Consider the following 57,671-nt stretch of genomic DNA (forward strand, 5'->3'; position numbering starts at 1 on the left):
TCATCTATTTTAAATTCTCCTCGTTTGATCTGTTCATTAAGCCCTCTTACACGTTCCTCGCGGATAGCGGGAATTTCTTTGGCTTTCTGAAGTAAGGCCTGATACACTTGCGCTTTATCAGATACCGCTATTTTATCTGCCTCAGATACCGCCGTTTTATTCTCAGCTTGTTTCAAACGACTGACCCCTTGAATACTGCCAACTGGAGACATTGATGTCCCGTTTATTTTCATATCATTCACTCCAAAATACATAGTCTTATTTTCTATATCGTAGATAACTTGTCAAAACTAAAGAGAAATTTTTTGTAGTCTATGGTATATTTTCACAGGAAAGCAAGAATTATAGCTGATGCTCTGCTTTTCTTGTATAATAAATATTATGTAAAACCCGAATGACACAGGTGGAAAACCCAAGTAACACTTACGCCCCGACCATGACTTGAAAAGGATGTTCGGGATTAGAAAATAAAGGGACTAAAGTTCATCACTGATTTTGACGATAAAATAAAGTAGACGGGAAAATTTATACACTATATTATACATATCCACTTCTTCAACACTTATATAAAAAAGCAAGGGAGGTACGTCACAATCCCTTATAAACCAATTCCATTCAAGAGCATAAGGGATGCGGCAAAAGCAACATGGATTTATCAACTATCATTGGTATTATCGTTGGATTCGGTTTCCTTATCACTGGTTATATTTTAGAAGGGGGAACCGTCGGTTCCCTGGGGGGATTATCTGCTGCAATGATCGTTTTTGGTGGAACCGCCGGAGCGGTTCTGATCAGTTTTCCACTCTCCGACCTCAAGAACCTTCCTAAATGGTTTAAGCTTGCATTTACCTCCCAGTCCTTCGGCACCGCCGAAGCTTATGAGACGCTCATAAGATTTGCTGAAAAGGCACGGCGTGAAGGGCTGCTCAGTCTGGAACAAGAGCTTGAATCAGTGACAGATCGCTTTACTCACCAAGGAATGCAACTCGTCATTGACGGGACAGACCCCGAAATCACCAAGGAGATCCTAGAGTCCAATATTGCTGTCCTTGAGAAACGCCACAAGGTTGGGATTGCTGTTTTCGAGGCTGCTGGCGGGTATAGTCCGACCATGGGAATTGTCGGGACAGTTATGGGCCTCATCATGGTGTTAGGAAATCTATCAGACCCTGAAGCGCTTTCTCATTCTATCGCCGCTGCTTTTATAGCCACCCTATATGGAGTTGCTACAGCAAACCTCCTCTGGCTCCCCATCGCGACAAAACTTAAAATGAAAGACAAAGCAGAAGTGTCGTCCATGGAGATGGTTCTAGACGGAATCCTCTCGATTCAAGCAGGTGAAAATCCCTCTATTCTTAAAGAGAAATTAAAAACACACGTCGGCTCCGTGGTTCTCTCCGAAGATAAAAACCGAGAAGGTGTCGCCGCACCTGGTAATGCTTCTGTGAGTGAAAGCCGATGAGTAGGAAACGCGAGCATGAAGCCGAAAAGGAAAATAGTGAACGTTGGCTTCTTACATATTCTGATCTTATTACACTGCTAATGATTTTCTTTGTTGTACTTTATTCTATGAGCAAAGTAGATGCCGATAAATTTCAAGCCGTTGCGGAATCCCTTAACAAGGCACTTTCTGGAGGAGTCCCTGCAAAAATGGAGATGGCTGCAAGCCCATCCGGACCATCTCTTATACAAACCGGTACCCCCTCCGCTACTACCACCATCCCTGGCAAGGATAAGGATCCCAGCAAAACGACTGACGCTGATCAAGCAGCGGCTAATGTTAGTCAAGGGAATACCGACGCTGAAAACCTGAGCATTGAAGCAATTAAAGCCAAACTTGATAAGTTTGCGCTTGATAACGGAATTCAGTCAAAGCTAATCTCTTCCATGGAAGAACGTGGTCTGGTAGTCAGTATCCAAGAAACCTTGCTTTTTGGAAGTGGTTCAGCCGATATAACCGACCGAGCTCGAGAAATCCTTAAAAGTATCTCTACCGTCCTCGGTTCGGCATCTAACCAAATCAGGGTTGAAGGGCATACTGACAATCTGCCCATTCAAACCGCCAAGTTCCCCAGCAATTGGGAACTCTCCGTCATTCGTTCCACTAACGTCGTGCAAATTCTACAGTCAGCCGGGATTACCCCCAGTCGGCTCTCCGCAGCTGGTTACGGAGAATATCGGCCTATTGCTTCAAATGACACTATCGCCGGACAAGGCAGAAACCGGCGGATTGATCTGATTATTCTGCGCTCCAAGTATGATGTGACCGAACCTACAAACCAAACCCCAGTTTCTGGCTCACCAGCCCCTGTCCTAACCCCTTAGAAAGCAAGCGTTCGTACCGCTTGGTACATGATTTCTGTAGCCAAGTAAATCTGTTCAGATTTTATGAGTGCGATAGTGTCTTCAGTGGTATGATTTTTGTACAGCCATTCCTGGGCTAAGAGCGTCGCCGCCGGAATACCCTGTAATGCAAAACTGACGGAGTCACTATTATGACCTGCTCTGGGGGTTAATTGGGCACTGGCACCACATTTAGTTGCAGCTTCTTGAATGGCATCTACGGCTGGATTTTTCCCATCCCCCCAGAGTGCAAAATTTCCAACCATTCCATTTCCTACGGAGTCAGCATTCAGAACCGCGTGTATCTGGTTAAGGGTAAATGAAGGAGATCGGACAAAGGCTTGAGACCCTACAAACCCCATCTCTTCAGCACTCCAAAAAGCGATAACAATCGTGCGTTTTGGGACCTCTGCTTCTCGGATGATCCTCCTTATTACATCAAGTATACAGCCAACACCAGAGGCATTGTCATTGGCTCCGGGGTAGACTTGCTCCTCGAAAACCCCCAGGTGATCGTAATGTGCTGAAAGAAGAATAATTTCCTGAGATTCTTCTCCCATTAACCCCCCTAATAGGTTGATGCTTGGAAATCTGAGGTTTCTATTTTCCCCAGATTTAAAAGTCAGCCGACCATTAACCCTAGTTTCCACTACTGGGGGAATCGTAAATGCTTGAATAAAGCCTGTATTTGGGTCCCCCATCGGGCGTAAGCCCAGCATACTCAATTGAGAAGCTAAATACTCAGCAGCCTTCGCCTCTCCTACAGATCCCGCCTTACGCCCTTGCATTTCGGGGGCGGTTAAAGCGTAGATATCATCCATGGCCGTGCGATTTAGGATTTCATAGTTGATCTTATTATTTGATTTAATCTCAGGGGGCAGCAAGAGTTCAATCGGCGGACGCCCCAGACTCGTCTTTATGGCCTCTCCAAAACGAGTCGGCAAAAAACTCCAAGGTAATATAATTGCTCCAAGCCCAAGTATTGTTTTTAAAAAAGCTCTGCGCGTTTGCATGATTAATCCTTTCTAAGAGGAGAATGACCTATGTCTATACGTATCAATTCACCACATCAAACCCTGACTCCTAATCTCGATTCTCAGAGTTCCTTGGAGCGTAACAGCGATTTTAACAGTATCTTATCCAAGACTCAAAAAATCCAGAGCGTCGAACTCCAATCCTTTCTCGAGCGCCTGGGGGTTCAAGGGAAAAAATTAGCTCAATCCCTTTCAATCGGTGACCTTAAAGACTTTCGTGATATGGTTAAATCCTTCCTGCGATCAAGCTTTGGACAAAGCCGCAAAATGCAGGAAGATACCTCTTGGGATTATCAAGGTCGCCCTAAGGTCATGGCCCGTGTCGGAAAAATCGACGAAGCGTTGGATGAACTCGGAAAACAGCTCCTGGATGAGCAAGCCAAACCCCTCGAAATTTTAACCAAGATTGATGAAATTCGTGGATTGATCGTTGATCTTTTTGCCTAAGAAGTTGTTATTCTTTACTATTCGCCCAAAAACCCTAAATCTCTTCTTTTTAACATAGAAAGCCTTTAATTAATCACGAAAGAGGTGTAACCCCTTTGTCCACATCAATATCCAATACCTACGAAGACTTTGTTAAAGGGTTCCACCCCAAGAGCGGCTTAGATCTTAAGTTTTACAAGCAAAACCAGATGCAGCGGCGAATTCTTAGTTTTATGAATTCCCACGGACATCCGACCTATCCGGAGTTTTTGAAAGCACTAAATTCTGACCCGGTATTATATGACGCCTTCTTCAAACATTTAACCATTAATGTCTCTCAATTCTTTCGGGATGCGACTCAATGGAAAACCCTTCGAGAAACGATATTCCCTTTACTCCTCCAAAATAAAACGCCTTTGAAACTTTGGAGCGCGGGATGTTCCAGCGGCCAGGAGCCTTACTCACTGGCCATGACAATGATGGAATATTTCTCGATCGCTAAGTTTAGCATACTGGGTACAGATATTGATGTCAATGTCCTGCTTCAAGCCAAAGAAGGCCTCTATAAACAAAATGATTTTGCGAGCACTCCGCCAGAATTCCTGCAAAAGTATTTTACCCCATCTGACAAAGGACATCAAATTAACGATTCTGTCAAGAGGCAAGTCAGTTTCCAACCTCAAAACCTGTTAACCGATCGTTTCCAAACCGGCTTCGATTTCATAGCCTGTCGCAATGTCGTCATTTACTTTACTGAAGAAGCCAAAGAAATGCTTTACAAAAAATTCACAGACTCCCTGCGCCCTGGTGGAATTCTCTTCACCGGCAGCACCGAACATCTCTTCGGACTAAATCATCTTGGCCTTAAACCCGTTTCCTCCTTCTTTTACCAAAAACAGTGAACTCGTTCAGCTAAAGCTGAACAAGGGGCATATCCACAGAGGAATACATTCGCACCCTAAGATGGAATCCACCTCCTTCGCGCCAAATGTTCCTATTGGGAAAGGCGCTCGGCGATACTTTCCAACTGGAGACTATCGTCACTGAAGTAGAAAAGTTCTTGATCCATAATTAGGGGCTCTGACTCATTATATTAATGAATCAGAGCCCCTTTAAGTACTTCACATAAAAGACGTTGGGCATTCTCTCTCATACTGTTGTACAAATTCTTCCAGTGGATAAGTAATACCTTTACCGTTAAACTCCAATGATACCTGCTGGGCATTCGGATTAAAACCGATGAACTTCATTCCGAGTAGTTTGGCCATTTTAGATAATTCAATCCGCGTACCTCGCCCGAAATCCTGAAAATGCATCCAACAACACGCCCCTTTTTTAGTCTTGTCATTGACTTCAAAAAAATAATGGGTATCCCATTTGGAACGCTTAGAATTTCTATCAAGTGGAAGGAAATATCGGAGTTATTCTGTTAACTCTAGCTTAACATATCCTATTCAGGATATCCATTCAACTCTCTGAATCTAAGATATGATTTTTTAATACTTCTAAACAATCATTAAGTTTGTCCCCATAATCCTAAGACACTCATTCCAGCCAAAATCAGCAAGCATCCTAGGATTTTTGGCAAGGTCAGAACTTCATCTAGAAAAAAAGTTCCGTAGAGAATTGCAATCACATACCCCAAAGAAACAAGCGGGTAGGCATAGCTGAGCTCCCAGCGTGAGATCACAACCAGCCAAAGAACAGAACTTACACCAAAACAAGCAAACCCAAGAAATATTGCAGGTGTTAATATAATTGATCCCAATTGTCTCCAAATTCCGGTAACCGATACTCTCCCATACTCAACCATACCCAAACGAAACAAAAACTGTCCTGTAGCCCCTAATAATATGGAAAACAAGGCAACGGCTAAGGGACGCACTTCAGAAATTAAAGACATTCAATCAAAACTCCTTGAAATTTAGACTCCGGATCTAAATATAGATAATAATTAAGTTTTCTCAATCTGACCTTTATTTATACTCTACATCAAATCCTAATAATGTATTCATTTCTAAATCATTTCAAGCCTCAATGAAAATGTTTTGAAGTCTACAAAATATTATGATATATTTCTCTATAAATGCGAAAACTTTCATAACATTATGATTTTAGAGAGAAGGGGAGAAAAAACACTATGACAGTCAAAGCTGAATTACTAGAACTTGTGGAGAAAATGAATACTAATCCCGAGCATATCGCTTCTGAAAAAGACCGTATCTTCCAAATTAATCTAGAGGAAAGCGGTGAATTACAAATTGTCTTTAAAGCTGGTCAAGTGCAAATGATTGAAGGACCTGCTCCAGACGCAGAAGTTACCCTCATTATGAACGAAAAAAATTTCTCCAAATTATTGAAAGATAAGTTAAATACTACAATGGCATTTATGACTGGTGGGTTAAAGGTTGAAGGCAAATTAGGTTTGGCCTTAAAACTCCAAGAAATCGTTAAACTGTATCAGTAAAGAAACTGTGCCTTCGTTGATGAATGAACCTTCACCCATAAAGATATTTAATTGTATATTGATTTTAAAAACAACCATTTACTTCTGTAATTTTATTGCAAAATAAAACTTATGGGAAGCGGCTATGCATAATTATGCAACAACCAGTTTCCCATAAGCATTGCAAAGTCAACCTATAAGCCGAGTTCTGTCCCTCCCTACAGAGGTGATGATCATCTATCTCGAACCGCCGTTACCGACGGCCTCTAGCGACCTTACCCGGGAACAAAAACGGGCCGTTCATAGTTCCCCTATTCAGTCTTGCTCCAGGTGGGGTTTACATGGCCAGCCAGTCACCTGACTACCGGTGAGCTCTTACCTCGCCTTTCCACCCTTACCATCCAGAGGTCAGTCGTCGGAAGCCGGATGCCGGAATTAGAACTAATTATTTCTGACCTCCGACCTCTGAAGACTGGCCTCTGTTTTGGCGGTATCTCTCTGTTGCACTTTCCTTGGGGTTCCCCCCACTGGGCGTTACCCAGCACCTTGCCCTATGGAGCTCGGACTTTCCTCAGAGGCGACCTTTCGGTCCATACCCCCGCGATCATCTGGTTGGCTTCGCTTAGTTATCTTACTAGATAAATAGGTTTTGGTCAAATGGATAGTATTGGCTAATTCACTTTGTGTTTCTGCTCTGCCATTTCTTCAATTTCATCATCAATGTCCATCAGTTCGGTTAACCATTTAGCACGATTAGCATAATCCTCTTGAATATTGGTTAAAACCTTTTCACGTTGAAGACGCAGAATTTCAGTTCGATTCATCATTAGACATTTCTCCTTTCAAATGCTTGTATCGAAGGATCAATAAATCTTCTTAATAGGGCCTGAGTATTTCTTTGGAAGGACTCTATTGTTTCTATTATCAGATTATTCCTTACAACCTTATAGTAATATATTTCACAATTGATGTCAAGTGGTAATTATTTCTTTCACAAGCAAAGTTCTAGTATATTTATTTTCTTAATCAAAATTCCCTATGGAGACGAGGCGTCTCTCCATAGGGAATCTCAGTTTAAAGCCAGGGCGAGCGATTAACAGAGCTCACTTGAATTTCAATTCCCTGAAGGGATTTTTCTGCCGACAAATAGTCATATATTGATCTAAGCATGGGTGCCTCACTCAAGAAATGCCCCAGATCTCCAACAGCCATTCCACCTTCAAGTGCATCAAGGACGGCATGATGATCAACGTCACCTGTAATGAGCAGGTCAGCGCCCTTAAACAAGGCCTTGGGTACGAATCGTCCCCCACTGCCATTAACGATAGCTACTTTCCTTACTTCCCTCTCTACGGATCCGGCCAAGCGAACTCCGGTTAGTTCATAGGCCTGGGAATAGACTCCTGACTCTTTCAATTTATCCAAAAAGTTCTGCCATAAAACTCCTAATTTTTCGGGATGTGTTAGGTATCCGCTTACCCCATATCCGCGTTCCTCACTGTTACGGCTTGTAGTAACATCATACACCCGCTCCAAAGGCTCCATCTTTTCCAACCCAATTAATTCGCCAAGGACTCGACTCGGAGAAACTACAGACTGATCTAAATTCGTGTGCGCAGCATAATATCCGATCTCATGTTGTAAAAGACGGAGAGGGACTTGAGCCGCAGCGTTATCTGCTCTTAAATTTTTCAGGGGCCGAAAAATAACGGGGTGATGTGCCACGATGAGTTGGGCATTTAAAACTTTTGCTTCTTCGACCACTTCCAACGTCCCGTCTAAGGTAATAAGGATGCGTTCGATAGTTTTTGAACCGCTTCCGACAAGTAATCCCACATTGTCCCACTCCTCAGCCCAGGATTTCGGAGCTAACTTTTCTATTAACTGAGCAACTAATCCAACTGTTACCGCCATTCACGCATTCCCTCCACTAAAGCCAGTGTTAGTGAAACTTCACGAATTTTTTCCACAATCTCCGGGCTTTTTGATTTTTCCATCTGCTTCAACTGCCTCAATAATCTGCCTCTGTAGTCCTCAAACAGCTTGTTCAGGAGATTCGTGGGCTCTCCCAAGACCAGAGGCCCAAAATGCCATACAAGCCTGTGTACTAAGCTTTTAAACTCCGCCTCCGGCATCTGTTCTTCTCTCTCTGCTATAACCGGGTGCAAACGATCACACCATGTCTCTTCGATCTCGATCAGTTCGGTCATTTTCCATCCAGCTTCCTTAGAAAAAGCCATCACGACATAGATTCGATCTTCTTCTTCCACCAACAGCTCTGCCAACAGATGCCACCCTTCATCCAGCAACGTCAAACGAACGGCGCCTTCCGCTCCCTGCGGTTGAACGATAATATCAGTCACACCCTTTAAAATGTCCGGCCGCGCCGAAAAAATCTCCAACATAGTTCTTCCGCCCATTCCCGCAAGGGTCAAAACATTGACTTCTCCGACCTCGAGGGGCATCAATCCATCGCCAAACCTCACATCAATGATGCCTTCTAATTTCCTCGCTTTAACCGCTGCCAAGGCGGATTGATACGGCCCTTCATGGACATCTATAGCTACTGCCTTTGCTATTTTCTGATCTTCATAGAGGGAAATCGGCAAATAAGCATGATCTGTCCCTATATCTCCAAGCTTTGCTCCCTCTGGAACAAACGATGCCACGGTTTGAAGCCGTGGACCCAAACTAACTGACACTGTCATTTTTTCACCTCGTATAGAAAACTTGGCTAAGGCCAATGCTTGTGAAAACTATCACGTAATATTATTATGCCCAAAAAGCAAGCTCATGTTTCCACATTATATCATTTTATCGGATAAAGTGCTTGTGGACAATGAAAAAAGGCGGGTAGATTTATTTAATCTATCCCGCCTTTTCATGACACTTACGTAATTGAGGATACTTCCTTTACTCCGCTTCTGGTTCCATTGATCGAGAAGGTTTAGCATCCGAGTCAACTAAGAACTCAATCAGGTAAGGACGATAGGCACTAAATGCACGTGTTAAGGCATCAGTGACCTGTTCAGGTTTTTCTATCGCTTCTGCCTCTAGGCCCATTCCTTTAGCTGCGGCAGCAAAGTCCGGTTCCTTTCTAAAAACAACGATCACTACCGGAATATCATGTTTAACGGCCGTTGCAAGCTCCTCAAAAGACACACCTAAACTTGCATCCCCTAATAAATTCACCACTTGGCGTTGCGGATAAGCTAACTGAGCACCCATTGCCGCACCTAGACTCCACCCCATGGCACCAGTGCGATCAATTAAAAACCTTCGCGGTTCATGTGCATCATATAATTGAGAGGCCCAAATTTGGCCTAATCCGCAGTCCAAAGTCACAATTGCATCTGGTCGAATCCCTTTTCTGACCTCTGTAATCATCTGCTGCGATTTGAGGAGACTAGTCCCAGAATCCGTTTGACGAGCCAAGTTGGTTTTTTCTATCTGAAGAGATTCAATTCTTTTTAAAGCCTTTGTATTAGGTTTATACTCTCGACTGCGGATAATATTGTGTAACTTCAAGATGAACTTCTTTACATCTGAAGCTATTGCTAACTCATCAGGAACACGGTGAGAGAACGAGAGCTCTTCTTCAGCGATATTGATGTTAATTATCTTACAGCCTTCTTCGAAAAATTTTCTCCCCCCCGTGCTCCGACTGTCAAACCACTCACCTAGATTTACGATAAGATCGGATTCCAGAATGGTTTTATTTCCAAGCGGAGTTTGGCACACTGGTCCTGCCATCCCCGCATAGAGGCGGTGATAACTAGGAAAACCATCTTTCCCCAGGAGAGAGGAAACTATCGGGATCTCAAGTAATTGAGCCAAGCCTATAAGTTCGTCGCTTACATCCCCTGCAACTCTTCCTCCAACCAGAAGAACAGGCCTTTCTGCTTTCTCAATCATTGTGAATACTTCTTCCAGTTGGCTGTCGCTCACTTGTACTAAGTCAATAGGTTCTCCCTTTTCTTCTCTCAGATAGTCTTCGAGGTCAATCTTGAGTAATCCCTTTTGTACATTGACAGGAATATCTATTAAGACCGGTCCCTTCCTACCCTGGGTCGCTAATCTCCAAGCCTCACTCATCACTTTGGGTAAGTCATCCGCCTTAGTGACTTGATAGGCAGCCTTAGTAACTGCACGAGCCATTTTTACTATCGGTACCTCTTGAAAGGCATCCTTTCCTATTAGGTTTGTGGTTACTTGACCCGCAAGGAGAATTAATGGAATAGAATCTCCGTAGGCACTATCAAGACCTGTCAGGAAAGCTGTGCCTCCAGCAGATGTGAGCGCGCAAATCCCTACTTTTCCCGTCGATCTGGCATAGCCTTCCGCCATAAATATTGCAGTTTGCTCCTGATGAACATTAATTGCACGCATGTGTTCCTGCTCAAGTACTGCGTCATAAAAGGGAAGAATAGCGGCTCCAGGAATGCTAAAGACATGGGCAGCTTCCTTTTTCTCTAAAAATTTCACAATGAACTGAGCCCCTGTCATTTCGACGTCTTTTTCTAACTCATCTGCAAAATAGTGTTTTACTTTTTCTTCTATTCCCCAAAGCGCCATATCTGTCTCCCCCTTTAAAATTTTTTCTCCGGTCGAAGTTTTATAATAATGACCCTGTAAACAACAACATCGTTTTAATTAGTAAAACGATGTTTTACATAATGGTCAAACTCTTCCTTTGTCTTGTTTATCTATATGTTTTACATTAGCTGAACCCGTTCACTAAAATTACTTTTACGTATCGCTCCGGGACTCAGTCTTCTAAATATTTTGTTTCATATAATAAAACATTGTTTCAAAGATATGTTAAAAAGAAAAGGCATCCGTGCCCTAGCTTTTCTTTATGCTAATATTCTATCATATTTTCCCTCTTGCAGGCAATACTTCGTCTTCTTATTCTACATAAAATTGGACTTTCACATCATTCTTAGCTTCGATAACTAAACAAACATCTTCTTCTCTTGGATCGTAATTCACAGCAGTAACATCGTCCAAATTAATCCAAAACACCTCATTCTCAGTGCTCCATACTGAGACCTTATCATCAGCTACATCAATATTTCCTACAACTCCAAAATCCATAGTACACTCAATCACAGAAATGATCTCAATACACTTCAGGTTCTTGCCAAACAACTTCTCTCTGAAAAATTTTACGAATTCAATCTTCGAGGATAAGGTTATCATGTCGCTCCTCCAATCATTCCAGGTATTCAGCTTAATGTAATAAAAGAACCCAGTGACCTCAGTCAATGGGTTAAGCTTTCAGTCTTTATTTTGTGAAATCTATATTGGTGGGCGATACTGGTCTCGAACCAGTGGCCTCATCCGTGTGAAGGATGCGCTCTACCGCTGAGCTAATCGCCCCAGTATTTAATGCGCGATGTCCGTAATCAAATGCTCTAGGCATGTAGATTATACTTTGTCTCTAAATTAATTAGGAATACCCACCGTTTCTGGCCTCCGACTTCTGGCCTCTGAAATGGTGGGCCCACTAGGATTCGAACCTAGGACCAACCCGTTATGAGCGGGGGGCTCTACCGCTGAGCTATGGGCCCTAATAAACAAAGAATAAAAATGGCTCCCCGAGTAGGACTCGAACCTACAACCTACCGGTTAACAGCCGGTTGCTCCACCATTGAGCTATCGAGGAATGCTCTTGCACGGGTTATTATACGTAATTCATGCTCTATAGTCAAGTCTTAAATTAAAATTTCTCGTGAAAATCAATTTCTCAATTAATTATAAAGAATTTACTCCAAATAATCCTTTAACTTTTTGCTCCGACTGGGATGCCGTAATTTCCGCAAGGCCTTGGCCTCAATTTGACGAATGCGTTCGCGTGTTACTCCGAATTCCTGCCCAACTTCCTCTAAGGTCCTGGTCCGCCCGTCATCAAGTCCAAAGCGCAATCTAAGCACTTTTTCTTCCCGTGGGGTTAAGGTCTCTAAAACTTCTTCCAATTGCTCTTTTAAAAGAATGAACGATGCAGCTTCTGCCGGTGCCGGAGCATCTTCATCCGGAATAAAATCTCCCAAATGGGAGTCTTCCTCTTCTCCGATAGGGGTCTCTAAGGAAACCGGTTCTTGGGCAATCTTCATAATTTCGCGGACCCGTTCGACGGGAATATCCATAACCTTAGCAATTTCTTCAGGAGCTGGCTCCCTCCCCAATTCCTGCAAGAGTTGCCTTGAAACTCGAATTAACTTATTTATTGTCTCAACCATATGCACAGGAATTCGGATTGTCCTGGCCTGATCAGCAATAGCGCGGGTAATCGCTTGACGAATCCACCAAGTGGCATACGTACTAAACTTAAAGCCTTTAATATAGTCAAATTTCTCTACAGCCTTAATCAAGCCAAGATTGCCTTCCTGAATCAAATCTAAGAAAAGCATACCCCGTCCGACATAGCGTTTAGCGATACTCACTACAAGTCGCAAGTTCGCCTCCGCTAAGCGTCGCTTAGCTTCCTCGTCACCATCTTCCATGCGTTTTGCTAATTCTATTTCTTCATCGGCAGAGAGCAGGGGAACTCGTCCGATTTCCTTTAGATACATACGAACCGGATCGTCAATTCCTACACCCTCTGGTACAGAAAGATCCACTTCCGCCTCTTCTTCTGCATCATCTTCCGGGTCCTCGACGATATCATCGTCTTCATCAACTTTAACGTTAGTCAAGATCTCAAGTTCAACTTCTCCAGGCTCCGGCACCACATCTATTCCCATTCGTCCAAGTTGTTGATAGATATCATCTATTTGATCCGCGGAAAGTTCAATCCCTTGGAGAGAATCCATAATCTCTCTATAAGTTAGAGATCCCTTCTTTTTTCCTTTTTGAATGAGGGCTTGGACGTTGTCCATCTTCTGCTTTTCATTCATCTGTCCCCCACCTTCCCTCGGATCATTCTTTTGGGTGCCTATAACCTTACTATTCGCCACGTTTCAACCGCTCTCCTATCTCTTTCAACAGAGCCATAGCCCCTGCCATGTCACCGGATTTTTCTAAAGTAGCCATGCGAGCTTGCAGATCCTCGACCCTTTCTTCTGCTTGAGTAGAAAGAATCCCTTTTATACAGTCATCTAGAAGTCGCTCAGTTTGTGATATATCTAACTCTTCCAGGAGCAAGCTAGCCAACCGACTTTGAACGTTTTCTTCGCTGTGCGCGGGCAATTTGCCCTCCTGATTGAGATAATTAAAGATTTGTTGATGTTCTGGTATCTTCCAAAAGGATTCTCCTAACTTAGCCTTAATTCTCGGCAAGTGAGAAATATTTTCTATAATCAGACGTAAAAGCATTCGCTCTGTTCGATAGACCCCTAAATAAACGGTTGGTGAAGGGGGCACTTCATCTTGTTTATAAATAATTTCGTCCTTAATATTATCTCTATTTTTTCCAGAACTAACCTGTTTTTGCTGAGAATATTCATGTAATTGCTCTTTTTTAGGTTTTTTCTGTTCCAGTCTTGCTATTTCGCGTTGTACCGCTTCCAAAGTAAACCCAAGTTCTAAACTTAAGAAGCGTTCATACCCTTCTCGTTCAATTGGACTGCTCACTTTTAGGATATCCGGAGCAAGCTTAACTACTAACTCTGCTTTTTCCTGAATGGTCTGTGGCGGTGTTTCCTGAACAATCGTCCGATATTTGAACTCTACGTAAGTCAAAACCTGACTTAAAGCTTTTTCAAAGTCCTCCACACCAAAACGTCTCAAAAATTCATCAGGATCTTTTGCTCCGATTAAAGTTGCCACATCCAAACGAATTCCCGCATCTCGCAGAATCTCTCCCCCTCTTAAGGCCGCCTGAATTCCTGCCTCATCGGAATCGTAGAGCAGGACAACACGCTGTGTATACCGTCTCAAGAGTTTTGCTTGTTCCCGTGTTAAGGCAGTCCCCAAGGAAGCGACTGCGTTAGGATAACCTGATTTCTGGAGCGCTATAACGTCCATGTACCCTTCAACTAACAGGGCAAAACCCTTCTCGCGAATTCCCTGATGCGCACGATGCATCCCATAGAGATGGTGCCCCTTATTAAAGAAAGCGGTCTCGGGGGAATTAAGATACTTCGGAAGAGAATCATCCAATACTCGACCGCCGAATCCAATGGTGTGGTTTCGTCGATCAAGAATACTAAAGAGGACGCGGTTGCGGAAACGATCATAGTACCCTCCGCCTTTACCCTGTGTCCCTCTTTCTAAGGCTAGCCCATTTTCCTCTAATTCACGTGCCTGGACTCCTCGTTCCAGCATATAAGTTAATAACCCATCCCACCGGTCAGGAGCATAACCTAAACGAAAGCTTTTCATTGTATCCAGGTCTACCCCACGTTTTTCAAAATAGAGTCTCCCCAGTTCTCCTTCAGGCAAGTTAAGTAAGAGGTCATGAAAATAGCCTGTAGCCAATTCATTGATTTCTTCAAAACGCTGACGACGTCGATTTGCTTCCCGTTCACGCGGAGACAATTCTTTCTCAGGAAGCGACACGCCATATCTAGAGGCTAAATTCTGAATACTCTCAACGAAAGACCAATTCTCTTTCTTCATAAGAAAAGAAAAGGCGTTTCCACCAACATTGCATCCAAAACAATAAAACATTTGTTTCTCAGGGGTTACTGTAAAACTAGGCGTTTTTTCCGCATGAAAAGGACAAAGTCCCAAATAGTTTTTCCCCTTACGCTGCAAGCTGACATATTCAGATATAATCTCTACAATATCCGTGCGCGAACGCACTTCCTCGATAACCTCTTCCGGCATAAATTCTTGTTGAAGTCTATTATCCACGTCTCTTGCGCCTTTCAGTTTTCAGCCACATTTTATATATTTTGTCAACCCTTACTTTATACATTTCTTTCGCCGAAACTTCATAAAATCCTCTTTTTTAGTTCTTCATTCGGTGAATCTGTTTTTAGAAAGGGTAGAATACTCTTTCCTGATTATATTAATTCTTCTTTTTCTGAGATAATACCTGCTTGCTTCGACAATTATTTGTGCAAGGTTTTCTACCTGCAATCCCCACCCCCAGAGTATGGATCGATAGCCTAACCCTTTCGCTCATTTGAAAAGCATGATAATATATAAAGTAAGCTTGGCTGGTGCCAAGACGTTGGTCGCCGACGGTCGCCTCAGTTGCACTTATGCGCAGGCTAGAATGGCCGAGTGTCCCGGTAGCCATGGATGGTGAAAGTAAACCTTGACCTTTCAGCAGGAACCGTCTAATGACGTTGATGTTCTACAAAAACGCAGTAGAAGCTCAACATGTGCATTATAAACTTTATGAGAGAGGTGAGTATTCTATGAATAAACGATCATTTAGCACTATCCTTTTGACTATCTTTTGCTTATTACTGGCAGGAGCCTTTCTAGCGGGGTGCAATACCTCTAAAACACAAGGCGATAAACCCGCAGACAGTCAAACAACTCCTGTTTCTCCAGATACGAATACCCCTGAGCCAACCGCAAACTCCGTTAAAATGACCCTCTATTTTCCTAACTCAGATGCCACAGGGTTAATCCCGACGGAACGAACAGTCGAGGTAAAAGAGCAAGAGATTATTAAAGCAATGTTTATCGAGTTAGCCACTCCCCCCGCAGGATTGGAAAAACCGCTTCCTTCCGGAACCACTCTTCTGGAGGCTACTGTAAGTACGGATGGAATAGCCACTATTAATTTGTCTAAAGAATTTCAAAAGAACTTTGGGGGAGGTTCCTCTGGTGAACAAATGACTATGTACAGTATAGTAAACACTTTAACGACCCTTTCTAATGTTCACAGTGTCCAATTTCTCTTGGATGGGGTCAAACACGATGGAATACTCGGTCACTTGGATACCCGAGATCCAATCAAGCGAAATGAGAGCTTAATAATTAATTAAATCTTAGCAGACAGTGTCTTTCAGTTCGCTCTTTAAACACGATCAAGACTGACATATCTTATGTGTCATAGGCTTATTTTACTTCTGTAAGCCAAAACTTATACTTTATTAATGGAATATATTACAAAAGTGGTTGAGATTTTTCACTCAACCACTTTTCCTTTTGACCCAACTGCATGGGGGGATTCACTTTCGAGGAACAAATAAGTTCTGAAATAAATCAATCGCATAATTATCTGTTAGCCCGGATATATAGTCGACCACCGCAATTGTTTTATTACCGCCTGCCCAAATCAAAAAGTTCTGCGGTAACTTTGAAAAATCCTGAGTATAGTATTCATAGAGTGCCTGGATGATATATTGTCCTTTTCGTCGCTCTTCCCGTAAATTCTGGCTGTTATAGACCCTCTCAAACATAAATTGCCGAAATTCCTGCATAGCGTGGTTTATCTCCACCGACTGTCTTATCTGATCTTGACCACTTGACGCTTCAATCATATCCACGACCATCGTGGTAATCATATCACTGGGCTTTACACCAAGCCTTCGCTTAACCCTTTCAGGCAAGTCACTTTGGGTAAGCAAGCCCGCCCGCAAGGCATCGTCGTAATCATGACAGAGATAAGCAATCCTATCTCCGGTTTTTACAATCTGCCCTTCCGGAGTTTTAGGTATACCCACTCCGGTGTGATGTAATATTCCATCAAGGACAGACTCTGTGAGATTTAAACCCAGCCCCTCTTGGGCTAGTACCGTCAAAATGCGAATCGACTGTTCATTATGCTCAAAATGGCCAATAATTTGTCTCAAAGCTTCTTCCCCAACATGGCCAAAGGGAGTATGCCCAACATCATGCCCTAAGGCAATCGCTTCAATGAGGTCTTCATTTAATTTCAGCCCCCGAGCGATGGTTCGACATATTTGGGAAACTTCCAAACTATGCGTCATACGTGTCCGATAGTGATCTCCTGTTGGCGCAATATACACTTGGGTTTTATGTTTAAGACGACGAAACGGTTTGCTGTGCAAAATCCGATCTCGATCCCTTTGATACTTTGTACGAATCGGGCACTCTTCTTCTAAGCGCTCACGCTTGGCATCTCTGCTTTTTGCAGCATAGGGCGAGAGTCGTTCTTCCTCTTCTTTTTCAGACCGCTGACGAATGTTCAATATCTCGCTCAAATCACTTTACCCCCTTGTCTTGGACGATGCTCAACAAACATTACTTCTTTCATTTTAGCATACTGCCCAGACAAATGTATGCGTGAAAACCGGGAACGGTTTTATACAATTCTCCAGTTCATTGAGGCTAAGTGTTAATTCATGTCGAAGAGTTTTAATGAGAATCCTAATGAAACGGATAGTGAACTCGTTCAGCTAAAGCTGAACGAGTTCACTATCTAATCGAGGTTAAACATAATAAGGCTGATACATGAAATAGTATTTTTACCGTTATTATAAGACATCCCACAACTCTTCTCCAAGGCCATGACGTCTATTCCGCAGGCCTCTACGGAAGAAACTGCTTCTTCAGGGAATCGGCACTCCTGACCGTCAAGAAAAGCACACCGGCCACAGTAAGTACAAGGGCCAACATTCAGAGGAAGGAATTCGTTGAAAGCTCCGGTGCTCCTTATATTGTCTAATACTTTTCTTAATATCTTTGTATGCTCTTCAATGCCTTCTTGCATACCTTCGTAATCAAAAGAATCTTCGAGTTGATATACAGTTTGGAATAATAGTCCTTGTTTAAACTTTAAAGCTTTTTCCTTCATCTCATCAATCGAACCTACTGCAGGGGGACACATCCAATTTTTGTTGTAACTTCCGCACGAATTCTGCTCGCATTGCAACCTAAAGTCGTTATTAAATAGAATATCTTCCTTTGCAATAATTGCTGATTGATCAACCCCCAGAGACTTTAGAAAAGACATCAAATCATCTATGGCTGAGCTCATAATTACACTCCTCGTAGAATAGCATCAATAAAGAACTATAGGAATTATTTAAAACTTTTAAAATTAATCTCAATCAAAGTAAGGCCCCCGAAGACGAACTTCGGAGGCATTTCGCACTGTCAAAAAGTATAAACTTACGTCTATACTCGCTAAGAATTAGCGCGACTTTATTTCAGAACATTTCTTTACTCATTCTGTCGATTGCTTCTGTGGCAGAATCATAGACACCCGGGAAGGAACTAAAATTCAAACCTTGAGTTAAATTAGGAATAAAATATAACTTCCCGCAATTTTTGCAGGCCCTCTCTACTTCTTTGGCCACGATTTCAGGTGTCCATTCCGGAAAATCAACGACGCCACTATCGATATCCCCCATAAAGCTGATTTGTCCGCCGTATTTCTTGATCAGTTCGGGAGTGTTATTTGTTGTCATAACCCCCTGCCAGATATCTATTCCCATTTCAATCATATAGGGAACCAGGTTCGCTGCATAGGAATCACTGTGATGCACGATCAACTCAACACCATTAGCTTTGTAGAATGCATAGATTTTCTTGTAAGCTGGCAAATAGAACTCTTCGAACATTGCCGGTGATATAAAGGAAGATTTTTGGCTGCCCCAGTCATCATGATGGAAAAGGGCATCTGGATGAAGACGATCGATCAGGATTTTGGCATAGTTTAGCTCAGCTTCCGTAAGATAATCAATCAGCTCATGCATTGCTTCAGGTTCTTCATAAAGAGCCATTAAGGCATCTTCCATACTCATCAGGTGATGACACATTTCAAAAACCCCGGGGGCAACGAATGCTGTTACAAATTGTTCATTGCGATCGATTGAATTGGCATGCGCAACAGCTGCAGCCCAAGCCTCATCAGAATTATCAATAACAGGCGCTTTCACGTATTTTCTCCACTCTGTAATATCCTTTAATACTTTGTGTTCATCGTCATGTACAGGAAACTGACCCAGCTGACCTTCCGGCCATCTAAAGGTAATCCCCCAGCTATTCTTGAATTCTGAACCTGGTGGGCACATAAGCTGTACAGGAACTTCAAGGATAATGTCCATAAATTCGTATTGATTAACAAAGCGATCCGGATTGCCACCTTTGATCGTTTCCATTAAATTCTGCTTCTTCGTTAACATTATTTTCGGCCTCCTTTTATTTAGTTAAAGCTTGACACATTAAACCAATAAGGAGATTAAGCGCTTACCAATTCTTTGGCTTTAACAGCGGCACTCCCCGCATCAGGAGCAAAACCGTCTGCTCCGATTTCATCCGCCATCTCCTGGGATACAGGTGCACCACCGACAATGACTTTGAATCCGGTTAATCCGCTTGTTTTAAGGGTTTGAACTGTTTCTTTCATTGCCGGCAATGTTGTCGTAAGAAGACCAGAGCATGCTACTATGGTTACATTTTCCTGTTCTTTGACGGCGTTAACAAATTTCTCTGCGGAAACATCTACGCCCAGATCAACCACTTTGAACCCGGCACTTTCGATCATCATGGCGACGAGGTTTTTACCGATGTCATGCAGATCGCCTTGAACAGTACCAATAACACAGGTCCCTAAAGAAGATGTGCTGGTCCCGGTGAGAAGAGGTTTGAGTACATCGACGCCCTTGGACATAGCTTTAGCGGCCATCAGCATTTCAGGCACAAAAACTTCCCCTGCAGAAAATTTTTCCCCTACGACGCCCATAGAGTCGATCATAGCCTGGAGAATGTCCCCCGCTGCGCTTCCTTCATCTAGTGCTTCCTGCACTAAACCCGGTACAAGTTTAGCTTTTCCTGCCTCTACCTTGGCTTTTACTTCTGTGATCTTTGTCATTTTCAATTCCTCCTAGTGTTATGATATTTATTTCTTTTGACCAAATTTATCTTCTCGATATGCTCCAATATACTCCATGCAGTATTCGTCCTGTCCTAAGAGCGCTTCAGTGGCATAGAGCATGCCCATCATATCTCTGTTTAACGGGTCGATGATCGCACTGTCCATGCCTGCGTTTATCGCCAGCACGAGGAAGGCCTGGTTGACAAGTTTTCTGACAGGAAGATTAAAAGAAATGTTGCTTGCTCCTCCTGTTACATGAATTTCGGGATACTGTGTTTTGATTTCTTTGATGACTTCTACCACCGTGTTAATTCCGTCTTCCGAGGTGCAGAGCATTTGAACTAAAGGATCAATATGCAGCCGAGACGGGTCAATGTTATATTCTTTAGCCTTTTTCATAATGCCCGCAAAAACTTCCAAACGCTTTTCTGAATCCTGGGGAATTCCCGTGTCATCGCATAGAAGAGCAACACATTCCCATTTCGTATCAGCTATCAAAGGAAATATGACTTCAATCTTATCTCCTTCCAGGGAGACCGAATTGATAAGACCCGGCTTGTTGCAGAATTTAATAGCCTCTGCACAAATATGAACATTAGGGCTGTCAATAGCAATGGGTGTATCTGTAACCTCCTGTACCAGGTCGATAAGCCACTTAATGGTTTCAAGTTCAATGCTGTTTTCAACTGATGCACACACATCAATGAAGGCAGCTCCTGCTTCCGACTGATCTTTAGCCAGTTTTCTAATAAGGTCTTCATCCTTCGCAGCAATTGCCTTTGCTACGGAAGGAATTGCTCCGTTGATTTTTTCTCCAATAATTATCAAAATCAGTCAACCTCCATTTGAATTTTAGGCCTAATTAATCAATTACCTTCCTCCAGCGTTTCATGCTAAAATACAAGTAATGAAAAAATTAATTCCCCTTTCTTTTTCTTTATCCAGTTGTATAGTTGTCTATATAAGTTAATATTCGATTTTTTCGGACTATTACCTTTGGTCAATTTTACAAAATATATGGCGTGAACAGTATATTGTGCACTCTGTCATTGGACAAGGAGGTTTCCATGGAGCATAATTCTAATTTTTCTCAATTTTCCGCAAGGTTAGTCAAGACACTGAGCAAAGAATCAAGCATGCAAGCCCTTGTCGATCTGGGGTATGAAGTCCTTGGCAATCCTTTTACGATCACTGACTATAGCGTAAAAGTACTTGCTTCAACCGGTGAAAGCAAAGTAACCGATGACCCCGTCTGGAACGAGCTTAAGGCGAATAATAACTTTATCTTTCAGACCTACTCCTATTATGTAAAGAATAGTTTATTTGACCAAATAGCAAAAAATGATGCTCCTTTTTACTGGTCGGATCCTTATTGCAAATACCCCAGACTGATCGGGAAGATACGTATCAACAACAAAGATGTTGCTAGTATGGTGGTTTGCGCCCATAATCGGGATTTTACTGAAAACGATAAGGAATTGGTTTCCCTGCTTTGCGATGCCTTTTCGATTGAGTTGCAAAAAACTAAATATATAGATTTTTCCCCGAGACTAGTGCAGCAAAACTTTTTGAACGATTTGCTTGATGGGAAGTTCGAAAACGAAAGATTAATTGTTGAACGCCTGAAAATCTTAGGCTTAAAGTTTAAAAGCAAGTTGTTCGTTATCGTCATTGATATACAGAATTTAGACAAATCAAGATCAACCCTTCATTTCATGAGGGATGAAATTGAAAATAAGTTAGCTAACGCGGAAGCGATAGTCTATCATCAAAAAATTGTAGTACTCGCCAGTTGTGAAAATGATAGGCATTTTCAAGAGATAGAATTAAAGCCTTTAAAAGAATTTATTAAAACTAATCATCTGCAAACCGGAATAAGTCGCTCATTTTCGAAATTAACGGATGTAACGGAACATTACCTTGAGTCGGTCGAAGCAATAAAGTTGGGAAATCATATAAATAGAGACCAACTTTTTTACAAATATGATGATTTTATGTTTTTCGATTTGATTAGTAATTATACAAACGGTGAAAAAATTAAAAATTTGATTCACCCTTCCTTGATAAGACTCATTGAATATGATAAGGAAAACGGCACGGATTATGTCCGAAGCTTTTATACTTTTATCTGCAATTTTAAAAATGTTAAAGACTCGGCTAATACTTTGAATATCCATCGTAACACTATGTTTCATAGGATTGAAAAAATAGAAAAGCTATTAAATGTTGATTTGAATGATGGGGATGTATTTTTTCAACTCTATCTATCCTATAAAATCCTGGAATTTTATAAAATTGCTTTGCCTAATAGGTTATAGCCAAAAGTTCATGAAAAAGCCATAATCTCGTTGTAATATTCAGTGAGATTATGGCTGTGATTATTCGTTCTATATGAATGCACATAAATTATTGCACTTAAATTATTAGTAACAACAGCAATTATATGTGCGACAGTTTGCTTAATGTGTCCAATGATGAGCTTTGTGGCAACGATTCTGTATAACGGTATCACTAAAGACTTCCTTGCACAGTGGATGCAGAAAATAGTGTTCAATTTTCCATTCGCTTTTTTTCACAATTGTTATTTATACAGCCCCTTGTAAGATTCCTTTTCGGCACCATTTTCAAGGAGCAGCACAAACGGGTCTACTACCTATCTCATTGTTCTAAGAACTATCACTTGACTCATACCTGTTTGTCGGATAATACAAGTGCGTTAGGTCACAATAAAACCTTTCTCGTGCATTTAGCTTTCAACCCTAATCGGTCCGATTTTATTTTTCCGGTAAGCATTGGAAAATTGTCGGCACAGCCTGTCCCGTCCCATTAGTGCTTCCGTTGTAAGAAGGGTTGTATACATATCTCTGCTGCACGGATCTATAATTGCCGAATCCATGCCGGCGAACAGCGCAATGGTCAGAAAATGCTGGTTTACAATTTTTCTTAGGGGCATCCCAAAGGAAATATTACTTAACCCTGAGGTTACCTTGATCGATGGATACAGGTTCTTGACTGTTTTCATCGTTTCGAGAAACGTTAATAACGATTGGGAATCTGTAGATAAGGCAAGGACCAATGGATCAATATGGAGTCGTTCGGGCGTAATATCATAGTTTTGTGCCTTTTCCACCAATAGTTTAGTAATATCTACCCTAGTCTGAATATCCGATGGAATTCCATGGTTGTCACAAGTTAAGGCAATTACTCCCCAATCCGTTCCTTTAATTAGTGGGAAAATCACCTCACACTTATCCCCTTCGGCAGAGACAGAATTGATCAGTCCAGGTTTTCTCGCCTGACTAACTACTTGTTCAATCACTCTGGGGTTAGGACTATCGATACACAACGGTGTTTCAACGGCATCTTGCACGATATTCATCAGCCACATTAAAGTCTCTGTCTCAACCTCTGGGGCAGTACTGGCACACACGTCTAAATAATCGGCTCCGGCCTCAGTTTGTTTTACAGCCAAGTCGCGAATGAATTGTTCATCTTTTTCTTGAATAGCTCTTTTTACACTAGGTATTGTGCCATTAATTTTCTCTCCGATGATAATCAAACTACTTTTGCCTCCTTATTTAACCTTGTTAGTTCAGGTAGCGCTTGCTTCTAAGGAATACAAGCGCCACTTACTGCAAAAGTTAATCAACTTTTTGCAGTAAATCAATAATGCGGCAGGTAAATTTCTCTTTAACGTGTACATTCACAAATTCGTAATTTTTAAACAAACAATCCTACATAAATAACCAAGCTTACAAAACCATCAATTTCTTCTTGACTTTTGGCTTGCAGAATTTCCTTGGCAATTTTTTCTATTACCTGTATGTTAGTGATTTTTTCGTTCATTTCTCCCACCCCTTACCAATTAATTACAATCTACAGTCTCTGATATAGTCTGCAACTGCTTTTAAATTTTCAGGACGTCCATCTACAGGATACATCATTGGAGTATCAGGTGTGATAAAATATCCGCCACCAGGGCATAAATCCTGAATTAAGCCCTTAACATGATCGATGCATTCTTCTTTAGTTCCATGTTGCATTAAAGTGGTTGATAATCCTCCTGCCACCGCCATTGAACTGCCCAGCTTTTTCTTTACAAGTCTCATATCATCCTCTTGGAATACACCTATGATTCCTTTTTTAGGCAAGTCTTGCAAGTAATCAAATAAATGTCCATACTTCTTCTCAAAATAATAAACAACATTGTGGCCTTGTTCTACCATATATTCAGCAAATCCTTTAAAGGAAGGCCAATAAGTTTTTTCGAAATCTCTTGGACTTAAGAAAGCAGGTATATGCATTGGGATAAAAATCGCCTTATCACTCGCAGGCTTTATCGAACGAATTATTGGCTTATATGCTTCTAATATAGCCAATCCTACATCCCGAACTAGTTCTGGACATCGCTTTATATCACTGACAATACCTGTAAATTCCCTAAAAAAGTCAAATAAGAAATCAACCGGATTAACCATAATCCCTGACAACGTAAGGTGACACCCCTTCTCCTCACACGCTTGCATATAATTCGAAAATTTTTGTCCCTCACCAAGGACCGCTTCCACAATTCTATTATATTTTTCTTCAGGGTTTATATCTTGTAGTACCTCAAATCTTCTGGGTAGAACTGTTTCTAAAAGATAAGTATTCGGGTCCTTTATTAATTCGGGGTATTCTTCAGGTCCCATAATACGGACTTTCTCCGGATCTTGCATTTTTTCAAAATTTCTGACAACATAAGTTCCCCCACCAAGGATTCTGGTCTTCGGTGCATAAAAAAGGTTTGCTGGCAACCATGGAAAAATTGTCGTATCAAATTGCAAATCGTCGGATACTTTGGCCACAACATCTGTAGCCATATCATATGAAGTGACTGCAGATTTTTCCACTCCGGCATAGAATGGATAATAATCATCAGCACTTAACATAAAAGGCGGTTTATCTACTTCTTCTCTACGAATAGTTTTGGCAACTCTTTCTTGTTTTTCTTTGTATAATTTCGTTAGCCTTTGGTCACTCATTTAGCTCACCCACCCTTGAATCATTCTTATACCTTCCGCGGCATTGATTGTCCAGGCATCAGCGCCTATTCGCTTACAGGCAGCTTCTGTTACAGGACTGCCACCGATAATGATTTTGATATCATCTCTTAGCCCAGCTTCTTTTAGGCCTTCTACTGTATCTTTCATGGAATCCAAGGACAGGGTCAGTACGCCGCTCATGCCCACAACATCAGGGTTTACTTCTTTTACTTTTTCTATAAAAGCACTTACAGGTTGATCAATCCCTAAATCGAATACCTCAAATCCCGCTGCTTCCGCCATATTCTTAAATATTTGTTTGCCCATGTCATGCAGATCTCCATGAACTGTTCCAATGACCATAGTACCTACTTTCGGCCCATTCACTGCACCAATGACAGGTTTTATTAAAGCTAAGGCAGCTGTTAATATTTCACCGGAAAAAATTAAATCTCCAACAAAATATATGCCTTTTTCGTATAAATCCCCTACCAGGGTCATCCCTTCCTGACAAGCAGTAACTACTTCTCGTGCTTCCTCTACTGTTGGTCCTGAAGCTATGAACTCATTAAGCATATCGAGCAGGTTTTTTTCGTCCAGGTCTCCCAAAGCTTGGGTTATTTTTTTTAAATCTAACATAAAATTTCTCCTCTTTCTCAAATTGCAGCACGATACATCGTATTAATTTCATTAAACGCTTACCTGTTATGTGCTCGTCGTAATTGTGCCTTTAAAGTGAAAAATCACCTCCGATTTCAATTACCTAAGCTACCTGTAATATCTTATAATAACTTGTTATTACAAGTTATATTATTCTGACTCTTATGATTTGTCAAGATGAAATTAAGGCTATTTTCTGATAAGATCAAGCTTGCATATTTCTCTTTTCTCTACTTGTCATTGAGGGAGAGCTATTTCAAATTGACAAGAAGTAGTAAGGGCGTTAGTATTATTCTATTGATCTTATTATTACAAGTAATGATAAGCTATTACTGTGCTTCTAGAAAATTAATAATAATCTTAGGAGGCGAGTAAGTTGGATGAGATACTGGTTCATGCCGTAGAACAGCTAGACGAAAAAACGGTGAAGGAAATAGTCATAGACAGACTTCAGGCTGGATTTGGGCCTTTTTATATACAGGAACAAGTATCCTTGGGTATGGACAAGGTAGGGATTCTATACGAGCAGGGTGAATACTTTATCGCAGATTTAATCATGGCAGGTGTTATCTTTAAAGATATTTTAGAACTTGATGAAATGAAATTTGGTTTTACTGTCCCTAGTGAAAAAATTGGCACTGTTATTATTGGGACTGCAGCTGGTGATTTACATGACATCGGAAAAAATATTTTTGGCAGTATGCTCAAATCGGCAGGATTTAACGTCGTGGATTTAGGGGTTGACGTTTCACCTGAAGACTTTTGTCGAGCAATTTTGGGTGTGAAGCCGGATATCGTGGCGATTAGTGGAGTGTTGACTATAGCTTTAGAGAGCATTAACGCAACGATTGAGCTATTAAGGCAAGTCGGGATAAGAGATAACGTAAAGGTTATTTTAGGGGGGAAATGTGTCAGTCCTATCGCTTGTAATATCATCGGAGTAGACGCTTATACGACAGATCTCCCTGAAGGAGTTAAAATATGTTTGTCCTGGGTATAATCTTAGAGGTTTAACGCATCGTAGTTTAAGGAGTAAATATTTGTATGAACTTGCCTATCTATCGACACCTTTTTAATCAACTGAAAGATAAAATTCTTCGGGGCGAATTGAAGCCGGGTGATATGCTTCAATCTGAAAACGAACTGGCTCAACAATATAGTACCAGTCGTTTAACTGTCAGAAAAAGCTTATCTATGCTGGATAATGAGGGATTCATTACTTCATTCCCGGGGAAAGGTTATTATATTATTGAACCAGATCACAGTAAATACATTTTACTTTTTAATGAGCTGAACAGTGGAAGTAAGAATAACCTTTATAGCAAACTTTTAGGAGTAAATGCCACAAACCCAGATGCAGCAATTTGCCAAAAACTTCAAATATCTTGTAATCATAAAGTTGTGGTTATTCTCAGGTTGTTGTATTCCAATGAGGGACCAATTGCCTATGATATTAAATATATTCCGTATGATCGAGGCCGGCCTATTGTCGAAAAAGCGATCGAATATGCAGCTTTGCCAGACATGGTTGCCAAGAAAAGTTCTCCATTTGCCATAAAAAAAGAATTGTGTATTTATATTGATAAGTCTAATCCGGAAATTAATAAATCGTTATGTTTGCATGAATCAGAACCTTTATTAGTCGTGGAGCAAAGTCTGTATGATTATGAAAACAAACCAATAGGCTTGGGAAAAACCTATTATGGTGGTGAACATGGAAAAATACGAGCTTATTCCAATATGCGGGAGTAGGGAAAGAACTAATTCCATACTTTTGATTTTTGCGTAAAAAGTTAAGGACTTAAGCGGGTGTGCACCCGTAAGTTTTGTTTTGTGGTCAAATAAGACATCTCTTCAGCATTAAAAAGCCATATCTCGTCGTGATTTCCAGTGAGATTATGGTTGCGATTTTATTCTTTGCACCTCAAAATGGACCTTGAAAATAAGATACTGTCTCTTGAAGTCACTAAAAGACACAACAAGGGAAAATAAATTAAAACAAATAGTATAGAAATAGCTCTCTAAGCCCTATAGATCAGGGCTTAGAGAGTATACGTTCAAAATAAAGTATGGGTATTGGATTACAGTCGCCCCTGGGCTGTTTTGAAATCATATCATTATATCTAGTTATATGTGAGTGTTGTCAAACACCATTTAACTAAAAAGCCGTGCTAAAATGCTAAGGTGTAATTTGCATCCCTTGCTTCTAAGCTTTTTCGTTTATTTTATCTTCTGATGTCATGATTAACTCATTGTGATTATTTAACAATCAGTACAGCACAAGGAGCTAGGTTGGCTACCTTATATGCTACACTCCCCAAAAGTAATGACTGGATATTGGCCATCCCCTATGCCTAAGAACCACTAAGTCATGGGGATCTATCAAGATAGTCTACGATAACCTGCCCCGGATGCCCATTTAATGCTAAAGCTTTTGCTTCAACGCCATTGTTGGAAGCATAATCCTGAGCCTTCTGTAAAAATGGATATTTCATTTTTGCAGCTTCGGCACGGGATAAGCCGATCATTTCCGCTGGCCCATATCTGTCACCGGAATCACGGATAAGATTGTGAGAACCGCCTCTTTTGCCTTAGCCTGCTCTACAGCAACTTTTAGGGCTTTATCCGCCAGGACAGACCCATCAGTTGCGATCATGATTTTCTTAAACATTCATAGTTCCTCTCCTCTCCCTCTTTACTGGCAAAACTATTCAGATAATTTTGTCTAATTTCCGCGAGCTCAGGACTACTGGCGGCAACCTTAGGTTTCTTTTCGTCATGCAAGAATAACGCTAATATAAATGCCACACCGCTCAACAGAGCACCTATAATGAAACAATCGGATATAGCCATCACCATTGATTACTGGGCTACATACTTATATAGCACAGACATACTCAGGATCTGCCCTCCTTGTGCCCCAAGACCAGCATTTAACCCTATCCTCTGCAAGGCTGAAAGCATATTCAAACTGTCCGGTTTATCCATAACTACATTCTGAGCCAGATTAGCATAATGGAAAGCATTACGCGATCGCATTAAATTCGTCATGAGAGTAATTCCAAAAGTGCTTATCACACTTCGAATGACATTTCCCAGGGAAGAAGCGGTACCAGTAGATTCTTTTGGAAGGCTTACCATCCCCACATTGATGGCCGGCGACAACGCTAGCCCTATTCCGCGGATCGACAACCAAAACATCATGGTGCTAAACGCTGTAGACCCGTTAAAGTCTTTCAAGGCGTAAGATGAAACAGCCATAATTACCATGCCGATAAGAACCAGGTTCCGAGCCCTATACTTATCGAACAGCTTACCGCTAATGGGGCATACAGATAGCTGTAACCAACGCTGAAGGCAACAAGACCAAGCCCGTTTGCATTGCGGTCTGCCCCAGTACGCTTTGCATGAAAACAGGAAACAGATATACAACTACTACCATTGCCACTTGGATGACAGTAGAAGCAATAGTAGACAAAGTGAAAAGCTTATTTTTAAACAATCGAATATCGAGAACCGGTTCTGGGCAGCGAAGTTTCGTGAACTACCATCACCAGTAGGCTAACAATTCCAACTAACAACATTATGACAATCACGGGATCTTCCCAACCCATCTGATTGCCCTTGCTTAAGGCAAATATCAGACAAAACAAACCAACGCAGATGCTTGCTATACCTAACGCATCTAATGTCGTTGTTGCTTTTTTCTCCATTTCCGGCAGCCAGCCAATTCCCATAAAAACGGCTATCAAACCAGCACATTTATATTAAAATAGCATTCGCCAGCTAGCTACCTCAATAATATATCCCCCAAAGAAGGCCCAATAGCCATGGTTGCCATTCCTGCAATCCCCCATACTCCAAGCACCATGCCAATTTTGGAGATGGGGGTAATTCTGAAACAAATCGCTATGCCTAAAGGCATAATGATCCCCTAAATACCCTGCCAGAGCGATTACGATTCCCTGAGTCTATTATGGAACACATCTTGGAATATTAACGGGACAAAAACGAGGGTGGAAGCAAATAATCGCTTCCGCCCTCGTTTTTGCTACTACAAATTTAGGTCCCCTGCCCGACTCTGGAACACTCCTACTTCTCCAGCTTCATGCCTGTCTCATGACCGTTAAGGTTCTGATTTTCCAAGCTAGAATCTGTGATTCTTTCAATCTTGTCTGCTAGAGTCTCTTTTTTGATATAGTCTTCATATAGTTTGACAGCCTCAGCTATTTCCTCATCGCCATCATAGTATATTTGGATTCTATCCATCATTTCATAATCATTAGATTTTCTCATCTGCTGTACCTTGGAAACAAACTCCCGCGCATACCCTTCATCGATCAGCTCTTTGGTAAGCGTTGTACCCAGGATTACGAATAAATTCTCCTCCACGGTCATTGTAAAGCCTTCTTTAGCCGCGATCGTGGTGATGACATAGTCCTTAACTAGGTCTACACCTTCGCCCTCTACCTCAATCGAAATCGTTTCACCAGCTTCTAATCTAGGCACAAGGTCAGACGCGTCAAGAGTTGCCAGTACTTTGCTCAAGGATTTAACTTTAGGTCCAAAGATCGACCCTGCTACTTTGAAATTAGGCTTTAAGCTAAAGTTCATATACTGGCTCAAATCCTTGGCAAACACGATCGATTTAACATTCAGCTCCTCTTTGATTAAGGGAAGCATGTAGTCAATCAGTTGTTCATATTTACCGTCAATTAAGATTTGTTGGACAGGTTGTCTCACCTTGATTCTAACCTGTTCCCTAGCCGCTCTGCCTAAGCCCACTAGATTTCTGACCAGATCCATTCTAGTTTCCAACTCGCCATCAATCAGGCTCAAATCGGCGACAGGGTAATCCTCTAGATGGACAGATAATTCGTCGGTTAAGCTTCGATAGAGTTCTTCTGAAATATAGGGCGCAAAGGGAGCCACCAGCTTGGATAATCCCACAAGTATTTCATAGGTCGTATTGTTGACCGCTTTCTTGTCGGCCGTAAGCTCTGAGCCCCAGAAGCGTCTGCGCGAACGTCTTATATACCAGTTCGAAAAATCCTCATTGACAAACACAGTAATCTTTCTCACTGCTTTAGTCAAATCAAAGGCCTTCATATCTGACTCGACCCCTTTTAGAAGGCTGTTATATTTTGATAGGACCCACTGATCAAGCTCGGGGCGATCCTTGTAATCAATAAAGAAGTCTCGTGGGTCCAGCTTATCTGTTTCAGCATACAAGGAAAAGAAAGCATACACATTTCTCATCGTACTGAAAAATTTACTCTGTACTTCCTTGATCCCTTCGATATCAAATTTCGTTGGACTCCAAGCCGGAGAAACGTGAAGTAAATACCATCTTAAAGCATCCGCTCCATATTGATCAAACAATTCAAACGGGTTGACGGTGTTTCCTTTGGACTTAGACATCTTATGCCCATCCTTATCGAGAACCAAATCATTCACCAGGACTCGTTTGTAAGGTGCAACTCCCTTGATGAAGGTTGAGATCACGAGAAGAGAATAGAACCAGCCTCGGGTCTGATCGATACCCTCACAGATAAAATCGGCGGGAAAGAGCTGATCAAAGTTCTCGCTATTTTCAAACGGATAGTGATGCTGAGCAAACGGCATGGAACCACTGTCAAACCAGCAATCAATGACATCTTTCACCCTGGTCATTGTCCCACCACATTTTTCGCATTTAATGTGAATATCATCCACAAACGGCCGGTGCAATTCGATCGTTGTTTCCTCCAGCGTTTCCACTGCCTTTTCTACCAACTCTTGCCGAGAGCCAATCGATGTCGTGTTTCCGCAATCGCATCTCCAGATATTCAGCGGTGTTCCCCAGTATCGAGTTCTGGACAAGGCCCAGTCATTGGCATTTTCCAACCAGTTGCCAAACCTTTTTTCTCCGACAAAATCAGGATACCACTCAACTTGTTTGTTGTTCTCAACCAATTGATCTTTAAATTTTGTGACTTCGATATACCAGCTTGGTTTAGCATAATAAAGGAGTGGGGTCTGACATCTCCAACAGTGAGGATAGTTATGCTCCATTTTTTCTTTCTTAAATAATTTCCCTTCCCCGTGCAACCATTTAATGATATCGAGATCAGCCTCCATGACAAAGCTACCTTTCCATGGAGTGGTTACAAATTTTCCTGTTTCATCGACAGGCTGAAGAACCGGCAGATTATACTTCTTGCCAATGCTGTAATCATCCTCCCCAAAGGCTGGGGCAGTATGGACAATTCCCGTGCCATCCTCTGTTGTTACATAATCGCCGACGGTAACAAAGAAGGCCTTCTTATCTGCTTTTACAAACGGCATTAACTGCTCATATTCTACGAACTCAAGATCTTTTCCCTTGATTTCTTCCAGAACTTCAAACTCTTCCCCCAACACTTTATGGGATAAAGTCTTGGAAACATAATAAATCTCCTCATTTTGCCTAACCTTCAGGTAGACTTCTTGAGGATTCACCGTCAGTGCCACGTTCGAAGGAAGCGTCCAGGGTGTCGTCGTCCAGACCAGAAAGAACTCTTCGACATCCTTTCGCTTAAACTTTACGAAGACGGTGTTAGTTTTTATTAGCTTATAGCCTTGGGCTACTTCATGGGAAGCCAGCCCCGTTCCACAGCGTGAGCAATAGGGCAGGATTTTGTGACCTTCATAGATCAAACCTTTTTTGAAAAACTGATCAAGGATCCACCAAACGCTTTCAATGTAATTATTATCGAGGGTGACGTAGGGATGGTCTAAATCGATTGAATATCCCATTCGTTTGGTCATATCTCGCCATTGCTTCTCATAGCTGAACACCGATTCCCGACATTTCTGATTGAACTCCGCAATTCCGTAGGCTTCGATCTCCTGTTTGTTGGTAAGTTTAAGTTGCTTCTCTACTTCGATTTCCACAGGAAGCCCATGAGTATCCCAGCCAGCCTTACGCTTGACTTGATACCCCTGCATGGTTTTGTACCGGCAAACTGAATCCTTTAAAGTTCTGGCGATGACGTGGTGTATTCCTGGTTTTCCGTTGGCCGTGGGAGGTCCTTCATAGAACACGAAGGGCGTTTTACCCTCTCTGATTTCAATACTTTTATCCAGTATCTTCTGATCATTCCAGTAATCGGCTATTTCGCTTTCTTTTTTCGCTACCGGCAGATCCGTTAGCGGTTTGAAGTTCGACATATTCATCTTCCTTTCATGTTGGCTTCAAATATCGTGTAACTAACATCAAAAAGTCCCTAAGTCAATGACTTAGGGACGGATTATCCGCGGTACCACCCTTGTTATTAATAGATAGCTTTAAAAAACAAACAATCCATTAATCGCTTAAAACATGTAACGTATGTCTACGGAACAGCTTAGATTATTTCAGCCGCCCAACTCCAAGGTGATCTTCATAAAAAACCTTCGTCATAATCTTTCACCCGAGGATTATGTCTCTAAAACCCAAGTCTTTTATTACTATCCTTATCATGGTTGTTAACAATATTTCAAAGTATATCCAAACGATTTAATATATGCATCATATTCCAGTTGCTTTAACATTGTCAAGGGCACTCCAACTATAAAGCATTAAGACATACTCAGTAAAACCCCGGCAAATTTATCCAGAGCTTCATCATGAGCTCAAAATACAGTCCAATCATCCATGGGGGCCGCTCATAAAAAAGCATCGTCTCTTTGCGGTATCCTGTGAGATTATGGCTGTGATTTTATTCTTTGTACCTCAAAATGGAACAACTTGAAAATAGGGTACTGTCTCTAAAAATCACTAAAAGACAATACCCCTACTTATTTTGTCGTATACCTTCTAAGCCTTGATGTATAAGGCTTAGAAAGCAATGTCTATACTATTTCCCTAGATGTTTTACAGCGGCCTGGGCGGCAGCCAAGCGAGCTATAGGCACTCTAAACGGTGAACAGGAGACATAATCCAGGCCAACGATATGACAGAATTCTACAGAATTAGGTTCTCCACCGTGCTCCCCACAAATCCCTAAGCCGAGATTAGGGTTTGTGCTTCGCCCAAGATTTACTCCTATGCCAATTAGCTTTCCTACCCCATCTCGATCAAGTACTACAAAGGGATCAGTTTTCATGAGCTTCTTGTCCAGATAGACCGGCAGGAACTTTCCTTGGGCATCATCACGAGACAAGCCCATTGTCATTTGCGTGAGATCGTTTGTCCCGAAGGAGAAGAAGTCTGCGACTTTTCCGATCTCATCCGCCAAGAGAGCCGCCCGGGGCACCTCAATCATGGTTCCGACTTTATAGGGGATATGAACGTTTTGCTCGCTCATAACCTCAACTGCCGTGTCATCAACCAGCTTACGCATCATAATAAATTCTTCTTTTCCCATAATCAGCGGAATCATGACTTCAGGGTGAATGTCATACCCTTCCTTTAGCAACCGTGCGCTGGCTTGGAAAATTGCCCGGGCTTGCATGATCGTGATTTCCGGGAAGGAAACGCCCAGACGACAACCTCGATGGCCAAGCATCGGGTTTAGTTCAGATAAGGCCCGAACATTGCGCAGCAGGGATTCTTTTTCATGTAAGGATCCCGGATCAGCTTTGCTCATTCTTAGTTTTGTAATGTCCACGACCAGCTCCTCAGAATGGGGAAGGAACTCGTGAAGCGGCGGATCAAGCAAACGAATGGTTACAGGGAAGCCCTGCATCGCCTTTAAAATTCCGTAGAAGTCTTCTTCCTGCATAGGTAAGAGCTTTGCTAAGGCGTCTTCGCGATCCTCCAGGGTTTGGGCCAGAATCATGTCTTGGACAATGGGAATCCGCTCAGGATCCATAAACATATGCTCTGTGCGGGTCAACCCAATTCCAACCGCTCCAAAATCTCGAGCGTTAGACGCTTCCGTCGGGCTGTCAGCATTCGCCATAACACGCAGTCTGGAGATTTCATCCGCCCAACCCAAGAACTCTTTAAACCCTTCACTCAGCTCCGGATCGACCATAGAAACTTCTCCCTTAATCACTCGTCCGGTTGCTCCATCAATGGACATGATGGTTCCATGAGGGTACTCTACCCCTTCAATAACCACTAAACCCTGAGTATAGTCAATCTTTAAGGCGTCACATCCGCAAACAGCAGGTTTGCCCATATGGCGAGAAACAACCGCTGCATGGCTCGTCATACCCCCGCGGCTGGTCAAAATTCCTTGAGCAGCTAAAATACCGCGAATATCATCCGGAGTCGTTTCAGTCCGCACCAAAATTACTTTCTCGCCGAGATTCCCTAACCGTTCTGCCTCTTCTGCACTCAGGACAATCCTTCCTGAAGCTGCTCCGGGAGAAGCAGGGAGCCCTTTGGCCAGCACTTGCAACTTGGCATCCGTATCCATGCGGCGATGTAATAAATGATCTAATTGGTCCGGTTCGATTCTCATAATCGCTTCTTCTTTAGTGATCACACCTTCATGAAAAAGTTCCACTGCCACGCGAATGGCGGCTGACGCAGTTCTTTTACCATTACGTGTTTGAAGCATGTACAGTTTGCCACGCTCAATGGTGAATTCAATATCCTGCATGTCCCGATAGTGAGCTTCTAAGCGTTTCGAGAAATCCACAAACTGTTGATAGATTTCCTGATTTTCCTGGGCCAGGGTGGCAATCGGGTTGGGAGTCCGTATCCCAGCCACCACGTCTTCTCCTTGAGCATTCATCAGATATTCCCCATAGAGAGCACTTTCCCCCGTTGATGGGTTACGGGTAAAAGCCACACCCGTTCCAGAATCCGAGCCCATATTGCCGAAAACCATGGATTGTACATTAACGGCGGTTCCAATTTCATGGGGAATACCGTTGATTTTACGATACACATTAGCCCGATCATTATTCCACGAACGGAAAACTGCTAAAACGGCCTCTATTAACTGAGCTCTGGGATCCATGGGAAATGGTTTGCCGGTTTTGCGTTCGATTTTTTTCTTATACTCAATGACCATCCATTTAAGGCTCTCTGCCGATAGCTCGGAGTCATAGCGAACCCCTTGTTTCTCTTTCGCACTTTCCAAGATCTGTTCAAAATTATAATGTTCTACTTCTAAGACCACATCCCCAAACATTTGGATAAATCGGCGATAACAGTCCCAAGCGAAACGTTCGTTTTGCGTGTTGGCAACTAAAGCTTCCACAGTGTCATCATTAAGTCCTAAATTGAGAACGGTATCCATCATGCCTGGCATTGAGAATTTCGCCCCGGACCTTACCGAAACAAGGAGCGGGTTTTTCTTGTCTCCAAAGAGTTTGCCGGAAGCCGCCTCAACCTCTGCCAAAGCCGGCCACACTTGCTCCCAAATTTCTTCGGGGAAAATCTCGCCATTGCTGTAATATTCATTGCACGCTTCCGTGGTAATTGTAAACCCTGGGGGTACCGGTAAACCGATTTGGGTCATCTCCGCTAAATTAGCCCCTTTTCCTCCCAACAAATCACGCATGGAAGCTTTACCTTCTTGAAATAAGTATACATACTTCTTATCCATTTCTGTCCCCCTTAAATAATATTTCTAATACAATGCTCGCGGTTTCTTCAACTGCTTTGCCAGTAGCATCAATAATTGGGCAGCCGATACGTTTCATGATACCTCGGGCATACTCCAACTCTCGCATAATGCGATCCAGGTTGGCATAATCCGCTGTTGCGCCTAAACCAAGAGTTTTTAAGCGCTCAGTACGAATTTGGTTGAGTAATTCCGGTCTTAAGGTTAAACCAATTATTTTCCGCGGTGAAATACTAAAAAGTTCCTCTGGGGGATCAACTTCCGGAACCAAAGGAATATTCGCTGCTTTGAGTCCTTTATGTGCTAAATACATACTAAGGGGAGTCTTCGAGGTTCGAGAGACGCCGATAAGGACTACGTCTGCAAAAAGAACCCCGCGAGGATCTTTACCATCATCGTATTTGACAGCGAATTCAATCGCTTCTACTTTCCGAAAATACTGTTCATCCAGACGATGGATGATGTTCGGCGTATGAGTTGGATCCATACCAGTTTGACTGGATAAGGCGCCAATAAGCGGACCCAGTATATCAACCGTTTTAAGCCCCTTCTCTAAAGCCTTTCTCTCCAAATACTCTCTCAGATCTTTAAGTACAAGGGTATAAACTAAAATGGCTTGTTCAGCCGCAGCTTCTTCCATAATATCTTCCAAATGGGTTTGATCCCTTACATAGGGAACCCTGCGAATTCGAGTCTTTACACCAATGAATTGTGCCGCTGCCGCCCGACTTACAAACTCAGCCGTCTCACCTAGTGCATCTGAAATGACATAAATAACAGACGTTTGGGTCGTCACATTTTCACCTCCGAATTATTCGAAGTCCCACAGACTTCCGATTTTTAACCTTAGGCCACTAATCTCCGCATTACCTCGTTTCCGCAATCTCCACAAAGAGCTTTGTGACATTCGTCTTTGTAAACCGGCCCACGACCTCATAACACTCATTCCCGCTCTCATCTACATACCCTTCTACTACCGGCAAACTATCAACCTGATGCTGAACTAATTTTTTAGCTGCGCTCAAGACGGGTTCGTCTAAGGTTGTCATGTAGATGTTTGGCATTCGCGTCATAATAACACCGACCGGAACCTGTTGAAGGTCGATTTTGCCTAAAGAGGCTTTCATAATATCTTTTCTGGAGATCATTCCTAAAAGGACTCTGTCTGCTCCGACAACCGTCAGACTTCCTACGTTTTGCGTGAACATCGCAACCGTTGCTTCGTAGATACTGGCGTCTTCCAATACAGTGACAGGCATAGACTTAAATGCGCAGACTCGGAGTTGGAGCATGCGTTCCATAATTGGGGAAGGTCCGAGATCTTCACGATAAGAATACCCGACGCGCGGCCTAGCCACTAGGACCCCTGACATAGTCAAAACAGTTAAATCCGGGCGCAAAGTAGCTCGCGTCAAATTAAGCATTGCTGCAATCTTCTCACCCGTGATGGATCCCGAATCTTTCACGATCTCCACTATTCGCTGTTGCCGTTCCGTCCATTCCAACCAATTTCACCTCTTATGTTATTGCTCTGCCTCAATGTGACATACTAATAAAGTTAATTTGATCAATTATATCATATAATATTATTTATTGACTAGATAGTAACACATAAAACGGTATTTTTTCTTCATAAGTCTTAAGGATTCCGACTGTGACATTCTTTATATACACGTCTAAGCACACATGCCTACAAGACTTTAAAATCGTAAAACTCCCACTTCAATATTGAAGGTGTGGGGATCTTACGATTAGATAAAAAACCAGCTAGCATCGAAAAAAAGTAATCAACTAGTACCTCTTGATCAAATTAGACAACGGATAACCAGTATGAATGAGATCACTTTCAACAAAGATAAATCCAAATAGTTAGCTCGAACAGCTTGGGCTCATAGACTTTGCACATTCCTCGAACTTGATCCTATCATTTAACTATTCAAGAATTAAAAGGTCAAACTTCACGGCGAGCTCGTTGAGTTCTTGAAGCAGCCCTTCATTAATTGGAATTCCATCCTTTTTCCGTTCCTCAGCGATTGACTGCCGCCGTTCACCGGGAATCCGAATGGCATCGACTTCATCAGCTCTCGGAACACTTTTAATTTCCCCGATCATATCCGTCATTCTTTGAGCATAATCCCTAAGTGGCATGAGTCGCGAGATATCTATTGCGAAGAAGCTATGTCCAATATTTACGGGCTCAAGAGAATCGTCGTAAATCCACCCTACATGAGTCCCATATTTCGATCCACTAATGATCCCTGACATGACCTCAGCAGCCAAAGCCAGGGCATATCCTTTCGGTCCACCAACTGGCAGAACTGCACCTTGAAGTGCCGCTTCGGCATCCGTCGTTGAATTTCCATACTGATCAATAGCCCAGCCCTTAGGAATCGAACGACCTTCTTTCGCGGCCAAAATAATCTTTCCTCGAGCAATAATTGAGGAAGACATATCGACAACAACCGGTTGATCTCCATTCGGGAATCCATAGGAAATCGGATTCGTCCCAAAATAAGGGTTTTTTCCACCCCAAGGGGGAATGCCACAGGGCGAATTTGTATATGCTTGCCCAATCATTCCCTCGTGTGCAGCCATTTTGCAATAGGTTGAAGCCGCTCCAAAGTGGTTACTGTTTTTAACGGTAACGAAACCAAGACCATACACCTTAGCTAAGTCAACTGCTAGGGCCATGGAACGATAAGCTACGAGTTGTCCTAAACCGTTATCTCCATCCACAACAGCAACTGCATCGTTAAACTTTTTTTGAATAGACGGCTTGGGATTGATTCTTCCATTCAAGAGGCAAGATAGATATATGGGCAGACGACTAATTCCGTGGGTATCGATCCCTTCTAGGCTCGTATCCACAAGGACCGAGGAAACGATCAGTGCCTCAGATTCAGGAACCCCGGAGGCCACCAAGAGGGCTTTACAAAAGTCTTCGAGTGCTTGAGGAGAGTAACGTGGATTCATTACTGCCACCCTTCCTATTTACAATTATTACCATCTCAATATTCATCGAAACAACGCACGGTATGTGGTATTACATCCGAGTTTCAAATAGTAATCCTTTTACACGTTCGTCAACGAATCTACTCCCAAACCTCCGAAGACGGGGCATGAGCCACAGATTGAATAGCTTCTCTAACATTCGCTAAGTGACTCAGCATTCTTTGATGGGCTAAATCAGGATTTCTTAGAATAATTGCTTCAACAATTGTTTCATGATCCAGAACAGATAAGCGTTGCCGCCCTGGAACCATTAGCGCTCTGGCTCTGTTTTCTCCGAGTAGATCTAACAGGTTAACCATCAATCTCATCAAGACCCTATTACCTGCAGCTTCCACGATTTTCAGGTGAAATTCAGCATCAAGTAAAGCGAGCTTCGACTCTTCGGCATCCCCTAATTCTTTTCCTTTTCGAACAATATGCTCGAGTTGCTTAAGATCCTGCTCGTTTGCGTTCTGAGTACACCAAATCACAGCTTGGCTTTCTAAAACCTCCCGGACCTGAAATAGCTCTTCAATGGTCCCCCGTGAGATCTGGAGTAAGGATGCTAATCGAGAGATATCTTCTGTTCCATCCACTTCGTTAATATAAGCCCCCATCCCGTGCCGAGTCGTGACTACACCTAACCCAACCAGAATTTTTAAGGCGTCTCGAATCACAGTCCGACTTACTGAAAACATGTTACACATTTCGCGTTCAGAAGGTAACTTATCACCTGATTTAAGTTCTCCGTTGTTAATTGCTTGCATAATCTGATTTACAATACTTTCAGATAGGTTACCATAAAGTTTAACGGGTTCAAACATAACGACCACCGACCTTAATTTTTTACCAAAGGGACTAACCCATAGTCAACACGTATCGCCTAAGGCAGGAATTATCTCAAAACATATGTTCAGTAAGGTAATCCTTAAGTCGGGAAAGGAAAGACCATGGCTACTGCCTTTGTGTTCGCCAGAGCTTTAGGTACTGAACTCATTCTTTGAACAATCAGTCGCTGGCGAGGCCTCCGACTTGGATTGTGACCAACCTAAGGTAGGAAGAAGAAAACAGCCAAGAATGACAGAGAACCCACTACGACTAAGACATCTACTGGCCGAAAAAGCATTAAGCAAATGATATTCACACTTTTTTCATTTCAGACGTTATTTACAGTTTCTCTAATACTATTATACCTTAAAGTTTAAGATTTCTTCAGAAAGAATACTAGCTTGTTCACTTAATTGAACCATAGTCTGATTTACTTGCTCTAACTCATTTGACACACTTCCAGACGCAGCTGCAACCTCTTCAGCCCCTGAAGCTCCCTGTCCAATAGTTTGTGTTACATTGCTTATGGCAATAGATACAGCATTAACTACCTTTGTTAACTGTTTTGCAGTCCTTGAAAACCCCTCGGTTAGCACAAATACCGTTTTTGCATCATGTTCGTATTGATTACCGGTTTGTACTAATTTGTCGTAGTCGGGTGTTACTACATCGTTGATAAAAGTTAATACATTAACAGCCCCCTTAGATAAGTTTTCAGTCGCATTGATAACCTGCCCCACTAATTGTTCGATTTCTTGGACAGTAATAGAAGATTGTTCTGCTAACTTGCGAACCTCTTCGGCGACTACTGCAAACCCTTTGCCATTTTCACCTGCCCTCGCTGCCTCAATCGCGGCGTTTAATGCTAATAAATTAGTTTGCTCTGCTATACCAGAAATAGATTTTGTAAGATCTACAATCCTTTTCACAACCATAGACTCTTCGATAGCCTTTGCTAAAGCTTGTTCTTCTTGCTCATATATCCCTGTGGCTTTTGTTTTGGCTACGATCACTTCGCTTTTAAGCCCCTGCGCCCGGTGTTTAATTTCTTCAGCTTTTTCGCTTCCCTGAATTGCCATATTTTCCAATCCACGAATCAAAATCTTGAGTTCATTACTAGAGGCAGCTATTTCTTCAGCGGCAGCCGCCGTTTCCTGCAAACCTGCGGAAACCTGTTCAGTGGAGGCAGCAATCTCCTCAGCGCTACTGGCGATGTTTTTGACTGCAGCGGCGGAATCCGTCGCAGCTTGGTTTACCTCTTGAGTCATACCCATTGACTTTTTAATTAAATTCCTAAGGTTATTGGCCGCCTTCCCTAAGTTGGTGACAAGCACCCCAATTTCGTCGTTGCTTGCCTGAACTTCGACGGCTAAGTTTCCTTGAGCTAATGCCTCTGCTACTTCTTGACCTTTTGCAATAGATCCTTTGAGCGAGCGAATCAATATGATTAGTACAACAACAGCAGTGATTATGGCCAATACGAGCAGGATAAGTGCAAAACGTATAATTCTGCTCACTATGACGGGAGCTTTGGCCGCTTCTTTTTGTAACTGGCTTTGTTGATAGGCAACATAATCGTTTACTGTGTTTTGAGCAGCCACATTCTCAACTGAGGCAATTAGTGTCATATATTTAATTGCGGCCTCTTGCCCCTCAGTCTTATACAATTCTACCATTTTTAGAGGGTGTGGAGTGTAATTACTCGTAGCTGCAATAACAGGAGCAAGTATTTCTTGATTGACAGCATTAACTTGTAAAAACCTTAAATCCTGTTCGCTTTTATTCGTAGCATCTTGTAACTCTTGAACGAACTTCTCATTTCCGGTCGCCAGATACCCCCGAATTCCAGCCGCTTGTCTGGTTAACTGAAGAGACAAGTCCTTGGCTATCGATTGCATGGGAACCTGATAACCGTCTAGGTTTATTACAACCCCACCCAAATTCATAACCATTGAGCACACTAAGCCCATGATCACAGAGATAATCAGGATTAACACGGTATAACTTGTGAGAAGTCTTGTCGATAGTTTCATAGTTGTGTCCCCTTCCCATCTATACTATTGAAGAGTATTGGAGCCTTTCCCCAGCTCCCAACAAGCATTCACTTTACAGCAGAATGGATGCGGGTTTCGATTGCTTCTAATTGTATTAAATCCATCTGCTTGACGAATGAGATTAGTAAACAGATATTAAACATTTTGACAGCATAAATAGAGAGAGGTGCAAAGACTATACATCCTGCACCAAGCGCTCAACTAATTGTACACCTAATAGGAACTATTCTGCTTAACTAAAAAAAGAATCCAGAAGGAGTTGGCACGAGCAGGAAAACGGTAAATGTTAAATATAGTACTACCGAAATCACTACACTGAAAATTGTAGAGACTGTCAACGCAAAAAGTGTTAACCCTCTTTCGTTCAGATACCAGGAACCTAATATTAGATAGACAAACGTTGAGACATAGAACCCGATATAGACAACGCAAGCTACATAAATAAATGTAGCAAAGACAATCACCGTTGCCCTTACCCAGTTAAGATTTGCTTCCTCTTCTTCTATCTTTTCGGCGGCATTTGTTTTTATGCCTTGGAAGAGCAGATAGATTCCAGTTACAATCAGAAAAATTTCAAGAACAAATGGCAAGGCATTACTGCGCTCACTAAGTTCGAACCCCTGAACCATAAAGACAATGGCTACTATAATAATAGCCAGTCCAGCAAGTAAATTAGATTTACGCTTCGTCATTCACTACCGCCTCCTTTTTAGAACGGTGCTTAGTTAAGAACATGGGTGTCATCACTGAAACAATCGTCAGAATTATTAATAACAAAGCGATCGGGTGAGTAAAGAAAACCTTGAGTACAGAACCCTCAGCACCCGCTATTGATATAGATCGACTCAGATTATCTTCTACAATGGGTCCCAGAATAATTCCCAGGGCCATTGCACCAGTATCAAAGCCTATTTTCCCACCAAAGTATCCCACTAGACCAAAGAAAATCATAACCATCACATCAATCATACTGTTTCTAATTGCATAAGAACCAATAATCGAGAGGGAAACTATGGCAACACCTATATAGGAAGTTGGAACATTTAGGACTCTAGCAGTCCCTTTGATAAGGAAGGCCCCCACAAAAACCATCACGATATTAACGACAATTAAAGAAACTATAAAAGTATAGGCAAGCTCAGCATTATTTGTAAAGATCTTAAAGCCTGGTTGAATACCATGCGCTAACAAGGCTCCCATTATAACGGCTGCAACAGCACTACCAGGAATACCCAAAGTTAACATCGGAATCAAGCTGCCGCCGATCGTTGCATTGTTGGCTGATTCGCTGGCCGCAACTCCTTCAATGATACCTTTTCCGAAATTCGCCTTATTTTTATCCCAACGTTTTGCTTCGTTGTAAGAGATAATCGATGCAATCTCTCCACCAGCGCCTGGCAAAATACCTACAAAAGAACCAATAATAGAGGAACGTAATAGGTTAGCCTTGGCGTCCTTCCATAGTTTCTTTGCCACACGCAGAGTTGCGCCTCTTTTACCTTTGTATTCGGCAATAAATTTATTTTTACTCCCGACTAAGGTGATAACCTGCGAGAAGGAAAAGAGACCAATCATAGCCGGTATCACTTCAATACCCTGAACTAAAGAATACGAACCAAAGGTAAAACGGGGCAACCCTTCAAGAGGGTCAAGACCAATGGTGCTAACAAGCATACCCAAAGCCCCCGATATTAATCCTTTCACTACATTGCCCTGGGACATGGAGGCGATTGTACTAAGTCCGAAGATACAGAGCCAGAAAAATTCCGGTGCTCCAAATTTGAGTGCTAATTGTGCCATTGGAGCAGCAAGGAATAAAAGAAACAAAGTACCGATTACTCCGCCGAAAGCAGATGCTAATAATGAAGCATTCAAAGCTCCCTCAGCGTCCCCTTTTTGAGTCATTGGCCAACCGTCAAACGTGGTTGCCACCGAAGAAGGGGTACCAGGAGTGTTAATTAAAATCGCAGAGTTGGACCCACCATAGATGGCTCCGGAATAGATTGCCCCGAGCATAACCAGTCCACTAATTGGATTCATGGCAAAGGTAATTGGAACCATCAAAGCCACTCCCATCGTAGCAGTTAGACCAGGGAGTGCTCCAATGACAATCCCACCCGTTAGACCGACGATGATGAGTAAAAAATTAAAGGGCATCATACTATTGGTAAACCCTGTAAGAATGTGTTCCAGCATAATTCCAGCCTCCTTTTCACAAATAGAAGGGGGCTGGCAGTTCGCCCGCCCCCTGTCAGTTCGCAATAAACTGAGAAGTTCAATTTACTTAATTAAATTAAACTTGGTTAGAAGATTTTTATTATACTCTTGTTGTTCGTGAACATACTTGTCAAACTCTTCCCCAGACATATTATCAGTAGGCTGTCCGGCTTTTTTCATGTCTGCGAGGTAATCTGGGTCCTCTTGGATCTTCTTGAAGGCATCACGGAGAAATCTCACTTTCTCAGGATCAGTACCTTTCGGCACTGCGAATCCACGACGAATATCGGATACTAGATCAAGTCCAGTTTCTTTAAGCGTTGGAACATCGGGCAAAAAGTCATTACGTTTTTCAGCCGCAATTCCTAGGATGTTCATATTCTCCATACTGCGCATAACATCATTGACGTTACCAATCATAAGATCGATTTCTTGACCGAGAAGCGCTGCATTTTGGTCAGCAGCACCTTTGTAAACAACCTGAGTAACTTCAATACCTGTTTTGTCTTGAAGATCAAGCAGCATCATATGATGACCTGAAAAAGTACCTACAATACCGACCTTGAGCTTGTTAGGGTTGGCTTTAGCATAGTCAATAACTTCTTTCCAGGTTTTAAACGGACTGTCCTTTTGAACTGCTAGCACTTGAGGATCCGTCACTACTTGAGAAATATACTCAAAATCATCAATACTAAATTGAGCACCCTGGGCCATTGGTTGAAGAATCATATGGGGTACATTTAAACCACCGAGAGTATAGCCGTCTGGCTGAGCCTTTGCAATTTCTGCAAAACCGATAGCTCCGCCAGCGCCAACCTTATAGTTAAATACCCAAGGTTGCTCTGGAACATATTTGTTCCAGTATTTTTGCATAATACGAGCTTGGATATCACTGGAACCACCAGCACTAAAGGCAATCACCATACTAAGGGGTTTGGTAGGGTATTCTTCCTTAGTAGCCATTGATGTCTGGCCACATCCTGTTAAAGCAAGGGCTAAAATTACAACAATCCCAATAATCAAAACCATCTTTTCGTTTTTTTTCATCACTTTTAACTCCCCTTCTTTTCTTTTTGTCTAATTTTTATCCTTTTAAACCTAAACGTTGATTGTTCCAATTAACTCAGATCACCTCCTTAAACATTGTTTTTATTTCTTTAAATCAGGCATTGATAGTTAAAACAAGTTTTGCAGAGACCTTCTGCCAGAGGACAGACTAGATTTTACTAGTTGAGGATTTAAAGTTAAGTAATTTTCTAAGATTATCTATTAATAATAGGTATCATTGAAGATGCATAAGGCAAAACGGCTACGGTGGGAGAAGAATAATCGGGCAATACCCTATCCAACGCTTCCTGTAGTGAAGATGCCACTTCGACCATCAATGTTTTAGCTAGTGTAGGGGGAATTTGGTCAGAAACAATTATTGTCCTTGCTTTCAGTAACGTTCTACTCCAAAGGTAAGCTTTATGAGGACCAATGACAAATTCTTTAGAGGCAAATGATTCGAATACTTCATGAGGGTTTTCATATAACGACATTTCCTGTTCGAAACTTTCTTCCCCTGACCCTTCTATACACTGAGCAACGAGAATAATAGTTCCACCTCCTTTAACAATCTGGGAGGCAGGCGTAAGTGCCTTCTGAGCTTGGTAAATATTAATATCTTTAGGAAATCCCCCTGGCGAAGCAATCACAATATCAGCAGGATTCATAGGAACCCCGAAAACCCCTTTGGCATAATCTACCCCCAATCGATGAGCCTCTACAGGGTGCCCGGCGACTGCTTTGACTACCTGCTTTTTATCATTAAGAGCAACATTCACGATCATATCTACGCCCACAATTCTCCCAATGTCCTCTAAGTCCTGACGAGCCGGATTATCCTCTAAGCGACCTAATTCAGCCCCAGGACTAAATAACAATGCGTGATTTCCAGTGATAGTGGGACGCCCTCCTAAACCAATGACGGCTCCTTTGACTCCTGCTGTGAAGCCCATAAACTGGTGAGCATCAATCATTCCAGTAACGATTCGATAATCGGCCTGGGCAAAATTTTTATTAACATATACAGGAGTTCCCTGAGTGGAAGTCCCTAAATACTCTAACATTGCTATATTTTCGGCATCATGTGCGACAATGGTTTTAATTCGGCTTATTAGATTTACTCCTAACATAGACTTAATATCCTCAGGCGTCGCAGGGCGATGTAATCCTCCACCGACAATGACAATAATCTGATCTTCATTTATACCCAATTGATTCAACCAAGAGACGACTTCTTCTAAGATCAATCGACTTGGTACTGGACGTGTAAGGTCACTTACTGCAATCGCAATTTTTTGGGCTTTGACCAATTTATCCCGCTGAATATCTCCGATCAAGTTCTTTATTGCTAAATGTATCTGTGCTGATGGGTCTAGCTCAGGTACAACCTGACGAAGTTTTCCATACATGCATTGTACCGATTCTGGTACGTTGCAAGACTGTTTTTCTTGACCATAAGGAACCTTTATTTGCATATTTCTCCCTCCAAAAAAGGAAACTAAAAATTCTTCCAAAGAAAGTCTCTCCTGAAAAAATCAGCTCATATAGATGTAAGAGGACTTATCACTCCAAAGCATACTACCCTTTCCTGTCTCATCGCATTATTGAAAAAAGGGTTTAAGATTTAATAATTACTAAAATTAAATCTTAAACCCCGGAACTAATCCAGTTTAGGAAAGGGATCAATTACGCACTGGGATAGAGACGAGTGAGAACAAATTCTTTATGGTTCAAGGCTTCAGCATCCGTCAATCGACCACGAGCCGTTTTTATGACGCACTCCATCACTTTATCAGCTGCTTGTTCCATGTTTATTTCACGTGACAGTACACCACTAATGTCCACATCGATATGCTCAGACATTGAAGTAGCAGTATTTGGATTTGCAGTCATCTTGACCACAGGCTCAAGGGGATTTCCAACGATATTACCTTGTCCAGTGATAAAGATGTGTAAGGTTGCACCGGCAGCCATCATGGAGGTAACACACTCTGCAGCTGCTGAAGAAGTATCCATAAAATAGCGCCCTGGAGCGATTGGCTCTTCACATGGAGCAAGAACACCAACAATTGGTGACTTTCCTGCTTTTGTAATATTGCCCAACGCTTTTTCCTCAATCGTTGTTAAACCACCTGCAATGTTACCTTGAGTCGGCTGAGTTCCCAAAAGGTCTGCACCTTTAGATTCGATAAGATCCATGTAGTCTTTATGGATCTTAAGATACTTCTCACTGAGTTCAGGAGTTGCAAAGTGTTTGGCAAGAATATGCTCAGCCCCGGTTGTTTCCGGAGTTTCACCAAAGATTACAGTGCCGCCCATTTCAACTAAGCGATCCCCGACAACTCCAGCCGTTGGGTTACTAGCCAAGCCAGTAGTCGTATCAGACTCACCGCATTTGAAGCTGACTACGAGATCTTTGATGTCACATTCAACTTTTTCTAAGGAAGTAGCATATTGAACGAACTCTTGAGCTTTACGAGAAGCTCTTTCGATTGTTTTTAGATCGCCATATCCTTCGATACCGAAATAAGCAACCGGTTTACCCGTCTCAGCAATTCCATCGGCAATTATTTTAGCCCAGTTCGGTTCAATCCCAATGATGACAACAGCGGCAACGTTCGGATTGCGTCCAGCACCAATCAAAGTTTTGAAGTGCAAGTCAAGGTCGGCACCGAATTGAAGACGTCCATAAGGATGAGGAAGGGCCAATGTTCCAGCAATATTGTGCGCGACCGCTTCGCAAGAAGAATTTGATAAATCATCTACAGGTAAAATAATTACATGGTTACGGATTCCGATTCTTCCATTTTCTCTACGATATCCTGAAATCTTAGTTTCCATAATCCCACCTCGCAGTTCTTAAGTTATGTGTGTGGACCCAATCCCCGATTTTAGCATCGGCAGTTGCGATTCCAATGTTCTCTCCATATTTAATGACAGCTTCACCATTCTTGATCGCTTGGAGAGCGATTTTGTGACCGAGCGGAATATCGTGATTTGATTTTACCTGATATTCTTTTCCGCTATGAATTTCCACCCCTAGTACTTTTTCGCCAGCTTGAATGTTCTTGACAGCAACACCTACATAGTCGCCATCTTCGTGAACCAGAAATTTGTGGCTGCTCATGATAGCCCCTCCTTGTTTAAGATTTTTGCTTGCTTGGTAAACATGTTTCTTGCTACCTCCACTTACTTTCAATCACGCATCGGTTTCATAAAGAACGCAACGGATGGCATGTGGTATGTGGTATGTGGTATGTGGTATTACCACTTCTTTTGATAATATAAACCCTTTTGCTTTCTTTGTCAAGAGGGTTTTTTCACAAATTCAATATCCTATAAGACTTTTTGAGCCTAACCTCAGTCCTTTGAGGTTTAAACTTCTTTATATTGATCAAGAGTTTACAAATAAACTTACCACCCCCTCAGCTATAAAACTATAGTCCAAAAGTTTATAAATCTTTTAAAACACCTAGACTTACACGAGGTCAAAAGCCTTACTAGGTATAACAATGGAAAAAAATGTTGCCAAACTTGGCTATTATATTAACAAAGTTAAGAAACCTGGGCTACAGATTGAATGGCTTTTCTAACATTCGCTAAATGAATGAGCATTCTTTGTTGCGCCAATTTAGGATCTCTTTGTTTCATTGCTTCGACAATGGTTTCATGATCCAGCACGGATAAACGTTGCTGCCCCGGAACCATTAGGACTCTAGCCCTATTTTCCCCAAGTAAATCTAACAGGTTAATCATCAGTCTCATCAGAACCCGATTACCTGCTGCCTCCACAATCTTCAGGTGAAATTCCGCATCAAGTAAAGCAAACTTCGACTCTTCGACATCTCCTAATTCTTTTCCTTTCCGAACAATATGCTCGAGTTGCTTAAGATCCTGCTCATTTGCTTTCTGAGTACACCAAATCACAGCTTGGCTTTCTAAAACCTCCCGGACCTGAAATAGCTCTTCGATGGTCCCCCGTGAGATCTGAAGTAGGGACGCTAATCGAGAGATATCTTCTGTTCCATCCACTTCGTTAATATAAGCCCCCATACCATGCCGGATTGTAACTATGCCTAACCCAACTAACGTTTTCAGAGCATCCCGAATCACTGTCCGGCTCACAGAAAACATGGTGCTCATTTCGCGTTCGGGAGGTAACTTATCACCCGGCTTAAGCTCGCCGTTGTTAATTGTTTGCATAATCTGATTTATAATGTCTTCGGATAGGTTACCGTATAGTTTAACAGGTTCAAACATAATGCCCACCGACCTTAATTTTTTTACTTTGGTATTATATCATAAAAAGTTTAAGCATAATTTTTAATCAAAAGATCACTCTTTTGTGTTTATAACTTTTTTAATCGTCATAGCATAATATCAAGACATGAGGCTCAGCTATTTTCATAAAGGCTAATGGGTAATATTTTATGTCGCTGACTCAAAGGACCGTAACAAAACTTTGCTACGGTCCTTTGCTAAAAGGCTAGTTTTTGACAATATCAGTTAATTATTGTTCTTCAAACCATATTATTCCAACATTTAACTAATTATAACCCTCAGTACTTCTCTACTAAGTCTTAAAGGTCACTTTACTTCTTAACTAATTCCTTAATAAGCCAAGACGCTTAACTCACCTAAGCATCCTAACATGCCTACACATTGACTGAGCAAAGCTAAACGTGCCCTTTTCAAGTTCTCATCTTCCACCATAATCATGACCGCTTGGAAAAGAGCTTCGATTTGCGGGATCAGTTCCCAAGCAAGATCATAGGCCTCTTCATAATTTCCCAAGCCAATCATCTGATCAAAACTCTGTCTGCGAGAGGATATTGCGTCAGCTAAAGCTATTTCCGTCCCATCGACCAAGCGGGATGGATCTAACTCTAAAGTCGGTTCTTTTTTGGTAAGGTTAAAGCAACGAGTATAGGTTTGGGCATAAAGGACAAAAGCTTCTTCCACCCGTTTTTCAGAAAGCACCCGAGCTCTTTTAACCACACGATTAATCTCATCACTGCCAAGCACCAAAACCGCATCCACAGTATCATAGCGCAGACCTTGTTCCTGAAGCACGAAACGCACCCTTTGTTGGAAGAAATCCAGTAACAAAGGCAAGATGTCTCCAATGGGCAAAGGAACCGTTCCTTGCTTCTCAAGAAGGCTGTAGGACTCCCGAATAAGCTCGTTTAAGGAAAGATCCCACCCTGACTCTAACAGGATTGCCACAATCCCCTGCGCTTGCCTTCTGAGAGCATAAGGATCTTGAGACCCTGTAGGTTGAATCCCAATGCTGAATGCCCCAACAATCGCATCTAGTTTATCTGCAATGCTGACCACACGCCCTGAATCAGAGGCCGGCGTCACATCTCCTGCGAAACGAGGTTGATAGTGTTCAAGTATTCCTTGACAGACCTCAGGCTTCTCTCCACTGGCTTTGGCGTAGTCCGCACCCATGATTCCTTGCAGTTCGGGGAAATCACTGACCATCAAGGTTACTAGATCCGCTTTAGCTAAATAAGCAGTTCGATCGATCTCTTCTTGCTTAGCTACTCCGAACCCCTGACACTCTGCCATGAATAGAGATAAACCGCGTAAGCGTTCAACCCGTTGTTCAACCGTGCCCAATTTCTCGTGATACACAATTTTCCCTAACTTAGGCACTAATTCTGCCAGTGAAACTTTTTGATCTTCCCTATAATAGAAGGCCGCATCTTCCAGGCGAGCTTTCAACACTTTTTCATTTCCGGCTTTAACCATATCTAAAGCGAAATCATTTCCATTTCGCACCGTAATAAAATAGGGCAGAAGTTTTCCGTCCCGAGATCGGACCGGGAAATACCGTTGATGCTCTCGCATAGGAGTTGTAATCACAGCCTCAGGTAAATGCATGTATTGAGAAGCCACTCCGCCTAATAAAGCCGTTGGATACTCCACAAGGTGAATCACCTCACCCAGAAGTTCTTCATCTGCAGGTACATCGCCACCGACCTTCTCAGCAAGAATTTTCAATTGAGCTAAGATAGCTGTCTTTCTGTCCTCCGGATCGATGATCACATAAGCCTGACGTAAAGCTTCGCGATAATCCGAGGGTTGGCCAATCACTACCCCCTCAGTCGCTAAAGTACGATGCCCGCGGGAGGAGCGTCCAGACTCAAGACCTACGAACTCGAAGGGAACGACGTCTGAACCATAAAGTGCAACAATCCAACGAATAGGCCGAGCAAAACGAAAATCGAGTTCACCCCAACGCATTGGCTTTGGAAAATGCAAAGAGTTAATCGTATCAATAGCAAGCTGAGGTAAGAGTTCTTTAGTCTTAAGCCCAACTTCTGATTTTCGAGCAAATACATAGGGCACCCCATTAACCTCTTGAACAAAAAGATTTTCTACCGACACGCCTTGCCCTCTGGCAAAGCCCTGGGCAGCCTTCGTGGGTGCTCCACCGGCATCATAGGCGGCTTTGACAGCCGGCCCCTTGACCTCCATGGATAAATCTTCTTGAGTTTCCGCAAGTTCCATTACCAAAAGAGCCAGACGACGAGGGGTGGCAAAAACCTTAATTTCCTTATATGTTAAGCGGAGCTCTGCTAAGCGTTTGCGTGCCTGTTCTTCCAACTGGGTCATGGCCCCTGGAGAAAATTTAGCTGGGATTTCTTCCGTTCCAATTTCAAGCAAAAAATCGTTCGCCATCTTACTCCACCTCCAAATCGTTGTTCGAGGTTCGTTGTTCGAGGTTCGAGTGCATTTGTTCTTGCGGGTTAAGCAAAGCTTCATGTGTGTTTTGATGCTCCCTTACCCTATCCCTATTAAGTAAGGGGAACCCCAATTTCTCTCGCTGCTCTACATATGCTTGAGCGCAAAGACGAGCCAACCCACGCACCCGCGTAATGTAACTTGTGCGTTCCGTGACACTGATTGCCCCCCGAGCATCCAGCAGGTTAAACGTATGCGAGCATTTCAGCACGTAATCATAGGCTGGAAGCACTAAACCCTTCTCAACAACCCGTTTGGCCTCACGCTCATACATATCAAACCAAGTTTGCAATGCTTCAATATCCGCCACTTCAAAATTATAATGTGAGTAATCTATTTCATTCTGAAGATAAATATCCCCGTAGGTAATATCTCCAACCCATTCAATATCATAAACATTATCTTTGTTTTGGATATAAGTGGTCAGGCGCTCCAATCCGTAAGTGATTTCAGCACAAACCGGTTTGCAGTCAATCCCTCCGCACTGTTGGAAATACGTAAACTGAGTCACTTCCATTCCATCCAGCCAGACTTCCCAGCCTAACCCCCAGGCCCCCAAAGTTGGTGACTCCCAATTATCTTCTACAAACCGAATATCATGCTCACGAGGATTAATTCCCAGCCGCTCCAGACTCTGCAAATATAGCTCCTGAACATTGTCAGGAGAGGGCTTAAGAATGACTTGGTATTGAAAATAGTGCTGTAACCGATTAGGGTTCTCTCCATAACGACCATCCGTAGGTCTGCGAGACGGCTCAACATAAGCTACATTCCAGGGCTCGGGTCCCAGAGCCCTTAAAAAAGTTGCCGGGTTCATAGTACCCGCCCCTTTTTCAACATCATATGGCTGCGCAATAATGCACCCTTGTTCTCCCCAAAACTGGTTAAGGGTTAAGATAATATCTTGGAACTTCATAGATACGCCTCCTCATAGAATCGAATTAGTCTAATTCACTGGATTAATCTGCTGGCATGCAAGTTGATGCAAGTGTGCAAGTCTGAGAGGGTTCCTCAAATTGTATCTGCACTTGACTTGTATCAACGTGTGAACGTGCAATGGCCCCTTACTTTAAAAGACCCAAAAAAACCCTCACCCCCGTAGCATTTTAAGCTACAGGGACGAGAGCTTGTTCCCGCGGTTCCACCCTGTTTGACCCCTCATCAAGGTCCCCTTCGTTCTATGTGCTCAGAGTTGCCCCATCCACGTCCTCTCATTCGGCTTCCACCCACCCGAACTCGCTAAAGAAAGGCTCCATGAACTTCTTTCCCATCATCGCTATTTAAAAGGTATTAATTTTAATTATTATATGCTGAAGAAGAAATTGTGTCAAATCTGGCCTCCCTACCCAGCCGTGAGGTATAAAAATAGAATGTTAAATGACCTAATTAGCTCATTTGAAGCATACAAGATGATAAATTGAGGTATATTAGAAAAATCTGGTGTATACCCCTATCTTGGTAGATACCCTTTCTTTATAGGTTGCATGGTATGGCGATAGGTGGTAAAATTTATTTACAGGCAACTTAATGCTGTAAAACAAGTTGTAAGGTACATCTGTATTTAAATCTATAGTTAAGAGAATTCTAACCTAGGAGGAGGTGTTGAAATGATACGATTTGATAAAGTATCCAAAGTATTCTCGGAGGGATTTAAAGCTTTGGATAATATATCTTTTCAGATTGATGAAGGAGAACTGTTTGTCTTAATCGGGCCCAGTGGCTGTGGCAAAACCACCACCATGAAAATGATTAACCGATTAACTGAACCGACACAAGGTAAGATCTGGATAGCTGATAAGGATATCAGTCAGGAAAATCCAGTCGAGTTACGGCGTAATATTGGGTATGTCATCCAGCATATCGGACTCTTGCCCCATATGACAATTGGTCAGAATGTAGCCTTGGTACCGAGACTCAAAAAAATGAATGCTTCAAGCTACCAGCAAAGAGTGGATGATCTTTTATCGATGGTCGGCTTAGATCCGAACACTTATCGCGATCGTTATCCTGCAGAATTAAGCGGTGGTCAACAACAAAGGGTAGGAGTTATTAGAGCACTGGCCGCCGAGCCGCCGATTATCTTAATGGACGAGCCCTTTAGCGCCTTAGATCCGATCAGCCGCGAACAACTACAGGACGAGCTTATTAGGCTTCAACAGGAAATTAAGAAAACCATTGTCTTCGTCACTCATGATATGGATGAAGCCCTCAAAATCGCGGATCGTATTTGTATTATGCAAGAAGGAAAAATCGTGCAGTTAGACAGCCCGGACTACATCCTGCGCCACCCAGCCAATGATTTTGTAAGCTCCTTTATAGGCCAAGACAGGCTTAATGCCGCCGGAATACTGCCTGATGTTGAAGAGGTAATGGTTAAACCTGTAACATCGAGTCCTAACCGTGGTTTGGCTGAAGCTATAAAGTTTATGCATAAACATAAAGTTGACAGCTTGCTTGTGACTGGACCGGGGAATAAATATCTAGGTATTGCCAAAGCATGGGATATCCAACAACATTACAATGACGAAACGTTAACCCTACAAGATATTATGGTAAAGGGTTTTTCGACAATTCAGAGAGACCGCCCATTAAGCGAGGCCATCGATATCATTAGTGAAAACAATGTGTCCAGTCTGCCTGTGCTCAGCGCTGAAGGGACGCTGGTAGGTGTTATTACCAGGTCTAGTTTAGTGGATGTCATGGCACATAAATACGGAAATGGAACTACGGATTCCTAGAAAGGAAGGGGCTATGGAAATATTTTCAGTTGTCCAGGATCGTTGGCCTGCTATCGTTACAGCTTTCAGCGAACATCTTCAGTTAACATTTGTCGCCCTCTTTTTTGCGATTGTTATTGCTGTTCCATTAGGAATCGTACTAACCCGTTATCGCAGAATAGCGGAGCCGGTAATTGGTGTGACGGCTGTAGCACAGACAATTCCAAGCCTTGCCCTACTCGGTTTAATGATCCCCCTAATAGGGATAGGTTTTTTTCCTGCTATTGTGGCCTTAACTATTTACGGATTATTACCCATCATTCGCAATACCTATACGGGTATAGTGGGGGTAAACCAAGCTGCTATTGAAGCAGGAGTGGGTATGGGAATGACTTCAAGCCAGGTACTAATTATGGTGGAAATACCTCTGTCACTCTCTGTTATTATCGCTGGGATAAGGACATCGACAGTTCTTATTGTAGGAGTAGCGACTCTCGCTGCTTTGATTGGAGCTGGCGGGTTGGGAGATCTGATTTTCAGAGGGGTTTCAATGTCTAGCAATGAACTAATTCTAGCAGGCGCAATCCCGGCTGCACTGTTGGCTTTGATGATTGATTATTTGTTCAAATGGATTGAGATTAGGGTCACGCCTAAAGGCAGTAGGGCTAATTAGTCAATAAGCTCGAGTTCAATTTATGAGGAGGAAAACTTATGAAAAAAGCAAGAATATATGGGGCTCTGGCAGTTATATTACTTTTGGTTTTCAGTATAGCGGGTTGCTCAGCTAACGGGAAAGACGGAGCAGGAGGTAAAGTCGTCATTAGTGGCAAGAACTTTACAGAGCAAGAAATTTTAGTTTACTTAATGGCTGGAGTAGTTGAGGCTAAAACTGATCTTGAAGTCGAAACTAAACCCTGGCTCGGAGGAACAATGGTTGCCTCGAAAGCATTAGATGCCGGGGATATTGACATCTATGCTGAATACACAGGAACGGCTTTGACGGTACAACTTGAACAAGAGGTCATAACTGACCCAGATGAAGCTTATGATACGGTAAGTAAAATGTACAAAGAAACAAAAGACATTACTTGGCTCAAGCCTTTTGGGTTTAATAATACCTATACGCTAACGCTGCGAAAAGCCGATGCGGAAAAGTTTGGTGTTGAAACCTTCAGTGATCTGGTTAAGCATGCACCTGATTTAGTCATGGCGTCTGAGCCGGAATTCCTTGAGCGGGATGACGGATATAAGGGTATCCAAAAATTGTATGGCATAGAATTCAAGGATGTTAAGGCAATGGATGCCGGCCTTATGTACAGTGCCCTCAAAGACGGCAAAGCGGACGTGTGCCCTGCCTATGCTACAGATGGAAGAATTATTGCCTTTGATCTGAAAGTACTAAAGGATGACAAGCATTTCTTTCCACCCTATTACGCTGCTCCAATTATCCGTAATGATACGTTAGCCAAACACCCAGAGCTTGCAGATGCCCTTAACTCTTTGGCAGGCAAACTCGATGATTCAGTAATGCAACAACTAAACGCCAAGGTTGATCTGGATAAGAAAACTTCTAAAGATGTTGCAAGCGAATGGCTTAAGGCCCAAGGCCTAATATAACAGAACCTAAAAGGGGATGTAGTAAAACTTTTTCCAGTTTATCACATCCCCACTCTATCTGTAATCTCCTTATATAATAGAGGACTGTTCACCACTTCAAAGGTGTACAGTCCTCTATTTTGGGATAACACACCACCAGCTTGAAAAAATCTGAAGTTTTCTTACGGCCCCTTTTAGGTTCTAACTCACGTCACGTGAATTAAACTATCAACTCCCTAATTCTTTAATTTTAGAGATAAACTTCGCATACACCTTATGCATATGAGGTTCATTACTATATTCAATCAATTTTTCTAACGAAATCCATCTAACACCGCTATTTTCATCTTCTTTAACAATCAGAGCGTCATTCTCATCAGCTTCCATCAAAAATGCCACTGATAAATGTAGATGCGGGGATACATACTCCCCTCTTTTCATATGACCTAACACTGGAAGTATGTCCAAAGAAAATATGCCCGAAGTAACCAAGTGAATATTATTAACTCCAGTTTCCTCCTTTAATTCTTTAATGGCCACAGCCAAAAGGTCTTTTTCCCCATCTGCATGTCCACCTGTCCAGGACCAAGAATCATAAATATTATGATGGATTACAAGCACTTTATCTCTTGAACTATTTACTGCGAAAGCGGAGCTTGTGAAATGAGCAATCTTATTATTTCTCGTTAAAACGTCCTCAAATACCCCTAAGCAATTTAGAATTACCTCTTTATCCTTTTCCTCTTGCTCATTATATGGAATATATCTTTTGATTGATTCGACGAACTCCATATTCTCTCTCTTTTCATACAAGAATTATCCTTGTAAATCTAATTTAAACAGCTTAAATACTTCTACATGGCTAAAGCAACTATTTTCAAATAGGAAATCCTAGTAATTTTAAATAACGCTAATGTCCAAGTCACTTATTTAGCAAAAATATCAAATAGCAAACTAAAACTCTCCCGTTCCTTCATCGTGAGAATAATCCTCTTTAGAGGCAACTTCCAACTCAAAATGATTAATCGCCGCCCCTACAGCGCCTACAAGTGCCAGCAATCGCAAACCAGGCTTCCTCCAAATTGTATACGCCAGAGCAAGTCCCAAGGGCGCTGAAAGGCTGATAATCGTATTGTCATGCCGTTTAAGGCTGATTGTAGAGTGACTAATATTTGATATGGTAGATTTGACACTATCCAAGATCCCCTGTCCACTCTCTTCGAAATTCCAGTCTTGCCCTAAACCATTTCGAACCTTCTCCAAATCATCCAAAGCCTTCAGTAAATCACCCTGAGCCAAGTTTAAGGCCGTACGAGCCT

At 42.3% G+C, this 57,671-nt stretch carries 56 protein-coding genes, 3 tRNA genes, 1 other RNA gene, 1 pseudogene and 1 other annotated feature (2 of these 62 running past the window's edge); of the genes and pseudogenes, 13 read left to right on the forward strand and 48 right to left on the reverse strand.

The window, feature by feature from the left end; genetic code table 11:
* Positions 1-233, reverse strand: partial view of a flagellar biosynthesis anti-sigma factor FlgM gene (gene flgM, locus LJE72_RS01175; protein ID WP_229245451.1) — the 5' portion only. It extends 46 nt beyond the left edge of the window; 233 of the gene's 279 nt are visible here — the first part of the coding sequence; the start codon lies at positions 231-233; its stop codon lies off the left edge, out of view.
* 413 nt (positions 234-646) lie between these two features.
* On the opposite strand from flgM, the gene LJE72_RS01180 reads away from it, so the two are divergent.
* Positions 647-1,462, forward strand: coding sequence for a flagellar motor protein (locus LJE72_RS01180; RefSeq protein WP_229245452.1), 816 nt, complete (start codon positions 647-649; stop codon positions 1,460-1,462).
* Positions 1,459-2,325 carry a flagellar motor protein MotB gene (locus LJE72_RS01185; protein ID WP_229245453.1) on the forward strand — a complete coding sequence of 289 codons (867 nt, stop codon included), beginning with the start codon at positions 1,459-1,461 and terminating at the stop codon, positions 2,323-2,325. Before LJE72_RS01180 ends, LJE72_RS01185 begins: the two co-directional genes overlap by 4 nt.
* Here the strand turns inward: LJE72_RS01185 and LJE72_RS01190 are convergent.
* Entirely contained in the window at positions 2,322-3,356 is a 1,035-nt protein-coding gene (locus tag LJE72_RS01190; RefSeq protein ID WP_229245454.1) for a M28 family metallopeptidase, read from the reverse strand. The genes LJE72_RS01185 and LJE72_RS01190 overlap by 4 nt on opposite strands.
* Before the next feature lie 30 nt (positions 3,357-3,386).
* Between LJE72_RS01190 and LJE72_RS01195 the strand changes: the two genes are divergently transcribed.
* Both LJE72_RS01195 and LJE72_RS01200 read left to right on the forward strand, forming a co-directional pair.
* Entirely contained in the window at positions 3,387-3,824 is a 438-nt protein-coding gene (locus tag LJE72_RS01195) for a YaaR family protein (RefSeq protein ID WP_229245455.1), read from the forward strand.
* A 95-nt stretch (positions 3,825-3,919) separates the two neighbouring features.
* Entirely contained in the window at positions 3,920-4,705 is a 786-nt protein-coding gene (locus LJE72_RS01200; protein ID WP_229245456.1) for a CheR family methyltransferase, read from the forward strand.
* Positions 4,706-4,924: 219 nt separating this feature from the next.
* Here the strand turns inward: LJE72_RS01200 and LJE72_RS01205 are convergent, their stop codons facing one another.
* Both LJE72_RS01205 and LJE72_RS01210 read right to left on the reverse strand, forming a co-directional pair.
* Positions 4,925-5,119 (reverse strand): hypothetical protein, encoded by a 195-nt coding sequence (locus LJE72_RS01205; RefSeq protein WP_229245457.1) that lies wholly within the window; start codon positions 5,117-5,119, stop codon positions 4,925-4,927.
* 200 nt (positions 5,120-5,319) lie between these two features.
* The gene (locus tag LJE72_RS01210; RefSeq protein WP_229245458.1) at positions 5,320-5,706 is read right to left on the reverse strand and encodes an EamA family transporter; all 387 of its coding nucleotides are present in this window, start codon (positions 5,704-5,706) and stop codon (positions 5,320-5,322) included.
* Between the two features lie 237 nt (positions 5,707-5,943).
* Between LJE72_RS01210 and LJE72_RS01215 the strand changes: the two genes are divergently transcribed.
* On the forward strand, positions 5,944-6,270 hold the full coding sequence (locus LJE72_RS01215; RefSeq protein ID WP_229245459.1) for an SCP2 sterol-binding domain-containing protein: 327 nt from the start codon (positions 5,944-5,946) through the stop codon (positions 6,268-6,270).
* A 160-nt stretch (positions 6,271-6,430) separates the two neighbouring features.
* On the opposite strand, the gene rnpB is transcribed toward LJE72_RS01215, so the two are convergent.
* The 11 genes from rnpB to dnaG form a co-directional block, all read right to left on the reverse strand.
* Positions 6,431-6,869: RNase P RNA component class A (rnpB, locus tag LJE72_RS01220), an RNA gene on the reverse strand.
* A 51-nt stretch (positions 6,870-6,920) separates the two neighbouring features.
* The gene (locus LJE72_RS01225; RefSeq protein WP_200797870.1) at positions 6,921-7,076 is read right to left on the reverse strand and encodes a hypothetical protein; all 156 of its coding nucleotides are present in this window, start codon (positions 7,074-7,076) and stop codon (positions 6,921-6,923) included.
* Between the two features lie 247 nt (positions 7,077-7,323).
* A complete protein-coding gene (locus LJE72_RS01230) occupies positions 7,324-8,163 on the reverse strand; it encodes a Nif3-like dinuclear metal center hexameric protein (RefSeq protein ID WP_229245460.1) in 840 nt (279 codons plus the stop codon).
* Positions 8,154-8,957, reverse strand: coding sequence for a tRNA (adenine(22)-N(1))-methyltransferase (locus LJE72_RS01235; protein ID WP_229245461.1), 804 nt, complete (start codon positions 8,955-8,957; stop codon positions 8,154-8,156). Before LJE72_RS01235 ends, LJE72_RS01230 begins: the two co-directional genes overlap by 10 nt.
* Positions 8,958-9,162: 205 nt before the next feature.
* The gene (locus LJE72_RS01240; RefSeq protein ID WP_229245462.1) at positions 9,163-10,824 is read right to left on the reverse strand and encodes a thiamine pyrophosphate-binding protein; all 1,662 of its coding nucleotides are present in this window, start codon (positions 10,822-10,824) and stop codon (positions 9,163-9,165) included.
* Between the two features lie 333 nt (positions 10,825-11,157).
* The gene (locus LJE72_RS01245; protein WP_229245463.1) at positions 11,158-11,451 is read right to left on the reverse strand and encodes a hypothetical protein; all 294 of its coding nucleotides are present in this window, start codon (positions 11,449-11,451) and stop codon (positions 11,158-11,160) included.
* Positions 11,452-11,556: 105 nt separating this feature from the next.
* Positions 11,557-11,631, reverse strand: a tRNA-Val gene (locus LJE72_RS01250).
* A 116-nt stretch (positions 11,632-11,747) separates the two neighbouring features.
* Positions 11,748-11,822: transfer RNA gene (locus tag LJE72_RS01255), tRNA-Ile, on the reverse strand.
* 20 nt (positions 11,823-11,842) lie between these two features.
* Positions 11,843-11,917, reverse strand: a tRNA-Asn gene (locus tag LJE72_RS01260).
* Positions 11,918-12,017: 100 nt separating this feature from the next.
* Positions 12,018-13,208 (reverse strand): RNA polymerase sigma factor RpoD, encoded by a 1,191-nt coding sequence (gene rpoD / locus LJE72_RS01265; RefSeq protein ID WP_229245464.1) that lies wholly within the window; start codon positions 13,206-13,208, stop codon positions 12,018-12,020.
* On the reverse strand, positions 13,198-15,021 hold the full coding sequence (gene dnaG / locus LJE72_RS01270) for a DNA primase (protein ID WP_248286161.1): 1,824 nt from the start codon (positions 15,019-15,021) through the stop codon (positions 13,198-13,200). Before dnaG ends, rpoD begins: the two co-directional genes overlap by 11 nt.
* Positions 15,022-15,560: 539 nt before the next feature.
* Here dnaG and LJE72_RS01275 point away from each other — a divergent pair.
* Positions 15,561-16,139: a GerMN domain-containing protein gene (locus LJE72_RS01275; RefSeq protein WP_229245466.1), complete on the forward strand. Its 579-nt coding sequence runs from the start codon at positions 15,561-15,563 to the stop codon at positions 16,137-16,139.
* 186 nt (positions 16,140-16,325) lie between these two features.
* Here LJE72_RS01275 and LJE72_RS01280 read toward each other — a convergent pair whose 3' ends face one another.
* From LJE72_RS01280 to LJE72_RS01300, 5 genes are all read right to left on the reverse strand, one after another.
* On the reverse strand, positions 16,326-17,321 hold the full coding sequence (locus LJE72_RS01280; protein ID WP_229245467.1) for a deoxyguanosinetriphosphate triphosphohydrolase: 996 nt from the start codon (positions 17,319-17,321) through the stop codon (positions 16,326-16,328).
* Between the two features lie 218 nt (positions 17,322-17,539).
* Complete coding sequence (locus tag LJE72_RS01285) at positions 17,540-18,097, reverse strand: DUF2284 domain-containing protein (RefSeq protein WP_229245468.1); 558 nt, start codon at positions 18,095-18,097, stop codon at positions 17,540-17,542.
* Between the two features lie 172 nt (positions 18,098-18,269).
* Positions 18,270-19,247 (reverse strand): uroporphyrinogen decarboxylase family protein, encoded by a 978-nt coding sequence (locus tag LJE72_RS01290; RefSeq protein WP_229245469.1) that lies wholly within the window; start codon positions 19,245-19,247, stop codon positions 18,270-18,272.
* A gap of 56 nt (positions 19,248-19,303) precedes the next feature.
* Positions 19,304-19,936 (reverse strand): corrinoid protein, encoded by a 633-nt coding sequence (locus tag LJE72_RS01295; RefSeq protein ID WP_229245470.1) that lies wholly within the window; start codon positions 19,934-19,936, stop codon positions 19,304-19,306.
* Positions 19,937-19,963: 27 nt separating this feature from the next.
* Entirely contained in the window at positions 19,964-20,767 is an 804-nt protein-coding gene (locus tag LJE72_RS01300) for a methyltetrahydrofolate cobalamin methyltransferase (protein WP_229245471.1), read from the reverse strand.
* Between the two features lie 239 nt (positions 20,768-21,006).
* On the opposite strand from LJE72_RS01300, the gene LJE72_RS01305 reads away from it, so the two are divergent.
* Positions 21,007-22,257, forward strand: a complete 1,251-nt coding sequence (locus tag LJE72_RS01305; protein ID WP_229245472.1) for a PucR family transcriptional regulator — start codon at positions 21,007-21,009, stop codon at positions 22,255-22,257.
* 156 nt (positions 22,258-22,413) lie between these two features.
* A complete protein-coding gene (locus tag LJE72_RS01310) occupies positions 22,414-22,542 on the forward strand; it encodes a DUF2798 domain-containing protein (protein ID WP_229245932.1) in 129 nt (42 codons plus the stop codon).
* Between the two features lie 143 nt (positions 22,543-22,685).
* Here LJE72_RS01310 and LJE72_RS01315 read toward each other — a convergent pair whose 3' ends face one another.
* From LJE72_RS01315 to LJE72_RS01325, 4 genes are all read right to left on the reverse strand, one after another.
* Positions 22,686-23,498, reverse strand: a complete 813-nt coding sequence (locus LJE72_RS01315; protein ID WP_229245473.1) for a methyltetrahydrofolate cobalamin methyltransferase — start codon at positions 23,496-23,498, stop codon at positions 22,686-22,688.
* 161 nt (positions 23,499-23,659) lie between these two features.
* A complete protein-coding gene (locus LJE72_RS26120; protein ID WP_282437809.1) occupies positions 23,660-23,785 on the reverse strand; it encodes a hypothetical protein in 126 nt (41 codons plus the stop codon).
* 23 nt (positions 23,786-23,808) lie between these two features.
* Positions 23,809-24,870 carry a uroporphyrinogen decarboxylase family protein gene (locus LJE72_RS01320; RefSeq protein ID WP_229245474.1) on the reverse strand — a complete coding sequence of 354 codons (1,062 nt, stop codon included), beginning with the start codon at positions 24,868-24,870 and terminating at the stop codon, positions 23,809-23,811.
* 93 nt (positions 24,871-24,963) lie between these two features.
* The gene (locus LJE72_RS01325) at positions 24,964-25,602 is read right to left on the reverse strand and encodes a cobalamin B12-binding domain-containing protein (RefSeq protein WP_229245475.1); all 639 of its coding nucleotides are present in this window, start codon (positions 25,600-25,602) and stop codon (positions 24,964-24,966) included.
* Positions 25,603-25,999: 397 nt separating this feature from the next.
* On the opposite strand from LJE72_RS01325, the gene LJE72_RS01330 reads away from it, so the two are divergent.
* Positions 26,000-26,623, forward strand: coding sequence for a cobalamin B12-binding domain-containing protein (locus LJE72_RS01330; protein WP_229245476.1), 624 nt, complete (start codon positions 26,000-26,002; stop codon positions 26,621-26,623).
* Between the two features lie 44 nt (positions 26,624-26,667).
* Positions 26,668-27,375 carry a GntR family transcriptional regulator gene (locus tag LJE72_RS01335; RefSeq protein ID WP_229245477.1) on the forward strand — a complete coding sequence of 236 codons (708 nt, stop codon included), beginning with the start codon at positions 26,668-26,670 and terminating at the stop codon, positions 27,373-27,375.
* A 506-nt stretch (positions 27,376-27,881) separates the two neighbouring features.
* On the opposite strand, the gene LJE72_RS26645 is transcribed toward LJE72_RS01335, so the two are convergent.
* From LJE72_RS26645 to glyQ, 22 genes and pseudogenes are all read right to left on the reverse strand, one after another.
* Positions 27,882-27,968, reverse strand: coding sequence for a universal stress protein (locus LJE72_RS26645; RefSeq protein ID WP_396390165.1), 87 nt, complete (start codon positions 27,966-27,968; stop codon positions 27,882-27,884).
* 24 nt (positions 27,969-27,992) lie between these two features.
* Positions 27,993-28,151 carry a hypothetical protein gene (locus LJE72_RS01340; protein ID WP_229245478.1) on the reverse strand — a complete coding sequence of 53 codons (159 nt, stop codon included), beginning with the start codon at positions 28,149-28,151 and terminating at the stop codon, positions 27,993-27,995.
* Positions 28,148-28,294: a universal stress protein gene (locus LJE72_RS01345; protein ID WP_229245479.1), complete on the reverse strand. Its 147-nt coding sequence runs from the start codon at positions 28,292-28,294 to the stop codon at positions 28,148-28,150. Before LJE72_RS01345 ends, LJE72_RS01340 begins: the two co-directional genes overlap by 4 nt.
* A gap of 191 nt (positions 28,295-28,485) precedes the next feature.
* A complete protein-coding gene (locus tag LJE72_RS01350; RefSeq protein ID WP_229245480.1) occupies positions 28,486-28,884 on the reverse strand; it encodes an MFS transporter in 399 nt (132 codons plus the stop codon).
* Positions 28,885-29,117: 233 nt separating this feature from the next.
* A complete protein-coding gene (locus LJE72_RS01355) occupies positions 29,118-29,360 on the reverse strand; it encodes a hypothetical protein (RefSeq protein ID WP_229245481.1) in 243 nt (80 codons plus the stop codon).
* 53 nt (positions 29,361-29,413) lie between these two features.
* Entirely contained in the window at positions 29,414-29,548 is a 135-nt protein-coding gene (locus LJE72_RS26125) for a hypothetical protein (RefSeq protein ID WP_282437810.1), read from the reverse strand.
* 167 nt (positions 29,549-29,715) lie between these two features.
* Positions 29,716-32,814, reverse strand: coding sequence for an isoleucine--tRNA ligase (gene ileS / locus LJE72_RS01360; RefSeq protein ID WP_229245482.1), 3,099 nt, complete (start codon positions 32,812-32,814; stop codon positions 29,716-29,718).
* Positions 32,815-32,882: 68 nt separating this feature from the next.
* Positions 32,883-33,115 (reverse strand) — a binding site (T-box leader).
* A 367-nt stretch (positions 33,116-33,482) separates the two neighbouring features.
* On the reverse strand, positions 33,483-36,131 hold the full coding sequence (gene ppdK / locus LJE72_RS01365) for a pyruvate, phosphate dikinase (protein WP_229245483.1): 2,649 nt from the start codon (positions 36,129-36,131) through the stop codon (positions 33,483-33,485).
* Positions 36,124-36,945, reverse strand: a complete 822-nt coding sequence (locus LJE72_RS01370) for a pyruvate, water dikinase regulatory protein (protein WP_229245484.1) — start codon at positions 36,943-36,945, stop codon at positions 36,124-36,126. Before LJE72_RS01370 ends, ppdK begins: the two co-directional genes overlap by 8 nt.
* Before the next feature lie 70 nt (positions 36,946-37,015).
* Positions 37,016-37,654 carry a helix-turn-helix transcriptional regulator gene (locus LJE72_RS01375; RefSeq protein ID WP_229245485.1) on the reverse strand — a complete coding sequence of 213 codons (639 nt, stop codon included), beginning with the start codon at positions 37,652-37,654 and terminating at the stop codon, positions 37,016-37,018.
* A gap of 427 nt (positions 37,655-38,081) precedes the next feature.
* Positions 38,082-39,122 carry an Ldh family oxidoreductase gene (locus tag LJE72_RS01380; protein ID WP_229245486.1) on the reverse strand — a complete coding sequence of 347 codons (1,041 nt, stop codon included), beginning with the start codon at positions 39,120-39,122 and terminating at the stop codon, positions 38,082-38,084.
* A gap of 119 nt (positions 39,123-39,241) precedes the next feature.
* Positions 39,242-39,964 (reverse strand): FadR/GntR family transcriptional regulator, encoded by a 723-nt coding sequence (locus LJE72_RS01385; protein WP_229245487.1) that lies wholly within the window; start codon positions 39,962-39,964, stop codon positions 39,242-39,244.
* A 363-nt stretch (positions 39,965-40,327) separates the two neighbouring features.
* On the reverse strand, positions 40,328-42,001 hold the full coding sequence (locus tag LJE72_RS01390; protein WP_229245488.1) for a methyl-accepting chemotaxis protein: 1,674 nt from the start codon (positions 41,999-42,001) through the stop codon (positions 40,328-40,330).
* A 257-nt stretch (positions 42,002-42,258) separates the two neighbouring features.
* On the reverse strand, positions 42,259-42,714 hold the full coding sequence (locus LJE72_RS01395) for a tripartite tricarboxylate transporter TctB family protein (protein ID WP_229245489.1): 456 nt from the start codon (positions 42,712-42,714) through the stop codon (positions 42,259-42,261).
* Positions 42,701-44,218 carry a tripartite tricarboxylate transporter permease gene (locus tag LJE72_RS01400; protein WP_229245490.1) on the reverse strand — a complete coding sequence of 506 codons (1,518 nt, stop codon included), beginning with the start codon at positions 44,216-44,218 and terminating at the stop codon, positions 42,701-42,703. The genes LJE72_RS01395 and LJE72_RS01400 overlap by 14 nt, the downstream gene beginning before the upstream one ends.
* Positions 44,219-44,302: 84 nt before the next feature.
* Positions 44,303-45,286: a tripartite tricarboxylate transporter substrate binding protein gene (locus tag LJE72_RS01405; protein ID WP_229245491.1), complete on the reverse strand. Its 984-nt coding sequence runs from the start codon at positions 45,284-45,286 to the stop codon at positions 44,303-44,305.
* A gap of 215 nt (positions 45,287-45,501) precedes the next feature.
* On the reverse strand, positions 45,502-46,761 hold the full coding sequence (gene larA / locus LJE72_RS01410) for a nickel-dependent lactate racemase (protein WP_229245492.1): 1,260 nt from the start codon (positions 46,759-46,761) through the stop codon (positions 45,502-45,504).
* Between the two features lie 211 nt (positions 46,762-46,972).
* On the reverse strand, positions 46,973-48,127 hold the full coding sequence (locus LJE72_RS01415) for a UxaA family hydrolase (RefSeq protein WP_229245493.1): 1,155 nt from the start codon (positions 48,125-48,127) through the stop codon (positions 46,973-46,975).
* On the reverse strand, positions 48,117-48,413 hold the full coding sequence (locus tag LJE72_RS01420) for a UxaA family hydrolase (RefSeq protein ID WP_229245494.1): 297 nt from the start codon (positions 48,411-48,413) through the stop codon (positions 48,117-48,119). Before LJE72_RS01420 ends, LJE72_RS01415 begins: the two co-directional genes overlap by 11 nt.
* A 428-nt stretch (positions 48,414-48,841) precedes the next feature.
* Positions 48,842-49,546: a FadR/GntR family transcriptional regulator gene (locus LJE72_RS01425; RefSeq protein WP_229245501.1), complete on the reverse strand. Its 705-nt coding sequence runs from the start codon at positions 49,544-49,546 to the stop codon at positions 48,842-48,844.
* Between the two features lie 351 nt (positions 49,547-49,897).
* Positions 49,898-51,976 carry a glycine--tRNA ligase subunit beta gene (gene glyS, locus LJE72_RS01430; protein WP_229245503.1) on the reverse strand — a complete coding sequence of 693 codons (2,079 nt, stop codon included), beginning with the start codon at positions 51,974-51,976 and terminating at the stop codon, positions 49,898-49,900.
* Positions 51,977-52,073: 97 nt separating this feature from the next.
* A pseudogene (gene glyQ, locus LJE72_RS01435) lies at positions 52,074-52,955 on the reverse strand (glycine--tRNA ligase subunit alpha); the annotation flags it as partial.
* A gap of 691 nt (positions 52,956-53,646) precedes the next feature.
* On the opposite strand from glyQ, the gene LJE72_RS01440 reads away from it, so the two are divergent.
* From LJE72_RS01440 to LJE72_RS01450, 3 genes are read left to right on the forward strand one after another with little or no spacing between them, the layout of a single operon-like run.
* Positions 53,647-54,777 carry an ABC transporter ATP-binding protein gene (locus tag LJE72_RS01440; protein ID WP_229245505.1) on the forward strand — a complete coding sequence of 377 codons (1,131 nt, stop codon included), beginning with the start codon at positions 53,647-53,649 and terminating at the stop codon, positions 54,775-54,777.
* A gap of 13 nt (positions 54,778-54,790) precedes the next feature.
* Positions 54,791-55,429: an ABC transporter permease gene (locus LJE72_RS01445; protein WP_229245507.1), complete on the forward strand. Its 639-nt coding sequence runs from the start codon at positions 54,791-54,793 to the stop codon at positions 55,427-55,429.
* A 38-nt stretch (positions 55,430-55,467) separates the two neighbouring features.
* Complete coding sequence (locus LJE72_RS01450) at positions 55,468-56,373, forward strand: glycine betaine ABC transporter substrate-binding protein (RefSeq protein ID WP_229245508.1); 906 nt, start codon at positions 55,468-55,470, stop codon at positions 56,371-56,373.
* 207 nt (positions 56,374-56,580) lie between these two features.
* On the opposite strand, the gene LJE72_RS01455 is transcribed toward LJE72_RS01450, so the two are convergent.
* Positions 56,581-57,144 (reverse strand): NUDIX hydrolase, encoded by a 564-nt coding sequence (locus LJE72_RS01455; RefSeq protein ID WP_229245510.1) that lies wholly within the window; start codon positions 57,142-57,144, stop codon positions 56,581-56,583.
* A 162-nt stretch (positions 57,145-57,306) separates the two neighbouring features.
* A protein-coding gene (locus LJE72_RS01460) for a DUF4342 domain-containing protein (RefSeq protein WP_229245512.1) crosses the window boundary here: on the reverse strand, positions 57,307-57,671 show its 3' portion. Its footprint extends 94 nt past the window's final position; 365 of the gene's 459 nt are visible here — the last part of the coding sequence; its start codon lies off the right edge, out of view; it ends in the stop codon at positions 57,307-57,309.

The organism is Desulfosporosinus shakirovi, assembly GCF_020595055.1.
Classification (GTDB): domain Bacteria; phylum Bacillota; class Desulfitobacteriia; order Desulfitobacteriales; family Desulfitobacteriaceae; genus Desulfosporosinus; species Desulfosporosinus shakirovi.

Bases quoted from the DNA above. Each gene is read 5' to 3' on its own strand.
- LJE72_RS01180 (WP_229245452.1), top strand. From the start codon at position 647: ATGGATTTATCAACTATCATTGGTATTATCGTTGGATTCGGTTTCCTT.
- LJE72_RS01185 (WP_229245453.1), top strand. From the start codon at position 1,459: ATGAGTAGGAAACGCGAGCATGAAGCCGAAAAGGAAAATAGTGAACGT.
- LJE72_RS01190 (WP_229245454.1), bottom strand. From the start codon at position 3,356: ATGCAAACGCGCAGAGCTTTTTTAAAAACAATACTTGGGCTTGGAGCA.
- LJE72_RS01195 (WP_229245455.1), top strand. From the start codon at position 3,387: ATGTCTATACGTATCAATTCACCACATCAAACCCTGACTCCTAATCTC.
- LJE72_RS01205 (WP_229245457.1), bottom strand. From the start codon at position 5,119: ATGCATTTTCAGGATTTCGGGCGAGGTACGCGGATTGAATTATCTAAA.
- LJE72_RS01210 (WP_229245458.1), bottom strand. From the start codon at position 5,706: ATGTCTTTAATTTCTGAAGTGCGTCCCTTAGCCGTTGCCTTGTTTTCC.
- LJE72_RS01215 (WP_229245459.1), top strand. From the start codon at position 5,944: ATGACAGTCAAAGCTGAATTACTAGAACTTGTGGAGAAAATGAATACT.
- LJE72_RS01225 (WP_200797870.1), bottom strand. From the start codon at position 7,076: ATGATGAATCGAACTGAAATTCTGCGTCTTCAACGTGAAAAGGTTTTA.
- LJE72_RS01230 (WP_229245460.1), bottom strand. From the start codon at position 8,163: ATGGCGGTAACAGTTGGATTAGTTGCTCAGTTAATAGAAAAGTTAGCT.
- LJE72_RS01235 (WP_229245461.1), bottom strand. From the start codon at position 8,957: ATGACAGTGTCAGTTAGTTTGGGTCCACGGCTTCAAACCGTGGCATCG.
- LJE72_RS01240 (WP_229245462.1), bottom strand. From the start codon at position 10,824: ATGGCGCTTTGGGGAATAGAAGAAAAAGTAAAACACTATTTTGCAGAT.
- LJE72_RS01245 (WP_229245463.1), bottom strand. From the start codon at position 11,451: ATGATAACCTTATCCTCGAAGATTGAATTCGTAAAATTTTTCAGAGAG.
- dnaG (WP_248286161.1), bottom strand. From the start codon at position 15,021: ATGCCGGAAGAGGTTATCGAGGAAGTGCGTTCGCGCACGGATATTGTA.
- LJE72_RS01275 (WP_229245466.1), top strand. From the start codon at position 15,561: ATGAATAAACGATCATTTAGCACTATCCTTTTGACTATCTTTTGCTTA.
- LJE72_RS01285 (WP_229245468.1), bottom strand. From the start codon at position 18,097: ATGAGCTCAGCCATAGATGATTTGATGTCTTTTCTAAAGTCTCTGGGG.
- LJE72_RS01290 (WP_229245469.1), bottom strand. From the start codon at position 19,247: ATGTTAACGAAGAAGCAGAATTTAATGGAAACGATCAAAGGTGGCAAT.
- LJE72_RS01295 (WP_229245470.1), bottom strand. From the start codon at position 19,936: ATGACAAAGATCACAGAAGTAAAAGCCAAGGTAGAGGCAGGAAAAGCT.
- LJE72_RS01305 (WP_229245472.1), top strand. From the start codon at position 21,007: ATGGAGCATAATTCTAATTTTTCTCAATTTTCCGCAAGGTTAGTCAAG.
- LJE72_RS01310 (WP_229245932.1), top strand. From the start codon at position 22,414: ATGAGCTTTGTGGCAACGATTCTGTATAACGGTATCACTAAAGACTTC.
- LJE72_RS26120 (WP_282437809.1), bottom strand. From the start codon at position 23,785: ATGAACGAAAAAATCACTAACATACAGGTAATAGAAAAAATTGCCAAG.
- LJE72_RS01320 (WP_229245474.1), bottom strand. From the start codon at position 24,870: ATGTTAAGTGCTGATGATTATTATCCATTCTATGCCGGAGTGGAAAAA.
- LJE72_RS01325 (WP_229245475.1), bottom strand. From the start codon at position 25,602: ATGTTAGATTTAAAAAAAATAACCCAAGCTTTGGGAGACCTGGACGAA.
- LJE72_RS01335 (WP_229245477.1), top strand. From the start codon at position 26,668: ATGAACTTGCCTATCTATCGACACCTTTTTAATCAACTGAAAGATAAA.
- LJE72_RS26645 (WP_396390165.1), bottom strand. From the start codon at position 27,968: ATGGCCAATATCCAGTCATTACTTTTGGGGAGTGTAGCATATAAGGTA.
- LJE72_RS01340 (WP_229245478.1), bottom strand. From the start codon at position 28,151: ATGATCGGCTTATCCCGTGCCGAAGCTGCAAAAATGAAATATCCATTT.
- LJE72_RS01345 (WP_229245479.1), bottom strand. From the start codon at position 28,294: ATGTTTAAGAAAATCATGATCGCAACTGATGGGTCTGTCCTGGCGGAT.
- LJE72_RS01350 (WP_229245480.1), bottom strand. From the start codon at position 28,884: ATGGCTGTTTCATCTTACGCCTTGAAAGACTTTAACGGGTCTACAGCG.
- LJE72_RS01355 (WP_229245481.1), bottom strand. From the start codon at position 29,360: ATGGGAATTGGCTGGCTGCCGGAAATGGAGAAAAAAGCAACAACGACA.
- LJE72_RS26125 (WP_282437810.1), bottom strand. From the start codon at position 29,548: ATGCCTTTAGGCATAGCGATTTGTTTCAGAATTACCCCCATCTCCAAA.
- ileS (WP_229245482.1), bottom strand. From the start codon at position 32,814: ATGTCGAACTTCAAACCGCTAACGGATCTGCCGGTAGCGAAAAAAGAA.
- ppdK (WP_229245483.1), bottom strand. From the start codon at position 36,131: ATGGATAAGAAGTATGTATACTTATTTCAAGAAGGTAAAGCTTCCATG.
- LJE72_RS01380 (WP_229245486.1), bottom strand. From the start codon at position 39,122: ATGAATCCACGTTACTCTCCTCAAGCACTCGAAGACTTTTGTAAAGCC.
- LJE72_RS01385 (WP_229245487.1), bottom strand. From the start codon at position 39,964: ATGTTTGAACCCGTTAAACTTTATGGTAACCTATCTGAAAGTATTGTA.
- LJE72_RS01390 (WP_229245488.1), bottom strand. From the start codon at position 42,001: ATGAAACTATCGACAAGACTTCTCACAAGTTATACCGTGTTAATCCTG.
- LJE72_RS01395 (WP_229245489.1), bottom strand. From the start codon at position 42,714: ATGACGAAGCGTAAATCTAATTTACTTGCTGGACTGGCTATTATTATA.
- LJE72_RS01400 (WP_229245490.1), bottom strand. From the start codon at position 44,218: ATGCTGGAACACATTCTTACAGGGTTTACCAATAGTATGATGCCCTTT.
- LJE72_RS01405 (WP_229245491.1), bottom strand. From the start codon at position 45,286: ATGAAAAAAAACGAAAAGATGGTTTTGATTATTGGGATTGTTGTAATT.
- larA (WP_229245492.1), bottom strand. From the start codon at position 46,761: ATGCAAATAAAGGTTCCTTATGGTCAAGAAAAACAGTCTTGCAACGTA.
- LJE72_RS01415 (WP_229245493.1), bottom strand. From the start codon at position 48,127: ATGGAAACTAAGATTTCAGGATATCGTAGAGAAAATGGAAGAATCGGA.
- LJE72_RS01420 (WP_229245494.1), bottom strand. From the start codon at position 48,413: ATGAGCAGCCACAAATTTCTGGTTCACGAAGATGGCGACTATGTAGGT.
- LJE72_RS01425 (WP_229245501.1), bottom strand. From the start codon at position 49,546: ATGTTTGAACCTGTTAAACTATACGGTAACCTATCCGAAGACATTATA.
- glyS (WP_229245503.1), bottom strand. From the start codon at position 51,976: ATGGCGAACGATTTTTTGCTTGAAATTGGAACGGAAGAAATCCCAGCT.
- LJE72_RS01440 (WP_229245505.1), top strand. From the start codon at position 53,647: ATGATACGATTTGATAAAGTATCCAAAGTATTCTCGGAGGGATTTAAA.
- LJE72_RS01445 (WP_229245507.1), top strand. From the start codon at position 54,791: ATGGAAATATTTTCAGTTGTCCAGGATCGTTGGCCTGCTATCGTTACA.
- LJE72_RS01450 (WP_229245508.1), top strand. From the start codon at position 55,468: ATGAAAAAAGCAAGAATATATGGGGCTCTGGCAGTTATATTACTTTTG.
- LJE72_RS01455 (WP_229245510.1), bottom strand. From the start codon at position 57,144: ATGGAGTTCGTCGAATCAATCAAAAGATATATTCCATATAATGAGCAA.